Raw genomic sequence first — 56,712 nt, forward strand, 5'->3', positions numbered from 1 at the left:
GGGATGAAGGACGGTTCGCCCTTCATCGTCGTGTTGTTGGAGTCGGCCAGGTCGGCCGAGCCGCCCCACAGCTCGGGCAGCACCGGCGCGAGCGCGCTCAGCACGTCGCCCGACGCCTTGCGCGTGGCGACCTGGGTGCCGGGCTCGAAGCCCGGCAGGGCCGATGTCCAGCCTACGGGCAGGGCACGGGCGCTGATGCGGTCGAACTCGGCCGCGCGCCCGGGGTTGGCCTGGCGCCAGTTCTCGAAGGACTTGTCCCACTCGGCCCGTGCCGTACGGCTGCGCTCCACCACGTGGCGCGCGTGCTCCAGGACGGCCTCGGGCACGTTGAAGGAGATCTCCGGGTCCATGCCCATGACGCGCTTGGTGGCGGCCACCTCGTCGGGGCCGAGCGCCGAGCCGTGGATCTTGCCGGTGTTCTGCTTGTTGGGAGCGGGCCAGCCGATGATGGTGCGCAGCTTGACCAGGGTCGGCCGCTCGGTCTCGGCGCGGGAGGCCTCAAGGGCCTGGTGCAGCGCCTCGACGTCCTCGACGTACTCGCCGGTGCGCGTCCAGTCGACCTCGATCACGTGCCAGCCGTACGCCCTGTAGCGCGCGCTCACGTCCTCCGACAGCGCGATGCGCGTGTCGTCCTCGATGGAGATGCGGTTGTCGTCGTAGAGGAGCGTGAGGTTGCCGAGCTTCTGGTGGCCGGCGAGGGCCGACACCTCGTGGCTGATGCCCTCCTCGATGTCGCCGTCGGAGGCGAAGCACCAGATGTGGTGGTCGAAGGGGCTGCTGCCGGGCGCGGCGTCGGGGTCGAACAGGCCGCGCTCGCGGCGGGCCGCCATGGCCATGCCGACGGCGTTGCCGATGCCCTGCCCGAGCGGGCCCGTGGTCGTCTCCACGCCGGCCGTGTGGCCGTGCTCCGGGTGGCCGGGTGTGAGGCTGTCCCACTGGCGCAGCATCCTGAGGTCATCGAGCGACAGCCCGTAGCCCGACAGGTAAAGCTGGATGTACAGCGTCAGGCTGGTGTGGCCGCACGACAGGACGAAACGGTCCCTACCTGCCCAGGTCGGGTCGGTGGGGTCGTGGCGCATGGTGCGCTGGAAGAGTAGGTAGGCGGCGGGAGCCAGGCTCATCGCGGTGCCGGGGTGACCCGATCCCGCGTTCTCCACCGCATCCATCGCCAAGGCCCTGATGACGTCGATCGTCCGCCGATCGAGATCGTTCCACTCAAGGGCTGGCACGAGTTCGCTGCTCAACTGCTCGCTCTCCGGATCTAGATTGTGGTGGTCGTGATGAGGGCACCGCTGCGGGATTCCCGCCCACACCGGACCCTAACGGAACGGCCCAGGTAGCGGTGTCGTGACATGGCAGGCGCCGCAGGGCCCTCAGCGCTTATCCTGCCCCCTCGCCCGCCCCTCGCCCACTCCGCGCCCTACCCGCGGGTGCGGTCGCCGCGCCCGGGAGGCCATGGCGTTGAGCAGGGCATACCCTGGAACACGGCGTCGACCGCCGCGCCCCCCGTGCCGGGACCGGCCCTGGCCCCCACTAAAGTGATTTTCGCAAAGGCCGCTCGATACGGCGTTCACGGATCCGCTCTAATTCAGAGGTTACGCGTTGACCCCGCACGTGCTGGAAGTGCCTTGACGGTGCTCACGAACAAGCCATCGACCGCCCCGGGTGGGCCGTCGCACGCGACGCGTCCCCAGGTGGAGCGCCGATCGATCGGCGGGCTCGTCAAGGCATACGTCGCGCTGACCAAGCCGCGGATCATCGAGCTGCTGCTCACGACGACGCTGCCGGTGATGTTCCTCGCGGCCAAGGGCCTGCCGCCCCTGTGGCCCTCCATCGCCACGCTCGTGTTCGGCACCCTGTCCGCGGGCAGCGCCAACGCCCTCAACTGCTACGTGGACCGCGACATCGACGCGACGATGCGGCGCACCCGGCGCCGCCCCCTCGCCCGCGATCAGGTCTCCCCGCGCGGCGCGTTGATCTTTGGCATAGTTTTGGGTGTGCTGTCGACCCTTGGCCTCGGCCTTGCGGTCAACTGGGTGTCCGCTGCCCTGTCCCTCGGCGCGATCCTGTTCTACGTCCTGGTCTATTCGATGCTGCTCAAGCGGCGCACCGCCCAGAACATCGTCTGGGGGGGCATCGCCGGGTGCATGCCGGTGCTGATCGGCTGGTCCGGCGTCACCGGGCGGCTCGACTGGGCGCCCGTGGTGCTGTTCGGCGTCGTGTTCCTGTGGACCCCGCCCCACACCTGGACCCTGGCGATGCGCTACAAGGAGGACTACGCGGCGGCCAAGGTGCCGATGCTGCCCGTCGTCGCCACCGAGCGCCGGGTCATCCTGGAGAGCATCGCCTACACCTGGGCCACGGTGGCCTGCTCGCTGCTGCTGTGGCCTGTGGCCGGCACCACCCTGCTCTACCCGGTCGTCGCCGCGGTGCTCGGCGCGGTCTGCCTGTGGGAGGCGCACCGCCTGCTGCGGCGCCACAACGCCGGCAGGCGCGGCCTGGAACTGCGCCCGATGCGCTTCTTCCACTGGTCCAACGCCTACCTCGCGCTGCTGTTCCTGACCGTCGCCATCGACTCTCTGCTCGTCTGAGAGCCGGGAGCGGACGGGGCCCCGACGTGCGGTCGTCACATGGCGTGACCGCTTGCTTCCGGCGAGGGACACGCCGTGGTAGATCGGTTACAGTCACAGCATGACGACCCGAGATCCGCGCTGGGTGTTCAAGGACCGCCCGTCCCTGAGCTTGATCGTCGGGCTCGTCCTCGCCGGCATCTGCGCGCTGGTGTCGCTGTCGTTCGACATCCTGAACGGTGAACCGGTCCAGTTCTTCATCGCCCTGGCCCTGGCCATCGCCCCGGTGCCCGTGCTGCTGGCCGCCGTCCTCGCCCTCGACCGCATGGAGCCCGAGCCGCGCAGCAACCTCATCTTCGCCTTCGCCTGGGGCGCCGGCATCGCCGTCCTCGTGGCGGGGCTGATCAACTCGCTCAACCTGCACTACCTGGGCGAGGCAGCCCAGATGTCGGCGCTCAGCGCCCGCAACATCGCGGCGACCTTCGGCGCCCCGGTGGTCGAGGAGACGATGAAGGGCCTGGTGCTCTTAGGGCTCCTCAGGTTCCGCAGCCAGGAGCTCGACGGGCCGACCGACGGCATCATCTACGCCGGCATGGTGGGCCTCGGCTTCGCCATGAGCGAGAACGTCAGCTACTACATCACGGCGCTGCAGGGGAGCGGGCCGCAGGGGCTCGCGGTCACGGTGGTGCTGCGCGGCGTGCTGTCGCCGTTCGCCCATCCCCTGTTCACCTCGATGATCGGCATCGCCGTCGCCTACGCCGCACACCAGCGGGGCGGCCGGCGGGTCGTCGTCATCGTGCTGGGCTGGCTGGGGGCGATGCTGCTGCACGGCATCTGGAATGGGTTCGCCTCCTACGGGGGGTTCGACGGGCTGGTGATCGCCTACCTCGTGCTGATGGGCGTGCTCTTCATCCTGATCGGCGTGGTGCTGCGGGACAGGAAGAGGATCGTGGCGCTGATCGTGCGCTACCTCCCCGCCTACGCCCCCACCCGGCTCGTCAACCCCTCCGACGTCTACATGCTGTCGGCGCTCTCGCGCCGCCGCCTCGCCCGCCAGTGGGCCAGGAACAACGGCGGCACCGAGGGTCTGCGGGCCATGAGCGACTACCAGCTCGCCGCCACCGAGCTCGGCCTGCTCCACGAACGGGCCGCCAAGGGCATCATCGGCGAGGCCGTCTTCCGCGCCGAGCAGCAGGCCCTGCTCCAGTGCATGCAGACCGCCCGCGCCCGCTTCCCCGTCAAGGCCGACCGCGCCACGAACCCCTGGGGCGCTTCTCCGAGCAGTCCGCCTATGTGATCAGGCGTCTGCGAAGCGCATCGGGATCGTTGTGGGGCCGGCGGGCACGGAGCGCGCCCGCCAGATGCGCAGGCACATGCGGGACGCCCCCGAACCGCCGGTCTGAGCGGCCGTCAGCCCGCGAGGACGCGTTCCAGCGAGGTCTCGCGGGGGCCGGGGAAGTAGGGCTCCGACCGAAGCACCACGGCGTCCAGGAAGCCCTTGGCCGCGGCGGCGAACTCCCGCACGGCGTATACGTAGGTCGACGCCCACCGCCGGGCCGAGTCGTCGCCCACGCCGAAGGCGGCCAGGCCCGCCGTACGGCACAGCGCGACGGCCCTCGGCAGGTGGAACTGCTGGGTGACGACGGTGATCTGCCTGGCGCCGAAGACCTGCCGGGCGCGCACGCAGGAGTCCCAGGTGTCGAACCCCGCGTAGTCGAGCACCTGAACGGCGGCGGGGATGCCGCGTCCGACCAGGTAGTCGCGCATGACGCCGGGCTCGTCGTATTCCACGCGGCTGTTGTCGCCGGACAGCAGGATCGCCTTTACCTTGCCCGCCCGGTAGAGGTCGGCCGCGATGTCGAGCCTGGCCGCGAGCATGGGGGTGGGGCGGCCGTCGCGGATGCCGGCGCCGAGGACGAGCGCGGTCTGGGAGGCCGGTACGGCGTCCAGCCACCTCGCCCCGCTGTCGGCGGTCACGCGGTACGGGTCGCTGCTGAGCCATGCCCAGCTGAGGGGTGCGACGGCGATCAGGCTGAGCAGGACGCAGATCTGGTAGGCCCGTCGCAGTGCCGTACGGGAGCGGGGGAGGGGCAGGCGGAACTCTCGGGCATTTGCCAACAAAACACACCTCGCCGCGGGTGGGGGAGTGGCGGACGAATCACTCGCAATCATGGCGGATCAGTGCGAGGTGTGGCGGCCGGTCGGCGGGGGAGGGGAGGGGAGGGGATCGGTCCCCCGGCCGGGCGAGGGTCAGCCCGGCTGGGCGGCGGGCGACGCGGCGATCGGGCCGACGGGCTGGACACCCGGCAGCGGGTCCCTGGTCCGCAGTGAGGAGGCCGCGCGCAGGGCCGAGATCCACACCAGGGTCGCCCCGAACACGTGCACGGCCACCAGGAACGCCGGGATGGCGAGGAAGTACGACAGGTAGCCGATCGCCCCCTGCGCCAGCTCGACGCCGAGGAGGACCACCGTGGCGCGTACGGCGGGAGCCGGTCCGCCGGTCGCCCGCAGGGCGAGCCACAGGCCGACGGTGATGGCGACCGCGATGTACACGAAGGCCGAGTGGGTCCGGGCCACGCTCTCCAGGTCGAGGGCGAACCGCGTGGCGGCGACGTCGCCGGAGTGCGGGCCGGTGCCGGTGGTGACGACCCCGGCGACGATCACGGCCGCGATGGCGGCGACCATCGCGTGGCCGATCAGCCGCACCCGCGCCGGGACGAGCGGGCGCACCGGCCCGTCGTCCTCCTGGCAGCGCTTGTAGAGCGCCCACGCGGCGGCGATCATGCCGATCGAGATCAGGAAGTGCATGCTCACCGTGAACGGATTGAGCGCGCTGCGCACCACCAGGCCGCCCCAGAGGCCCTGGACGAGGACGCCGAGCGGCTGGAGGAGGGCCAGCGTCACCAGGGACGTGCGGCGGGGCTCGCCGCGCACCGCGCCGATCAGGCAGGCGAGGGCCACGGCCAGCACGACGAAGGTCAGCATCCGGTTGCCGAACTCGATCGCCATGTTGATCGGCGAGTGCGCGGGGTGCCCCTGGGGGATGAAGCTCTCCGGAGTGCACCTCGGCCAGGTTGGGCAGCCGAGGCCGGACTTGGTGACCCGCACCGACGCCCCTGTGACCGTGATCCCCGCGTTGGCGACGACGGCGGCGAGGGCCCATTTCCGCATCGAATCCGCGGTGGGAGCCCAGAAGGAGAGGTAAAAGGCGCGTAGCAGGCCAGTCAGGCGGTTCACGGAATTCATCGTAGGCGGCGGGGGCGGCGGTCCCCGCGTCGCACCGTCTTTTGCGTCCTTGTATGGGTATGCGACATGTGACATATTACTGTCGGAGGTGGGGATGCCTGACGTCGTGGTGATCGGAGCGGGGATCGTCGGTGCCGCCTGCGCCCACTACGCGGCGGAGAAGGGCCTCACCGTGACCGTCGTCGACCGGGGCCCGGTGGCCTCGGGCACCACCGGCGCGGGAGAGGGCAACATCCTGGTCTCGGACAAGGAACCCGGTCCCGAGCTGGACCTCGCCCTGCTGTCGTCCGGGCTGTGGAGAGAACTGGCCGCGCCCGCCGGGCCGTACGCGCTGGCGATGGAATACGAGCAGAAGGGCGGGCTCGTCGTCGCCGGCCGCCAGGAGACCATGGCGGCCCTCGCCGGGCTGGCCGCCCGGCAGGCGGCGAGCGGCGTGGAGCGGGAGCTCGCGGCCGACCCCCGCGAGCTCGAACCCGACCTCGCCCCCGGGCTCGCCGGAGGCGTGCTCTACCCCCAGGACGCCCAGGTGCAGCCCATGCGCGCCGCCGCCGCCCTCCTCGCCTGCGGCGGGAGCCGCCGTGCCGTGCACCTGCTCACCGGCACCGAGGTCACCGGCCTGCTGCGCGACGGCGACCGGGTCGCCGGCGTGCGCACCGGCAGGGGCGACATCCACGCGGACGCGGTCGTGAACGCCGCCGGGACGTGGGGCGGCGAGATCGCCGCGATGGCCGGGACCGCCCTGCCGGTCCACCCCCGGCGCGGCTTCATCCTCGTGACCGAACCGCTCACCTCGCCCAGGATCCGGCACAAGGTCTACACCGCCGCCTACATCACCGACGTGGCCGGCGACTCGGCCGGGCTCGCCAGCTCCGCCGTGGTGGAGAGCACGATGGCGGGTACCGTGCTCATCGGGGCCAGCCGGGAACGCGTCGGATTCGACCGCACCCCGTCGACGCCGGTGCTGCGCACCCTCGCGGCGCAGGCCGTCGCCCTTTTCCCGGGCCTCGCCGACCGCCACGTGATCCGCACCTACTGCGGGTTCCGCCCCTACCTCCCCGACCACCTGCCGGCCATCGGGCAGGACCCCTCCGCGCCCGGCCTCCTGCACGCCTGCGGCCACGAGGGCGCGGGCGTCGGCCTCGCCCCCGCCACCGGACACCTGATCGCGCGGCTGCTCGCCGGAGAGCGGCCCGACCTCGACCTCGGCCCCTTCGACCCGGGACGGTTCGCATGACGATCGAGCGGGGACACGACCGTTTCGAGATCGACTTCGAGGGGCGGCCCGTCCCGGTGGTCGCGGGGCAGACCATCGGTGCGGCGCTCCACGCGGCCGGGATCGCCGGCTGGCGCACCACCCGCGTGGGAGGCAGGCCGCGCGGCCTGTTCTGCGGGATCGGCGTCTGCTTCGACTGCCTGGTCACCGTGGACGGCCGGACCTCGGTGCGCGCGTGCCTGACGCCGGCCCGCCCCGGAGACGAGGTGAGCGGGGCGTGACCTCCTGCGACCACTACGACCTGGCCGTGGTCGGCGGCGGCCCCGCGGGGCTCGCGGGCGCCGCCGAGGCCGCCTCGGCGGGGCTGGCCGTGGCCCTGCTCGACGCCGGGCCGCGGCTCGGCGGGCAGTTCTACCGGCACTGGCCAGGCCGTGAGCACCCCCGGCTGCTGCGGTTGCGCGACGCGCTTCCGCGCGGCGTCGACGTGCTGACCGAGCACCGGGTGTGGAGCGCGGAGAGGCGGCCGGGGGGCTTCGCCGTACACTGCCTGGCCGGAGGTAGGGACGAGCGGCCCGCCGAGATCGGCGCGCGGGCGCTGCTGATCGCCACGGGGGCGCATGACCTGGTGCTGCCGTTCCCCGGGTGGGACCTGCCGGGCGTCATGACCGCGGGGGGCGCCCAGGCGCTGCTGAAGGGCGGGCTGGTGCTCGCGGGTAGCCGGGTCGCCGTGGCGGGCACCGGGCCGTTCCTGCTGCCCGTCGCGATCTCGCTGGCCGAGGCGGGCGCCCGGGTCGTCGGCGTCTTCGAGGCGGGCCGCCCGCTCGCCGCCGCGGGCGCTCTGCTGCGCGGCCCCGGCCGGCTGGCCGAGGCCGCGGCGTACGGCATGGGCCTGGCACGTCACCGCATCCCTTACCGGACCGGTCACGCGGTGGTGGCCGCGCACGGGGACGCCCGCGTGGACCGGGTGACCGTCGCCCGGGTGGACGCCGCCTGGCGGCCGGTGCCCGGCGGGCCTGCGGCCGTGGAGTGCGACGCGCTGGCCGTGGGCTACGGTTTCCTGCCCCAGCTCGACCTGGCGCTCCAGCTCGGCTGCCGCATCGTCCCCGGGCCCGCCGCGTACGTGGACGCGGGGCGTCGCACGAGCGTCCCCGGCGTCTACGCGGCCGGGGAGACGACCGGCGTCGGCGGAGCCGTACTCGCCGAGGCGGAGGGCCGGATCGCGGGCCGGGCGGCGGCGGCCGACCTCGGGCGGCGCGTCCCGCCCGCGCCCGGCCTGTCGCGCCGCGCCGACCGCCTCGCGGCCTTCGCCCGGGCGCTGCGCGACGCCTACCCCGTACGCGACGGATGGCGCTCGTGGCTCACCGACGACACCCTGATCTGCCGGTGCGAGGAGGTGAGCCACGCGCGGGTGCGCGAGGCTCTCGCCCTCGGCGCGACCGACGCCCGCTCGGTGAAGCTGCTGGCCAGGCCCGGCATGGGGTGGTGCCAGGGCCGTATGTGCGGTTACGCGGTGGCGTGCCTGGCGGGGGAGGACCCGGCCTCGGCCGTACCCCGCAGGCCCGTGGCCCAGCCGATCCGCCTCCGCGACCTCGCGGAGGGGCCCGGCGCCGCACCCCGGGGACCTTCCGACCAGATCAGTGATCCTCCGAGGAAAGGAACCGACCCCCTATGACGACGACCCCCTGGCGCGGCGTGATGGTCGCGACCGCCCTGCCGCTGCGCGACGACCTGTCCGTCGACCTCCCCGCCTATGCCGACCACTGCCGGTGGCTGATCGAGCACGGGTGCGACGGCGTCGTGCCCAACGGGTCGCTGGGGGAGTACCAGACGCTCACCGAGCGCGAGCGGACCCAGGTGGTGGAGACCGCCGCGGCGGCGGTGGGCGGCGGCCGGGTCATGCCCGGCGTGGCGGCGTACGGCGCGGCCGAGGCCAGGAGGTGGGCCGAACAGGCGGCCGAGGCCGGCTGCGGTGCGGTCATGCTGTTGCCGCCGAACGCCTACCGGGCCGACGAGCGGGCCGTGGTCGCGCACTACCGGGAGGTCGCGCGGGCCGGGCTGCCGATCGTGGCCTACAACAATCCGCACGACACCCGGGTCGACCTCACGCCCGGCCTGCTCGCCGCGCTCTACCACGAGGGGCTGATCGTCGCGGTCAAGGAGTTCAGCGGGGACGTACGGCGGGCCTACCGGATCGCCGAGGCCGCGCCGGGGCTGGACCTCCTCGTCGGCGCGGACGACGTCCTGCTCGAACTGGCGCTGGCGGGGGCCGTCGGGTGGATCGCCGGCTTCCCGAACGCGCTGCCGGGGCCGTGCGTGGAGCTCTACCGGGCCGCGGTGGAGGGGGACCCGCGTGCGGCGCTCCCGCTGTACCGGGCGCTGCACCCGCTGCTGCGCTGGGACTCCGAGACGGAGTTCGTGCAGGCCATCAAGCTGGCCATGGACGCCGCCGGGCGCTGGGGCGGGCCCTGCCGCCCGCCCCGGGAGGCGCTCGCCCCTGAGAGCGAGGCGGCGGTGCGGGTCGCCGTGGAGAAGGCGCTCGCGGGGTTTCCCGGGGGACCGCGCTGAGCCGGGCCACCGCGGGTACGCGGGTACGCGGGTACGCGGGTACGCGGGTACGCGGGTACGCGGACAGGCGGACAGGCGGACAGGCGGGCATCGGCAGGGATGGAAACGGTAGAGATGAAAAGTGAGGTGAAATCCTGTTGAATCAGCGAGCCTCCACAGGAACCTCTACGAAGGGGGCTGGATGAGGACCAAAAGGGTCTTCAGTGCCGTCGATTCCCATACCGAAGGCATGCCCACCCGCGTGATCACGGGCGGTGTGGGAGTGATCCCCGGCGCGACCATGGCCGAGCGCCGCGCGCACTTCATGGCCGACCTCGACCACATCCGCACCCTGCTGATGTACGAGCCGCGCGGCCACGCGGCGATGAGTGGCGCCATCCTGCAGCCGCCCACCCGGCCCGACGCCGACTGGGGCGTCGTCTACATCGAGGTGTCGGGCTGCCTGCCCATGTGCGGCCACGGCACCATCGGCGTCGCCACCGTACTCGTGGAGACCGGCATGGTGGACGTGGTGGAGCCCGTGACCACCATCAGGCTCGACACCCCCGCCGGGCTCGTCGTGGCCGAGGTGCGCGTCGAGGACGGCGCCGCGCAGTCGGTCACCATCCGGAACGTGCCGTCGTTCAGCGTCGCGCTGGACCGTTCCGTCACGGTGCCCGGCCTAGGCGAGGTCGTCTACGACCTCGCCTACGGCGGCAACTTCTACGCGATCGTGCCCATCGAAGCGGTCGGACTGCCGTTCGACCGGGCACACGGGCAGCGGATCCTCGCCGCGGGCCTGCACATCATGGACGCGATCGCCGAGGACGGCGAGCCGGTCCACCCCCTCGACCCCGGAATCAGAGGCGTACGCCACGTGCAGTTCACCGCCCCCGGCTCCAACGCCGAACTGTCGCGCCACGCGATGGCCATCCACCCCGGCTGGTTCGACCGGTCGCCCTGCGGCACCGGGACCAGCGCCCGCATGGCGCAGCTCCACGCGCGCGGCGAACTGGCCGCCGGCGCGGACTTCGTCAACGAGTCGTTCATCGGCACCCGCTTCATCGGCCGCATCGTCGAGGAGACCGAGGTGGCGGGGCTGCCCGCCGTCGTGCCGACGATCACCGGGCGGGCGTGGCTGACCGGCACCGCGCAGTACTTCCTCGACCCGCGCGACCCCTTCCCCCAGGGATTCCTGCTGTGACGGGGCTGCCCTACCTCGACGCCGAGGTGCTGAGGAAGACCGTGCCGATGGGCCGGGCCGTACAGGTCCTCAAAGAGGCCCTGGTGGACGGGCTCGACCCCGAGCAGGGCACCCTCCGGTCCGCCCTCGACGTGCCGGCCGGGCAGGTGCTCACCATGCCCGCCCACGCCGGGCGCTACGCGGGCGTGAAGATCGTGACGGTCGCCCCGGGGAACGCCGACCGGGGCCTGCCCCGCATCCAGGGCGCCTACCTGCTCATGGACGGGGAGACGCTCGCGCCCCTCGCCACCATGGACGGGGTCGCGCTCACATCCCTGCGCACCCCGGCCGTCTCGGCGGTGGCCGTGGACGCCCTGGCGGTGCCGTACGCGAGCTCCATGGTCGTGTTCGGGACCGGCCCGCAGGCGATCGGCCACGTCGAGGCGTTCCGCGCCGTGCGGCCGGTCGAGCGGGTCACCGTCGTCGGCAGGCACCCGGGCCGTACGGCGGACGCCGCGGCCGAGTGCGAGGCGCTCGGCGTGGCCGCCGCGGCGGCCGGGCCCGGGGCCGCGGCGGAGAAGGCAGTGGCGGAGGCCGATCTGGTCGCCTGCTGCACAACCGCGCGCACGCCGCTGTTCCCCGGTAGGCTCGCCCGCGATGACGCTACCGTTGTCGCCGTCGGCTCCCACGAGCCCGAGGCGCGCGAGGTCGACGACGCCCTCGTGACCCGGGCCACCGTGGTGGTCGAGTCGCGGTCCGCGGCCCTCGCCGAGGCGGGCGACATCATCATCCCCATGCGCGGCGGCGCGATCACGGTCGGCCACATCGCGGGGAACCTCGCCGAGCTGCTCACGGGCCGCATCGTGCGCGGAGCCGGGCCCGCCTTCTTCAAGAGCGTGGGCATGGCGTGGGAGGACCTGGTGGTCGCGGTCGCCGCCTACGAGGCGTGGGCCGCCCGATGAGGACCTGACGGGTCCGACGAGGAGAGAACGACGCGATGGTGCCTTCGGCCCAGGACCGGCTCGCCCTTCCGGCGGTGGGCGAGCGGCAGAGCCTGCGCGAACAGGTCGCCGACGCGCTCAGAGCGGCCCTCGTCACCGGGGAGATGAGGCCGGGGGTGGTCTACTCCGCCCCCGTCCTGGCGGCGCAGTTCGGGGTCTCGGCCACGCCTGTGCGCGAGGCGATGCTCGACCTCGCCAAGGAGGGCCTGGTCGAGGCCGTGCGCAACAAGGGGTTCCGGGTCACCGCCCTGTCCGATCGGGACCTCGACGAGCTGACGGAGCTGCGCCGCCTGATCGAGGTGCCGACGGTGGCCCGGCTCGCCGGCACGGCGGACCCGGCGGAGCTGGAGCTGCTGCGCCCGGTCGCCGAGGAGATCGTCCGCGCCGCCGAGACCGGTGACCTGCTGTCCTATGTGGACGCCGACCTGCGCTTCCACGTGGGGCTGCTGTCGCTGGCGGGCAACATGCGCCTGGTCGAGATCGTGCGGGACCTTCGCAACCGGGCCAGGCTCTACGGGCTGGAGGCGCTCTACCGCACCGGGGGGCTCGTGCACTCGGCCAGGGAGCACGTCGAGCTGCTGGACGCCCTGGTCGCCGGGGACGGAGACAGGACCGAGGCCCTCATCTCCCAGCACATCCAGCACGTCCGGGGCATCTGGGCGAGCCGGCCGGAACAGCCCCTCCGCTAGCCCCTCCGGCAGGGCCGCGGGGATGGGCGCCGGCAGGGCCGCGGGCAGGGCCGCCGCCTACTCCCAGCGGAACGTGCGGGCGGCGAGCCCGAGCGACACCACGGCCCAGGCGGCCAGCACTCCGACGGCGGCCAGGGACAGGCCGCCGCCCGACAGCACCTGGCGCAGCCCCTCGCTGAGCGCGGAGATCGGCAGCGCCGAGAGCACCGCCTCCACCCCGTCGGGGAACCTCGACAGTGGGAACACCACGCCCCCGCATCCCAGCATGACCAGGTAGACCAGGTTGGCCCCGGCCAGCGTCGCCTCCGCCCGGAGCGTGCCCGCCATGAGCAGGCCGAGCCCGCTGAAGGCCGCCGTGCCGAGCACGAGCAGCAGCGCCGCGGCGAACGGCGACCCCGAGGGGCGCCAGCCGAGCGCCAGGGCGACGCCGCAGACCACCAGGACCTGGAGCACCTCGACGGCGATCACGGCGAGTGTCTTGGCCGACATCAGCCCGGCCCGGGTCAGCGGCGTCGCGCCGAGCCGTTTGAGCACACCGTATCTCCGCTCGAAGCCGGTGGCGATCGCCTGCCCGGTGAAGGCGGTCGACATGACCGCCAGCGCCAGCACGCCGGGGGTGAGGAAGTCGACGCGCGAGCCGCCGCCCACGTCGACCAGGGGCGCGGTCGAGAAGCCGACCAGCAGCAGCACCGGGATGATCAGCGTGATCAGGAGCTGCTCGCCGTTGCGCAGGATCGCCCGCACCTCCGCCCCGGTCTGCGCCAGAACCCTTGCCGTGAACGGCGCGGCGCCCGGGGCCGGTGTGAAGTCGAGCGGCGCCACCGGACTCTCTCCCGGGGCGCGTTCCCGCGGGTCCGCGGACCCGCCGGCGCCGGAGTCCGCGGCGTATGACTGGGCGCCTGACTGTGTGGTGCTCAACGCAGCTCCCGGCCGGTGAGTTCGAGGAAGACATCCTCCAGGGTGCGGCGCTCCACACTGAGGTCGTCGGCGGTGACGCCCTCGGCGGCGCACCAGGCGGTCACCGTGGCCAGCAGCTCCGGCCCGACGTGGCCCTCGATGATGTAGTGCCCGGAGGGGGACTCTTTGGCCGTGCTCCCGACGGGCAGGGCGGCCAGCAGTTCGTCCAGGTCGAGCCCCGGCCGCGCCCGGAACCGGAGCTGGCGCTCCGCGCCGGTCAGCGCGCAGGGGCTGCCCTCGGCCACGACCCGGCCCCTGTCGATGATGACGACGTGGTCGGCCAGGCGCTCGGCCTCGTCCATGTGGTGGGTGGTCAGCACGACCGACGCGCCGCAGGAGCGCAGCTCCTCCACGACCTCCCAGCAGGCGTGCCTGGCCTGCGGGTCGAGCCCGGCGGTCGGCTCGTCCAGGAACACCAGCTCGGGGCGGCCCACCACCGCACCCGCCAGGGAGAGGCGCTGCTGCTGCCCCCCCGACAGGCGGCGGTAGGGCGTGCGCGCGTGAGCGGTGAGCCCCAGCCGCTCCAGCAGCGTGCCGGGGTCGAGGGGCCTGGCGTAGAACCTCGCCGTCGTGCGCAGCCACTCGCCGACCCGCGCCGCGGGCGGCACCCCGCCGGACTGGAGCATGATCCCGACCCTGGCGGGCAGGTCGCGGTGCCCCGGCTCCAGGCCGAGCACGCGGACGACCCCGCCGTCGGCCTTGCGGAAACCCTCGCAGATCTCGACCGTGGACGTCTTGCCCGCGCCGTTCGGGCCCAGGATCGCTGTGATCGCGCCGAGGCCCGCCGACAGGGTGAGGCCGTCGACGGCGGTCGTTCTGCCGTATCTCTTGATGAGATCGACGACCTCGACGGCTGGGGAGTTCATGCCACGAGTTTAGAGACCTGCGGGTGTGGTCCCGCGCAGGGGCGGGCCGCGGGCCGGGCCGGGATGGGCGGCGGTGCCGTACGGCGCGTGCCCGGTGAGCGAACCGGGGGTAAAGCCTTCCATCGAATCGGGCAAGTCACCCGAAATTACCGGCACGGCTGGGTATGGCGTTGAAAATGGCGTTCGGAACGGTTCCGGACGGCGTTCCCATGGCTTTCCGGGATGCCATGGGAGTAACGGCATCCGGCCATGGCCTGCGGGCTCGCCCCGCGGCGAATCACGGGGGAGGATGCGCGATGTCCGAACGCAGTTCCTATCCGCCGGGTATACCGTGCTGGGTCGACCTCTCCAGCACGGACATCACCGGGTCCACACGCTTCTACGGCGACATCTTCGGCTGGGAGGCCGAGTTCGACCCCCGCCCTGAGGCCGGGGGCTACGGCCAGTTCTTCTACCGGGGCAGGGCCGTGGCGGGCATCGGTCCGACCTTCGCCGAGGGCATGCCCTCGGTGTGGAACGTCTACGTGGCCACCGACGATGCCCGGGCCGTGGCCGAGCGGGTGAAGGCGACGGGCGGCCAGGTGGTGCTGGAGCCGATGCAGATCTTCACCGAGGGGACGATGGGGGTCTTCCAGGACCCCACCGGGGCGTATTTCATGGTGTGGCAGGCCGGGCGCCACACGGGGGCAGAGCTCGTCAATGAGCCCAACGCTTTCTGCTGGAGCGAGCTCGCCACGCGCGACCCTGAGGGGGCCCTGCGGTTCTACCCGCAGGTCTTCGGCTGGGAGGGCGTCTCGCAGGACGCGGGCGGCATGCACTACACAGAGTGGAATGCCGGCGGGCGACCGGTCGCCGGGATGATGCCGATGGGGCCGCAGTTCCCGGAGGAGGTCCCTCCCCACTGGCTGGCGTACTTCGCCGTGGCCGACTGCGACGTCACCCTCGACCGCGCCAAGGCCCTCGGGGCCACGGTGTTCGTCGAGCCGGTCGACATCCCCATCGGGCGCTTCGCGGTGATGGCCGACCCGCAGTTCGCGGCCTTCGCGATCATCGCGCTCAACGAGACCGCGTAGTCATCGCGTCACCCTTGCGGCGGCGCCGTGTTCGGCCTGCCATTGGGCATGTATGCCCTCATGGGAATTATCAACTTTTGAGGGTAGTTTGACTCCTCTGTTGGGTCATGCTCGGATGGCCCGGGGACAGCGAGGGGTTGCACCACATGACCACGGCCGCCGCCGAATTGAATCCGACCCTCAATCCGGTACGGCGCCGCCGCGTGGTTCTCCTGACCGTCCTCGGAGCGCTCACGGCCATCGGCCCCCTCTCCATCGACATGTACCTTCCGGCGCTGCCCGCCATCGCGCGCGACCTCGGCACCGGCACCACCCAGGTGCAGCTCACCCTCACCGCCTGCCTCATCGGCATCGCCCTCGGCCAGATCGTGGCCGGCCCCCTCAGCGACGTGCGGGGGCGGCGCGGCCCGCTGATGATCGCCGTCGCCGGCTACGCCGTCGCCTCCGCCCTGTGCGTGCTGGCGCCCTCCGTCTACGCCCTGATCGCCCTCCGTCTCGTCCAGGGCTTCACCGGGGGCGCAGCCATCGTGATCGTCAGGGCCATCGTCCGCGATCTCTACGACGGGACGGCCATCGCCCGCATCCTTGCCACACTGATGCTGGTCAGCGGCCTCGCGCCCATCCTCGCCCCCCTGGGGGGCGCCGAACTCCTCAGAATCACCTCCTGGCACGGCGTCTTCCTGACCTTGTCCGCGGCCGGGTTCCTCCTGCTCGTCTTGGTCGTGGCCACGGTGAAGGAGACCCGTCCCCGGGGAGAGCGGCGCGGCGGCGGTATGCGCGCCACGGCCTCCACGTTCGGACGGCTGCTGCGCGACCGGTACTTCATGGGAAGCGCGCTGGCGGGCGGGCTCGGGTTCGCGAGCATGTTCACCTACATCTCCGGCTCGCCCTTCGTCCTCCAGGGCATCTACGGGGTCTCGCCGCAGAGCTACTCGCTGATCTTCGCCCTCAGCGCCCTCTCGCTCGCCGTCGCCGCTCAGATCAGCGGGCGCATCGCCGGCCGTGTACGGCCCCGCGTCCTCGTCGTGACCGGGCTCACCGGTATGGTCGCCGGCACCGCCGTACTGCTGGTCGCCGTGCTGGCCGGGGCCGCTCTGCCCGTGGTGGTCGGGGGGCTCATGGTGACCATGGCGGGCCTGGGGCTGACGCTGCCGGGGACGACGGCGCTGGCGCTGGGCGGCCAGCCGCCCCAGATCGCGGGGAGCGCGTCGGCGCTGCTCGGGGTGATGCAGTTCGTGCTCGGCGCGGCGGCTGCGCCCCTGGCGAGTGTGGCGGGGGAGGGGTCCGCGGTCCCGATGGCGGCGGTGATGGCCGTGATCAGCGTGCTGGCGCTGACCGTCTATCTCACTCTGAGCCGTGTTCCTCGCGCCGCGGAAAGCGATGCCCAAAGTTAGGTAAGCCTACCCTGCGTGAGAAATTCCATTCTCCTCATATCGGACATCCATTTGTCTGACGGGAAGGAATTACGCCACACTGATGTTGTGAAAAACGTGGCCGGGATGAAGCATGCCGAAGGCGGCGCGGAGCGAAGCACTCGCGCGCGCGTCGCTCGGCTCATCCTGGAGCACGGCCCGATCACCGCCGCCGCGCTCGGTGAGCGGCTCGGGCTGACGCCGGCGGGCGTCCGCCGCCACCTCGACGCCCTGCTGGCCGAGGGGCTGACCGAGCACCGCGCCGCGCGCCCCGCGCGGCAGCGGGGCCGGGGCCGCCCGGCCAAGCAGTTCGTCATCACCGACGCGGGACGCAGTGCTTTCGAGCACGCCTATGATGACCTGGCGGGAAGCGCCCTGAGGTTCCTCGCCGAGCGTCTCGGGGAGCGCGCCGTGGCCGACTTCGCCCGTGCCCAGGTGGCCGGGCTGGTCTCGCGGCTCGAACCGGCGCTGTGCGAGGTGCCCGCCGATCAGCGGGTGCGCGTGCTGGCCGAGGCGTTGTCGGCTGAGGGCTACGCGGCCTCGGCGAGCAAGGCCCCCGTCGGCGGCGAGCAGTTGTGCCAGCACCACTGCCCGGTCGCGCATGTGGCCGCCGAGTTCCCCCATCTGTGCGAGGCCGAGACGGAGGCGTTCGCCCGGATCCTCGGCACACCGGTGCAGAGGCTCGCCACGATCGCCCACGGCGACGGGGTGTGCACGACCCACGTGAGTTCGCCGGCCCTCGGGGGGCGAAAACAGCCGAGCGCCGGGCTCGGCGCGACCGGAGAAGCAGAGAACACGATTCACTCATCGAGCAAGGAGACCGGAAGGTGACTGTCACCGACCGCCCGGAGCTGGAAGGCCTCGGGAACTACAAGTTCGGCTGGGCCGACTCCGACGTCGCGGGCGCGACGGCCCGCCGCGGCCTGTCCGAGGAGGTCGTCCGCAACATCTCCGCGCTCAAGAGCGAGCCGGAGTGGATGCTGGACCTCCGTCTGAAGGGCCTGCGCCTGTTCGACCGCAAGCCGCTGCCGACCTGGGGCTCCGACCTCACGGGCATCGACTTCGACAACATCAAATACTTCGTGCGTTCGACCGAGAAGCAGGCCGCGAGCTGGGACGAGCTTCCCGCCGACATCAAGAACACCTACGACCGCCTGGGCATCCCCGAGGCGGAGAAGCAGCGCCTCATCGCGGGCGTCGCCGCGCAATACGAGTCCGAGGTCGTCTACCACAAGATCCGTGAGGACCTTGAGGAGAAGGGTGTCATCTTCCTCGACACCGACACCGGCCTCAAGGAGCACCCCGAGCTGTTCAAGGAATACTTCGGCTCGGTGATCCCGGTCGGCGACAACAAGTTCGCCTCGCTCAACACGGCCGTGTGGTCGGGCGGGTCGTTCATCTATGTGCCGCCGAACGTCACGGTGGAGATCCCGCTCCAGGCCTACTTCCGGATCAACACCGAGAACATGGGCCAGTTCGAGCGCACGCTGATCATCGTCGACGAGAACTCCTACGTGCACTACGTCGAGGGCTGCACCGCGCCGATCTACTCGTCGGACTCGCTGCACAGCGCCGTCGTCGAGATCATCGTGAAGAAGAACGCCCGCTGCCGCTACACGACCATCCAGAACTGGTCGAACAACGTCTACAACCTGGTCACCAAGCGCGCCGTCGCCTACGAGGGCGCGACCATGGAGTGGATCGACGGCAACATCGGCTCCAAGGTCACGATGAAGTACCCCGCCGTCTACCTCATGGGCCGCCACGCCAAGGGCGAGACCCTGTCGGTCGCGTTCGCGGGAGAGGGCCAGCACCAGGACGCCGGGGCCAAGATGGTCCACCTGGCGCCGCAGACCAGCTCGACGATCGTGTCCAAGTCGGTGGCGCGCGGCGGCGGCCGCACCTCCTACCGCGGCCTCGTGCAGATCGAGGAGGGCGCGGCGGGCAGCGCCTCCACCGTCAAGTGCGACGCGCTGCTGGTCGACCAGATCAGCCGGTCGGACACCTACCCCTATGTCGATGTCCGCGAGGACGACGTCTCCATGGGCCACGAGGCGACCGTCTCCAAGATCTCCGAGGACCAGCTCTTCTACCTGATGAGCCGGGGTCTCAACGAGGACGAGGCGATGGCGATGATCGTGCGCGGCTTCGTCGAGCCGATCGCCCGTGAGCTCCCGATGGAATACGCCATCGAACTGAACCGCCTGATCGAGCTGCAGATGGAAGGAGCGGTGGGCTGACATGGGCCTCTCGACCAAGCCTCTCTCCACGCTGCACGAAAAGTCGTCCTTCGACCTCGCCGACTTCGAGGTGCCGACCGGGCGCGAGGAGGAGTGGCGCTTCACGCCGCTCTCCCGGCTCAAGGGCCTGCACAACGGCACCGCCGTCGGCTCGGGCACCGTGTCCGCCGAGGTCTCCGCCCCCGAGGGCGTCCTCGTCGAATCGGTCGGCCGTGACGACTCCCGCATCGGCTCGGCCTACACGCCGGCCGACCGGGTCAGCGCGCAGGCGTTCTCCTCGTTCGAGAAGGCCACGGTCATCACCGTCCCGCGCGAGCTGGTCGCCGAGACGCCCATCTCCGTCACCCTCCAGGGAGACGGCCAGGGCGCCGCGTACGGCCACACCGTGGTCGTCGTCGAGCCGATGGCCCAGGCGACCGTCGTGCTCGAGCACATCGGCAGCGCCGTCTACGCCGACAACGTCGAGTTCGTCGTGGGCGACGGGGCGACCCTCAAGGTCGTCAGCCTGCAGGACTGGGACGACGACGCGGTCCACGTCGCCCACCACCACGCGAGCCTCGGCCGCGACGCGACGTTCCACGGGTTCATCGTGACCCTCGGCGGAGACCTCGTGCGCCTGTCGCCCACGGTGGCCTACACCGCGCCGGGCGGCGACGCCGACCTGACGGGGCTCTACTTCGTCGACGCCGGCCAGCACCTGGAGCACCGGGTGCTCGTCGACCACACCGTGCCCAACTGCCGCAGCAACGTGACCTACAAGGGCGCGCTGCAGGGCGACGACGCGCACGCGGTCTGGATCGGCGACGTGATCATCCGCGCCGAGGCCACCGGCACCGACACCTACGAGCTCAACCGCAACCTTGTGCTCACCGACGGGGCCCGCGCCGACTCCGTGCCCAACCTGGAGATCCTCACTGGTGAGGTCGCCGGGGCCGGCCACGCCAGCGCCTCGGGCCGCCTGGAGGACGAGCACATCTTCTACCTGCAGGCCAGGGGCATCCCGTTCGACGAGGCCAGGCGCCTGGTCATCCGGGGCTTCTTCGCCCAGCTCCTCGAAAAGATCGAAATCGAGGAGATCCGTGAGCGCGTGCTCGGCGCGGTGGAGGCGGAGCTCTCGCGATGAGTGACTTCGAGAGGGTATGCGCCGTCTCCGATATCCCGGACGGCGGCGTCCTCGGCCTAGAGGTGGGCGAGACCCCGGTGGCGCTCGTCCGCCAAGGCGAGGAGGTCTACGCCCTCCACGATGTATGCTCGCACGCCGAGGTGCGGCTGAGCGAGGGTGACGTCTACGACGGCACCCTGGAGTGCTGGCTGCACGGTTCCTGCTTCGACATCCGCAGTGGCAAGCCCACCGGGCCGCCCGCCACCAGACCCGTCCCCGTCTATTCCGTCAAGATCGACGGCGATGACGTTCTCGTCTCGCTCTCGAAGGAGTCATAGTGTCCACCCTTCAGATTCGTGACCTGCACGTCGCCGTTGAGGACAAGGAGATCCTCAAGGGCGTCGACCTCACCGTGAGCGCGGGGGAGACCCACGCGATCATGGGGCCCAACGGCTCCGGCAAATCGACGCTCGCCTACGCGATCTCCGGTCACCCGAAGTACACGATCACCGGCGGCGAGGTCCTGCTCGACGGCGAGAACCTGCTGGACATGTCCGTCGACGAGCGGGCCCGCGCCGGCCTCTTCCTCGCGATGCAGTACCCCGTCGAGGTGCCCGGCGTGTCGGTGTCCAACTTCCTGCGCACGGCGGTCACCGCGGTGCGCGGCCAGGCCCCCAAGCTGCGTGAGTTCACCAAGGAGCTCAAGACCGGCATGGACTCGCTGGCCATCGACGCCTCGTTCGCGCAGCGCAACCTCAACGAGGGCTTCTCCGGCGGTGAGAAGAAGCGCCACGAGATCCTCCAGCTCGAACTGCTCAAGCCCAAGATCGCCGTGCTCGACGAGACCGACTCCGGCCTCGACGTCGACGCCCTGCGCGTGGTCTCCGAGGGCATCAACCGCTTCCGCGCCGCGGGCGACACCGGTGTGCTGCTCATCACGCACTACACCCGCATCCTGCGCTACGTGAAGCCGGACTTCGTCCACGTCTTCTCCGGGGGCCGCATCGTCGAGAGCGGCGGCCCCGAGCTGTCCGAGCGGCTGGAGAACGAGGGCTACGAGCGGTTCGGTAAGGTGGCGACTGCATGAGCCTGCCGAGCTTCGACGTGGAGAGGATCAGGAAGGACTTCCCGATCCTCTCCCGCGAGCTGCCGGGCGGCCGCCCGCTGATCTACCTCGACTCCGGCAACTCCTCGCAGAAGCCCACCCAGGTGATCGAGGCCATGCGCGAGCACCTGGCGCTGCACTACAGCAACGTCGGCCGGGCGCTGCACGCGCTCGGCACCGAGTCGACGGACGCCTACGAGGGGGCCCGCGACAAGGTGGCCGCCTTCGTGGGGGCGCCGAGCCGCGACGAGATCGTCTTCACCAAGAACGCCTCCGAGGCGCTCAACCTGGTGGCCTACGCCTTCGGCAACCCGGTCAACACCGACCCCCGGTTCCAGATGGGCCCCGGCGACGAGATCGTCATCTCCGAGATGGAGCACCACTCCAACATCGTGCCCTGGCAGCTTCTCGCCCAGCGCACCGGAGCCACGCTGCGCTGGTTCGGCGTGACCGACGAGGGCCGCCTCGACCTGTCCACCCTGGACGAGCTGGTCAACGAGCGCACCAAGATCGTGTCGATCGCCCACCAGTCCAACGTGCTCGGCACCGTCAACCCGGTCGCCGACGTGCTGGCCCGGGTGCGGGAGACGGGGGCGCTGCTGATGCTCGACGCCTCGCAGTCCGTCCCCCACCACCCGGTGGACGTGGCGGCCCTCGGCGCCGACTTCGTGGCCTTCACCGGGCACAAGATGGTCGGCCCCTCCGGCATCGGAGGGCTGTGGGGGCGCGCCGAGCTGCTGGCGGCGATGCCTCCGTTCCTCGGCGGCGGCGAGATGATCGAAGCCGTCTGGATGGACCGTTCGACCTACGCGCCGATCCCGCACAAGTTCGAGGCGGGCACGCCGCCGATCGTCGAGGCCGTCGGTCTCGGTGCCGCCGTCGACTACCTGTCGTCGATCGGCATGGACGCGATCGAGGCGCACGAGCGGCAGATCACGGCCTACGCGCTGGAGGCGGTGCGGGAGGTGCCCGGCCTGCGGCTCATCGGTCCCGGCGATCTGGCGAACCGCGGCGGCACGCTGTCCTTCACGCTCGAAGGCGTCCACCCCCACGACGTGGGGCAGATCCTTGACGATGTGTTCGGCATCGCGGTGCGCGTGGGGCATCATTGTGCCCGTCCGCTCCATTTGCGGTTCGGAATACCCGCCACAACGCGGGCGTCCTTCTACCTGTACACCACCACGGACGAGGTCGACGCTCTGATCAAGGGCCTGCACCACGTCCAGAAGGTCTTCGGATAGCCATGATCGCCGAGTCGATGTACCAGGAGTTGATCCTGGAGCACTACAAGCACCCGCAGGGCCGCGGCCTGCGCGAGCCCTACGACGCAGAGGTCCACCACGTGAACCCGACCTGCGGTGACGAGATCACGATGCGGGTGAAGCTCGGCGACGGCGGCAAGGTCGAGGATGTGTCCTACGATGGCCAGGGCTGTTCCATCAGCCAGGCCGCCGCTTCGGTACTCTACGATCTGGCCACGGGCTCCACGGCGGACGAGACGCTGTCGGTCGTGGACGAGTTCACCCGCCTCATGCAGGGCAGGGGGCAGGTCGAGCCGGATGAGGACGTGCTCGGCGACGCGGTGGCCTTCGCCGGTGTGGCGAAGTTCCCCGCCCGGGTCAAGTGCGCGTTGCTGGCCTGGATGGCCTACAAGGACGCGGTGGTGAGGAGTCAAGCATGAGCAAGCCGGTGGAGACCCCGACGATGGGCTTCGACGGGGACACGACACAAGACGACGTCATGGAGGCGCTCAAGGACGTCGTCGACCCCGAGCTCGGCATCAATGTCGTCGACCTCGGTCTGATCTACGGCGTCTCGCTGGACCCGGGCGACAGCGGGACCGTGGCGACGATCGACATGACGCTCACCAGTGCGGCCTGCCCGTTGACCGACGTCATCGAGGAGCAGGCGAATGCCGCCTTGGCCGACCTGGTGTCGGACGTCAGGATAAACTGGGTCTGGCTTCCACCGTGGGGGCCTGACAAAATCACCGATGATGGCCGTGAGCAGCTTCGCATGCTCGGCTTCAACGTCTAGAGTTCTTCCTTTCCGTACGGCTTGCGCTCACCCCACAGTGGGGCAGAAAGGGCGCAAGTCGTACATGCATGATCGCGGTCTACCTCACAGCGGGTAGAGTGTCTGCGACCCCGTGATAGGCAGCCGCAACGACGGCTGCCCGCCGCCCAGAGTGGCGCATGTGACCGTGCGGCTCCCGCCGTACCGCTCTCGGCTCGTCCTTTCGCAGAAGTGACGCGCCGCGTCCTTCGACGAAAGGCACGATTTACGTGACCATGCTTGATGTCAGCCTGCCCAGCGCCGACGACGAAGCGGCGAGCGCCGCCGCGGCCGCCGGCGAGGCTGCCTCCGAGGAGACCGCCTCCGAGGAGACGGCCCCCGAGCAGCCCGGCTTCGCCGAGCTCGGCCTGCCGCGCCCCCTCGTCACGGCGCTCGCCCGTCAGGGCATCCACAGTCCCTTCCCCATCCAGAGCGCGGCCGTCCCCGACGTCCTCGCCGGCAGCGACGTGCTCGGCCGCGGCCAGACCGGCTCGGGCAAGACCCTCGCCTTCGGCCTGCCCCTCATGGCCAACGTCGCCGGGGATCGCGCCCAGCCGGGCCGCCCCCGCGCGATCATCCTGGTCCCCACCCGTGAGCTGGCGCTCCAGGTGCACGACGCGCTGGAGCCCCTCGGCCGCGGTCTGTCGCTGCGCATGAAGACCGTCGTCGGCGGCATGTCCATGGGCCGCCAGATCGAGGCGCTGCGCCGCGGCGTCGAGGTCGTGGTGGCCACTCCGGGCCGCCTCACCGACCTCATCCAGCAGGGCGAGTGCTCGCTCGCCGACGTGCAGGTCAGCGTGCTCGACGAGGCCGACCACATGTGCGATCTCGGCTTCTTCCCCGTGGTCAGCGCCCTGCTCGAACAGACTCCGGTCGACGGCCAGCGCCTGCTGTTCTCCGCCACGCTCGACGGAGACGTCGACAAACTGGTGCGGCGCTTCCTCAAGAACCCCGTCACCCACTCCATCGCCCCCGCGACCTCGCCTGTCGAGACGATGGAGCACCACGTTGTCCAGGTCTCCCGGGACGACAAGTTCCCCATCACGGCGTCCATCGCCAACCGCGAAGGCCGCACGATCATCTTCGTGCGCACCCAGCACGGCGTCGACAAGCTCGTCAAGTCGCTGGCCCGTGTGGGCGTGCAGGCCGGCGGCCTCCACGGCGGCAAGCGGCAGAACCAGCGCACCCGCATCCTCTCGGAGTTCCGCGAGGGCGCTATCAGCGTTCTGGTCTGCACCGACGTCGCCGCCCGCGGCATCCACGTCGACGACGTCAGCCTCGTGCTCCACGTCGACCCGCCGCAGGACCACAAGAGCTACCTGCACCGCGGCGGCCGTACGGCGCGGGCCGGCGAGCGCGGCACCGTCATCACGCTGGTGCTCCCCAATGAGCGCCGCTCCACCGACGCCCTGACCCGCCGCGCCGGCATCCACCCGTTCCGCCTCAAGGCAGCCCCCGGGCACCCCCGCCTCGCCGAGGTCGCCGGGGCCCAGGAGCCGAGCGGCGAGCCGGTGCCGGTGTGGGAGCCGCCGCTGCGCACCCCCGCCCGCGGTCGCCGCCGCGACGGCCGCGACGGCGGTTTCGGCGGCGAGCGCCGTCCGAGGCGCTTCCACGGCGACTCTTCAGGTGAGCGCGACTCGCGTCCCCGTTACGACGACGACCGGCCCCGCCGCTCCCACCGGGGCGACGGCGGTTTCCGCCGCGACGGCGAAGGCCGTCCGGCGCGCTCCGGCCCCCGCGAGGGCCGCCCGTTCGGCGAGGGCCGTCCGTTCCACGACCGCGACAACTCCGAGGGCGGTCGTGACCAGGGCTTCGACCGCGGATTCGACGGCGGGCGCGACCGCGAGGGCGGCCGTGACCGTGGCGGATTCAGTGGATTCCGAGGCGAGCGCGGTCCCCGTTTCGGTTCCCGTGACAACGGCGGCCGTGAGCGCAGTGGCTCGGAGTCCGGGGGGTTCCGCCGCGAGCGGGGCGATTTCGACGGGCGCGACCGCGCCGAGCGCCCCGACTCGGGCTCGGGTGAGTTCCGCCGCGACCGGGGTTTCGAAGGCCGTGGCTACGAGAACCGCGGCCACCAGGGCGGCCGCGGATACGAGGGGCGGGGCGACCGCCAGGGCGGCGGCTCGGACCGAGGGCAACGCTACGGCCGCGACGGCGGTGGCCGTGAGCACACGGGCGACTTCCACCGCGACCGCGGCGAGAATCACCAGGACCGCGGAAGGGCCGACTGGTCCAACAGGGGTGGGGCCTTCCGCGCCTCCCCGAACGGCCGCTCCGGCTCACGCGGCAACGGCGGCGGCAACCGCCGCTTCGGCCGCTGACATCGGCCCGCTGTGACGGTGGGCTGAGGCATCGACGGACCCGGCCCGCACGGATCGACCGTGCGGGCCGGGTCTTGTCGTCTGCGGTGTGTCCGGAGCTCGGGACCGTCGCGTGTCGCGCCACGAGCGTCCGGTGGCCTGCAGCCTGGCCATGGTGGACAATTCCCGGTCGATGTTCTCTGGTCAAGAGCCTAGGGTGGCCGTGTGGCCCACGCGAAGACCTCCTTTGTCTGCCTGCCCTGCCGTGCCTCCTACAAGCAGCCCTTCCCCGGCCCCGGTGACGGCGGGCGGTCCTGTGCTCGTTGTGCCAAGCCGCTGATTCACGTCGGTTCGGGCTTCGCGGCGCCGCGTCGGCGCGACACCGCGGGCTGGAGAACGCTCGCGGTGCTGCTGCGGGCGGGTGTTCGCTTCCAGATCGAGAGCTGCTCCGGCGGCCCCGGCTACCGCCCGCGCACACTCGGCGAAGTACGGGAGCGGGTGGCGTACGCCCAGGCCACCGGGGAGCCGCTCGCCCAGGCCCTGGTGCGCCGCGAGCTTCCTTGAGCGGGCTTTCTCATCACGAGCTTTCTCACGCGGCCCTTCGTGCAACGCGTCACGCATCGTATGGTGCACCTCATCCCCGTGACTGCGCTCGTGATATGAAAATGGCCTCAATATCCTTCCTCTGTCCCCGTTTCCGTATTTGAGGTGGTCCTGGAGGTCGTGGTGGACCCGAGCACCCCCATTGCGTCATGTTCGCCGTTGGTGTCGCGGTATTAGAGGGCTAGTCCTCCTTCTTTGTTACAGATTCGCTAATGCACTATGAGTCCCAAATCGCATAGGGCATCATTTGTTGTGCGCATTACTCATATCTGTGCAGCTCAACTCGGCCAGATGTCTTTCTGCTGATCAGTCAACGTTTGGACTCTTCATGAGGCGATGCAAGGCCATAGTGTCGGCGCTGTCGGTGGCAGTCATGTTCGCGATGGCGGGCTGCGGGGGCGGTGAAGCCCCTAAAGCCGGTCCGAGCGAGGGAGCGGCGAAAACGAGCGGCCCGGAGAAGACAAAGCTGACGGTGGGCATCATGCCGATCGTCGACCTCGCTCCGTTCTACATCGCCAAAGAACGCGGGCTGTTCGCCCGCGAAGGGCTCGACGTGCAGACCTATGAGTTGAAGGGGTCCGCCGAGGCCGTTCCCCGCATGAAGAACGGCACCATGGACGTCTCCTTCCTCGATTACATCAGCGCCATGGCGGCCCAGGACAAGGGAGCGATCGACCTCCGCCTGATCGCCGATTCCTATCACGCCGTTCCCGGCACCTTCCTGCTGATGTCCGGGGCCAAAGCGGACATCAAGGCGCCCGCCGACCTGAAGGGCAAGACCATCGCCGTCGCCACCCTCGGCAGCATCGCGACGCTCGGCGTGGAGGTCCTCCTCAAAGCCAACGGGATGTCGAAGAAGGACGTGAAGTTCACCGAGGTGCCGCTGCCGCAGATCCCCGCAGCCCTCGCGGCCGGCACCGTGGACGCGGGATGGATGGTCGAGCCGTTCATCACCGTCGCCAAGGGCACAGGGGCGAAGACGGTCGCCGACCTGATGTCAGGAGAGACCGACCGGCTTCCCATCGCCACGTGGGGCGTCACAGCGGAATACGCCCAGAAGAATCCGCGGACGGTGGAGGCGTTCCGCCGGGTCATCACGGAGGCCCAGCGGATCGCCGCCTCCGACGAGAAACTCGTGCGCAAGTTCGTGCCGACGTTCACTCACATCGAGGCGGCGACCGCGGAGAGCATGAAGCTCGGCACCATCCCCACGGCCCTTTCGGCCGCGCCGGTGCAACGCGTCGCCGACCTCATGCACACCTACAAATACATATCGCGGCCGATCGACGTCACCATGCTGCTCCCGAAGAACCTGACGCCCGAGCCCGCCCCGGCCTCCCCCTGATCGCCGTACGGCACAAGCCCCCGGGGCCCGCTTTCCGGGCTGCGCCTTCGGGCCGGGCTCTGGGACGGGGCTCGGCCCGGCGGCGCGGTTTCCGGGCCCCCACTACGACCCCGGTAGCGCGAAAGCCCCCGGGGGCGCATGAGCGCTCCCGGGGGCCCGGTGAGGGGGACGGGGACGGGTCAGCCGCCGCTCTTGCGGCGGAAGGAGCGCCTTCCCCCCGCCGGGCCATGGGTGCCATGGATCTTGGAGGAGCCTCTCCCGGTCCCCTGCCCACCCGCTTCGGCCTGGCGGCGCTTGCGCTCCAGCGCCTCCCGGAACTTGCGCTTCAACTCGTCCTCGGGGCCTTCGGCCGTCGTCTCCGCGGCCTCGGCGTCCTCCCGGCTCTCCGGCTCGGACACGGCGTCGGTCATGCTGGCCTCCTGATCGAGGGCGGGTACCCGTACGGGGATCCCGCCCGGCGTCGTTCTCCGCCCATCCTGCCGCACGATGGCCCCCGGGCGGATCGAAGCCGACATCATCTCATGCTCTATTCGCCCGAGGTCGCCCGAGGTCGCCCGAGGTCGTTCGGGGGCGTCGGTGGCCGGGGATCTGGTCCGGCGGCGGGTGGGGGACGTGCGAGGGTGGGGGGCGAATCGGGGTAAACGATCGCGAATGTTGTCGGTGCTCTGCCGTACGCTTCCGAGCGACTGATCAACTACCGCTCATCCGGAGTGCCCCCATGTTTCAGCAGTCCACCTATCTCGAGCTGTCCGAAGAGGGCGAAGGCGCCCACAAGTTCTACGAGGTCGTGCAGTCGGGCGTGGAGGTGACGATCTCATACGGGCGCATCGGCGAGCGGGGCCAGGTCAAGACGACCTCCTTCCCCACGGAGGCGAAGGCGACCGCCGCGGCCTCCAAGAAGATCGCCGAGAAGGTGCGCAAGGGATACGCACCCGCGGTGCGGGGCATGCGGCAGCGCAGGGCCGTCACCCGGCGCCAGGTCGTGAGCCACACCTCGACGGCGACGCAGGCGCCCGTCCTGTGGCGTTTCATGAGCGGCGACTCGGCCTTCGGCGTCTTTGTCGACGATCGTCGCTGCTGGGTGGGCAACCAGGGCGGCGACGTCTACACGCTCACCCACGACGGGGAGGTGACCAGGAGGTTCCGCCTTCCCGACGGCGTGAAGTGCCTGGTGGGCGACGACTTCTGGATCTACGCGGGCTGCGACGACGGCAAGGTCTACGATCTGAGCGGCAAGGTCCCCCGGGTGGCCTATGAGATCGCCCCCGACGTCGACATCTACTGGCTGGACATCTGCGACGGTGTGCTCGGGGTCTCCGACGAGGCCGGCAGGGTGACGGCCATCGACCACGAGGACGAGTTCCAGTGGGCGCGCAAGGGCGGGGGCGCCTGCGGCTGGATGGTGCGCTGCGACATGACCGCGGTCTACCACGGCGACTCTCGCGGCGTGTCGCGTTACGAGGCCAGCGACGGCGCCCCGACGTGGCAGACCCGGCTGCGGGGGAGCGTCTTGTTCGGCTGGCAGGAGGACAACGACGTTTACGCGGGATGCTCCGACAACGCCGTCTACCGCCTCGCCAAGGCCGACGGCGCCGTCAGCGCCGTCTACCGCACCGACAGCACCGTCTTCTCCTGCGCCGCCGCCCCGGACGGCCGCTACGTCTTCGCCGGCGACGACCACTCCTCGGTGTACTGCTTCGACGCCGACGGCACCCGTCTGTGGAAGCTCGCCACCGGCTGCGGCTCTGCCCTGTCGATGCAGTTCCTCGACGACCGGCTCTACATCGTCACCACGGCCGGTGCGCTCGCCTGCATCGACGCGAGCGAGGCCGCCGTCGAGCAGGCGACGCAGGGCACGGTGCCCGTGCCCGTCGACGTCAAGGTCGCCGCGACGCTCGCCACCGTGGAGCCCACGGCCGTGCTGGAGACCACCGACCATGTCGGCGACGGCATCGTCGTGGAGTGCGTCCGCGACGGTTCGGGCCTGCGCGTCCGCGTGGTCGGCTCGGGCTATCAGCCGTCGTGGAACGTCCAATTCCCCAAGGAGATCCGCGAGGCGGGGGCCCGCTATCTCGTCGAGGGGGTCCGCGCCGCCGGCAGGGGCGGTTTCTACCGTGCCTACGGCGAGATCAAGCGCCTTCTCTGAACCCGCCGGGCGGGGATCGCGAAGGTTTCTCTACCGTCTTTTGAGATCCCGCTCCGACCTTCCGTTGTCCGCGGTGGCATCGGCCGTTCCGCTGAATTCCGGATTATCGCGGTCCCTCTGCCAACCCGCCGACCTCGCCAACCGTCTTCCATGGTGTTCCAGCGTCCCGTTGTTGGAGGACCTTTGCGTCGCTCAGCCGTTCTTGTCGGCCTGCCGATGGCCGCTCTCCTCACCTATGCCCCGGCTGCTCAGGCCGCCGCCCCGAGCGTTCAGATCACGCGTGTCTATTACGACAGCCCCGGCTCGGACCGAGGGGGTAACAAGTCGGTGAACGGCGAGTACATCGTGTTCAAGAACACCACGCGGCGCGCGGTGGAACTCGCGGGGTGGACCGTGCGCGACAAGAACGGCTTCCGCTATACCTTCGGCGACGTCACGCTGAGGCCCGGTAAGTCCGTGAGGCTGCGCTCGGGAATGGGGAACGACGGCACGTCGACCGTCTACTGGCAGCGCAAATGGTATGTGTGGAACAACGACAAGGACACCGCTTATCTGAGGAGCGCGACCGGGAAACTGATCGACTCGTGCTCCTACAATTCCTCCCGGGTCGACTACGTCAACTGCTGATCCCCGCCCCGGGCCGACGCGGGGAGCGCGGCCTCAGGAGTGCGCCGGGTGGAGCTCGCGGCGGATGTCCTCGTCGTCGGGGGCCAGTTCGAGGGCTCGGCGCAGGTCGCGCTCGGCCTCGTCGGGATGCCCGGCGGCGCGCAGGGCCATGGCCCGGTTGAACAGCAGGGCGGGGTCCTCGCCGAGGTCCAGGGCGCGCGTGAGGTCGCGGGCAGCGGCCTCGTGGTCGCCGTTCTCGTGCTGGAGGATGCCCCGGTTGGCCCAGGCCGAGGCCAGGGCGGGGTCGAGTTCGAGGGCGTGGTCGAAGGCGGCGCGGGCCTCGGGCGTACGGCCTTCGGCCATCTCGGCCTGGCCGAGCGCGCACAGGAGATAGGGGTCGCCGGGGGTGAGGGCGAGCCCGCGTTCCGCGTCGCGTTTGGCGGCCTGATGGTCGCCGAGCGCGGCGAGGAGGCCCGCGCGGTTGGCGTAGGCGTCGGCGAAGTCGGGGTCGAGTTCGAGTGCGCGGTCCAGGTCGGCGAGGGCCCCGTCGTGGTCGCCGAGGGCGAAGCGGGCCTCGGCCCGGTTGTAGTACGGCTCGGGGAAGGGCGGCCCGACCCGCATGGCGGTCTCGTAGTCGGCGACGGCCTCGGCGTATCCGCCCAGCCTGTAGTGGACGTTGCCCCGGTCGAGGTAGTAGTCGGGATATCCGGGGTCGGCGTCGATGGCGGCGCCGAGGTCGGCGAGGGCGTCCGCCGTACGGCCGCGCCGGGCGGCGAGCTGGGCGCGGTTGGCGCGCAGCACGAGCCGGTGGATGGGGTGCGTGCCCGGGGGAAGGCCGGTCTCGGCCAAGGCGATGGCCTGCTCGACGAGGTCGGCCGCCTCATCGATGCGGCCTCGCCGCATCTGGATCAGTGCCTTGCCGTTGTAGTCGAAACCCAGTTTGAACGCGCGCTCCGCGGGGTCGGGTAGCAGCGTGGAGATCGCGATGGCCTGGTTGACGAGGGCGAGGGCACCGTCGACGTCGCGTTTCGCGGGGTCGTGGTGGCGTGTCCTGAGCATGGCCGAGGAGTACGCCGCGGACGCGTGGGCCTGCGGCGAGGTGCTCTCGCGGCGGGCCAGGTCGAAGAGGGCCTCGGCCTCTTCCTCCCGGGCGAGCGACGCGAGGGCGGTCGCCGTACTGTGGAGGATGCGCCACCAGGCGGCGTGGTCGGACCGGGGGTCGGCGAGGGGCAGGGCCAGAGCGCCGAACTCCGCCACCGCGTGGTGGAATCCCGCCTCTAGGCACCATTCGATCGCGAAGGCGAGGGCCCGGAGGGCCGCCGCGGGGTCGGACCCGTGGAGCCGGTGGTAGGGGATCGCTCCGAGCCGTGCACCGACTCCGCCGTGTGCGGCGAGTTCGTCGGCGCGCCGGTCGTGGAGCGCCATCCTCTCCTGTGGGTCGAGCCGCGCGTAGCGGGCATGGACCTCGGGGTCGTCGCACACGCCGTCCAGGTCCACGAGGCCGCCCGGGGCCCGCGGCGGTACGGCGGGAGCCTCGCCGTGCCCGACCTGCCCGCCGTGCCCGACCTGGTCGGCGTGGTCGGCGAGCGCGGCGGAGAGGGCCGCGTCGGCGGGCCGCCACTCGGGTGGCGCGCAGACGACCAGTGTGAGCAGGTCGGCCGGGATGCGGCGGAGCAGTACGGCCAGGAGCTCGGTGTCGGTGTGGTCGGCTTCGTGAACGCCGGTGATCACCAGGCTCCGCGGCCGGGCGTCCGCGGCGGACAGCTGGTCGTGAACGAACTCGCAGAGCCCGTTGGCCAGCCGCAGGGTGCGGCGGGGCGCGTGGACGAGAATCCGTTCGGGCTTGGGCAGGCGGACCGCGATCGACTCGCGGCGGGCGGGGACGAGGTGCCGCAGGTCGGGTGCGACGGCCCGCAGTTCGATGTCGTGGGCGGCGACGCTGCCGGGGCGCCGGAGCAGGGCGTCGGGCAGGAGTCCCGCGACGAGCGCGCCCCCCATGGTGTAGGGGCCGCGGAGGCGCCTGTGTGCGTCCAGGGGGGACATGAGCGGGGGAGGGAGGTCCGCCGAGGCGGTCGGCCTGATTCCCTGGACCCACAGGTGACGCACGTCAGGTGCCCTTCTCTTCTGTGTTGTGTGGCCGACGGCGGCCGGCGCCTCCCCGCGCCGAGCTCCGGGCTTCGGAAGCGATGGACCGGTCCAATCCCGCTGGTCTCGGCCGGTGCCGATGTGCGATAAGGGTGGGCTCGGAGGCGGTGGGCGCCGGCCGTGGCCAGGTCAGCCCTCGTGCTTGGCGCTGGCAGCTCCTCTGAGGCTGACCGGGCCGGGTCTATGGACGATGACCTTCTTCATTTCTCTCCCTTTCCTCCTGCTGGCGATCCGCGCAGCCAACGACTGGCCAGTTTGGGCTCATTAGTTCTGAATAACAAGATCTTTCAACGGACTGGCCTCATTCGGACAAACGCTTGACATTCCCCCGAAACCTGCCATGTCGGCTCTTGGGTGCACCCGGTCGTCGGCAAGAGATCGCTCGGTAGTAGCGTCTGTGGTCATGCGACTCGGTGTGCTGGACATCGGCTCCAACACGGTGCACTTCCTCGTGGTGGACGCGCACCGCGGCGCCCGCCCACTCCCCGCGTACTCCCACAAGACCGAGCTCCGGCTCGCGGAGCACATGGAGGGCGACCGCCTGTCCGAGCCAGGGATCACCCAGTTGACAGCATTCGTCGAGGAGGCGCTCCAACTTGCCGAGGACAAGGGCGTCGAGGACTTCATGGCCTTCGCGACCTCGGCGGTCCGGGAGGCCGTCAACGGCGACGAGGTGCTCAGACGGCTGAAGACCGACACGGGGGCCGACATCACTGTCCTCGCGGGCGGGGATGAGGCCAGGTTGACCTTCCTGGCGGTCCGCCGCTGGTTCGGCTGGTCGTCGGGCAATCTGCTCGCGCTGGACATCGGCGGCGGCTCCCTGGAGATGGCCTGCGGCGTCGACGAGGAACCCGATGCCGCGATCTCCGTGCCGCTCGGCGCGGGGCGCCTCACCCGGGAATGGCTCACCGCCGACCCGCCCCCCGCCGACGAGGTCCGGGCGCTGCGCAGGCATGTGCGCGCGCAGATCGCCCGGCACGTCGGCGACCTGGTGAGGTACGGCAGGCCCGACCACGCGGTCGCCACCTCCAAGACCTTCCGGCAACTCGCGCGCATCGCGGGCGCGGCCCCCTCCAGCGAGGGCCTCTACGTCCAGCGCGTCCTGTCCCGAGAGGACCTCGCGGAACTCGTCGTGAAGCTCACCGGCCTCACCGCCGCCGAGCGGGCCCGGCTGCCCGGTGTCTCGGAGGGGCGCGCGGCCCAGCTCGTCGCCGGGGCCGTCGTGGCCGACGCCACCCTCGACCTGTTCGACCTGGGCGAGGTCGAACTGTGCCCGTGGGCGCTGCGGGAGGGCGTCATATTGCGTCGCCTGGACAACATGCCTGGTCGGGCACAGGAGATCTAGCCTCGGCGCATGAGGGGCTGATCAGGTCGAACGCCACCTCCAGGCACACCTCGCGGCGCTCCTCGGGCGTGAGGGCCGTGAGCAGGAACGCTCCCGCGTGCATCGCGAAGAGCGCCATGCTGCGCTTGAGCCGTAGGGCGGGTGGATCATCCGGTTCGCTCAGCATGTAGGCGACCTCCACGACGTGCTCGCGCATCAGCACGGACGTGGGATGGTTGCGCAGCGCGGTGGGGTTGCGCTCGAAGAAGCGCATGAGGTCTTGGTGCTGTTCGGCGTACATGCTCTGGGCGTAGCGGCTCATGAGCTCCCGGCGGGTCGCCAAGGTGAGGGGAGTCGACTTGGCCCAGGCGAGCAGTGCGCTGAGTTGCTGCAATCGCTGATCGGTCAGGCTGAGGACGATGTCTTCTTTGGTGCGGAAGTGGTAGTAGAGCGCAGCCTTGGTCACCCCTAGAGCCTCGGCGATCTCACGCAGGGAGGTCGCCTCGTATCCCTGCTCTGTGAAGAGGCGCAATGCGGTCTGCTGAATCCGCGTTCGGGTGTCAGCGATGTCCGTCATGGGACGGGTGTCCTCCTTGGGAGAAATCAGCTTGACGAACGGTGGCTGGCACCTTAGCTTACCCCTTGCTTGCCGGTCGGCAAGTAAGCAAGATCATTCATCTGAACGAGGGGGCGGAGTATGAAAGAGACGGAGGTTCCTCCAGGCGAGGAACAGCCCGCTGGGACGGGCAGGCAGCGCGCTGTCATGGTGGCGATGCCCGGACTGATGCTGGCGATGCTCCTCGCCATGCTCGACAACATGATCCTCGGCACCGCGATGCCGCGCATCGTGGGTGAACTCGGCGGACTCAACCACTTATCGTGGGTGGTCACCGCCTACGTGCTTGGCACTACGATCTCCACCCCGATCTGGGGCAAACTCGGCGACCTCTACGGACGTAAGCCGACATTCCTGGCCTCGATCGCGATCTTCACCATCACTTCGGCCCTCTGCGGCATGGCCGGCATCGACCTGCTCGGCGGTCCTGAGAACGGCATGGTCCAGCTCATCGGCTTCCGCGCGCTTCAGGGCCTGGGCGCCGGTGGTCTCATGGTCAACGCCATGGCCCTTATCGGCGACCTGGTGCCGCCTCGGGAGCGCGGCCACTACCAGGGCATCATGGCCGCGATGATGTCCGTGGCCATGATCGCCGGACCGCTGCTCGGCGGATTCATCACCGACAGCCTCGACTGGCGCTGGGCCTTCTTCATCAACCTGCCGCTCGGCGTCATCGCCTTCGTGATCATGACGATCACCCTCAAGCTGCCCCGGGTGCGGACCAAGCAGCGCATCGACTGGTTCGGGGCGGCGCTGCTCTCCGTGGGGATCACGGCCCTGGTGCTCGTCACCACCTGGGGCGGCACTGAATACGACTGGGGCTCGCCGACGATCCTCGGGCTGCTCGGCCTGTCCGTCGTCACGCTCGCGCTGTTCGTCGTGGTGGAACGGCGTACGGCTGAGCCGATCATGCCGCTCGGGCTGTTCCGCAACCGGAACTTCACTCTGATCACGGTGATCGGGTTCCTGCTCGGCTTCTCGATGTTCGGGGCGATCAACTTCCTCCCGCTCTACCAGCAGACCGTCCAGGGGGCCTCGGCGACCGAGTCTGGACTGCTCATGCTGCCCATGATGGCGACCGCCATGGCGGTCTCCCTGTTCGTGGGGCGGGCGGTCACCAAGACCGGCCGGTACAAGATCTACCCCGTGATCGGCGGCGTCGTGATGACCGTCGGCACGTTCCTGCTCAGCCTCCAGACTGTCAACACGTCGGTCTGGACGACCGGCCTCTATGTCGCGGTGCTCGGCCTCGGCATGGGCTTCCTGATGCAGATGACCATGCTCATCGCCCAGAACAGCGTGGACCACAGGTACCTCGGAGTGGCCAGCAGCACCTCGACCTTCTTCCGGTCGATCGGCGGCTCGGTCGGGGTCTCCCTGTTCGGCGCGATCTTCAACAGCAGGCTCGCCGACGGCATCGCCGAACGCCTCGGCTCGTCGGGCGCCCACCTCGCCGAGGGCGGGGCACGGCTCGACCCCGCCGCAGTGCAGGCGCTGCCGCCGCAGGTGCGGACCGGGTTCCTGGAGTCGCTGGTCGGCGCGCTGTCGGGCGTGTTCGGCTGGGCCATCCTGTTCGCCGCCGTTGTGCCGGTGCTCGCGGCGTTCGTCGTGGAGGTGCCGCTCAGGACCGAGCTCGGCGACGCGAAGCCCGACGGCCAGGCCGACGGGAAGACCGACGGCACGGGCACCGATCCCGAACCCGCCGTGGCCGCCAAGGACTGACGCGCTGGAAGGCGCCGCGGCGCGCCGGGGAACCCGAGGGACCGGGGGACCTACGGGAGGAAACCGGCGCGCCGCGCGGCCACGACCGTCTCCATCCGGGTGTGCGTACCGAGCTTGCGCATGGCGCCGCGCAGGTAGCTCTTGACCGTCTCGGGCAGCAGCCCGAGGCGGCGGGCGGTCTCGGCGTTGCCGCAGCCCAGCGCCACCTGCGCCAGCACGTCCACCTCGCGCGCCGAGAGCGGGGAGACCGCGCGCGGCAGCGGCCGGGGGCCCGCCAGCCGATCGCAGACGTCCTGGAGCCGCTCGCGGAGCACCGGGTCGGCCACCGCCTGGGCGATGGAGCGCAGTTCGGCGTGGGCGCTGCGCACGTCCTCCCAGGCGCTCGCCGCCGGGCGCTCCCCGGCCGCGTTCTCCACCGCCGCCGCCTCCGCGGCGGCGACCCGCCGTTCGACCTCCCGGCGCACGGCGAGTTCCGTGCCGAGGTCGCGCGCCACCACCCACGCCCGGTCCAGTGAGCGCGTCGCGAGGCCCAGGGGTTCGCGGATGGCGCCGTAGAGCACCGCGGCGACCTCTCCGGCGACCGGGACGGGGACGGCCGCGATGGCCCGCAGCCCTTCGGCGGTGACGGGGGCGTCGTATTCGTGGCTGATCCGGGAGTCCGCGGCGTAGTCGGTGACGGCGGCGGGCCGTCCGGTGGCCATGACGTGGCCCCCGAGGCCGTTGCCCGTGCCGATCATGAGCCCGCGCAGCGCGCCGGTCAGGGTGCCGGTGAACTCGGTGAGCCGCAGCGTGCCCCCGCGCGCCACGAAGCCACCGAAGATCACTGGGACCCCGGTCATCCTCTTCAGCCTGCTCATCGCCGCGCGGAGCACGGCCTGGTCATGGGGGGCGTAGATCGCCATGTCCTCCTCCTGAATCCAGCATTTCACGTGCCGCCGCCGGGTGTCCGCCACCCCCGAACGGGGGTGGTGCGGCTCCCACCCGCCCGCCGATGCTTCCCTCATGAGTGCTACGCCTCGCGCCGGCGCCTCCGCGGGCCGCGCCGCGCCCTCCGACCGGTCCTACACCTGCGGTGTCTCCGACCTGCCGCTTCTCGGCGACACCATCGGCGAGAACCTCGAACGGACGGCCGCCCGCTTCGCCGACCGCGAGGCGCTGGTCGAGGTCTCCTCCGGGCGCCGCTGGACCTACGCCGAGTTCGACGCCGCCGTCGACCGGCTGGCGCTCGGGTTCATCGACCGCGGGCTGGTCAAAGGCGACCGGGTGGGCATATGGTCGCCGAACTGCGCCGAATGGGTGCTCGTGCAGTACGCCACGGCGAAGGCGGGCCTCATCCTGGTCAACATCAACCCCGCCTACCGTACCCACGAACTCGCCTACGTGGCCGAGCAGTCCGGGCTGCGGCTCCTGATCAGCGCCGTCGCCCACAAGACCAGCGACTACCGCGCCATGGCCCGCGAGGCAGGTCTCACCGACGTCGTCTACATCGGGGAACCGGAGTTCGACGAGCTCCTGGAGCGCGGGGCGCGGCTCGACCCGGCTCTGCTGCGCGACCGCATGGCCATGCTGAGCTGCGACGACCCGATCAACATCCAATACACCTCCGGAACCACCGGCTTCCCCAAGGGCGCGACGCTCAGCCACCACAACATTCTGAACAACGGCTACTTCGTCGCGAGGCTGCTGGGCTACAGCGAGCGCGACCGCGTCTGCCTTCCGGTCCCGCTCTACCATTGCTTCGGGATGGTCATGGGCAACCTCGGCATCACCTCTCACGGCGCCTGCATCGTGCTGCCTTCGCCCTCCTTCGACCCGGAAGCCGCGCTGCGCGCCGTCCAGGATGAGAAGTGCACCTCGCTGTACGGCGTGCCGACGATGTTCATCGCCGAGCTCGGCCACCCGGACTTCGCCGCCTTCGACCTGTCCAGCCTGCGCACCGGCATCATGGCGGGCTCGACCTGCCCGATCGAGGTCATGAAGCGGGTGATCGCGGAGATGAACATGCGGGAGGTGGCGATCTGCTACGGCATGACCGAGACCTCGCCCGTCTCCACCATGACCCGGTTCGACGATGACCTGATCCGCCGCACCGAGACGGTGGGGCGGGTCATGCCGCACCTGGACGTGAAGATCGTGGACCCGGCCACGGACCTCACCGTGCCGCGAGGGCAGGTCGGGGAGCTGTGCACGCGGGGCTACTCGGTCATGCTGGGCTACTGGGACCAGCCCGGCGAGACGGCCGAGGCGATCGACGCGGCCCGCTGGATGCACACCGGCGACCTCGCCGTCATGGACGACAGCGGCTATGTCAGCATCGTGGGCCGTATCAAGGACATGGTGATCCGGGGAGGCGAGAACATCTACCCCCGGGAGATCGAGGAGTTCCTGCACACCCACCCCGACATCAAGGACGTGCAGGTCATCGGGGTGCCGGATGAGCGGTACGGCGAGGAGACGATGGCCTGGATCATCATGCGGCCCGGTGCCGAGCCGCTGACCGCCGAGGCGGTGCGCGCGTTCTGCGCGGGCAGGCTCGCGCACTACAAGATCCCCCGCTATGCGCATGTGGTGGACTCCTTCCCCATGACCGTCACCGGCAAGATCCGCAAGGTCGAGATGCGGGAGCGGGCGGTGGACCTCCTCGGCCTGGCGGCCACGGACCCCGGCCGGTAGCGCCGCCGAGCGGACCGGCCGGCGGCGCCCGCCGTACGGCACCGCCGCCCGGTCCTCGCGTCAGCCGCCCGCCGGGGACGCGGGGACCGTCTGGGTGGTCTCGCTCACCAACTCGTAGACCATCACTCCGGCCCCGGTCAGCAGGATCGCCGCGAAGAAGGCCGCGGCCACCGGATAGGCGCGGGAGGGGGAGGCGGGCCTCCTGGCCGAGGCCACCGGGGCGGTGGGCCACCGCTGTGCCGCCGCTCCGGGGCCGTGCGGCGCGGCCGTGCGGGAGTGCGCCTTCGCGTCGGCGCCGCCGTACGGCGGGAGCCCGCCGGGGCCGGTCCCCGCGGAGACGCGCGGCGACGGCGGCGCGCCTCGGAGCGCCTCGGGGCCCTGCGGGGGAGTGGCCGCGCGCGGCGCGTGGGCCGGGGCGGACGCGGAGAGCGGGAGCGCCGCCAGGGCGTCCCGGAGGGCGGCGGCCCCGGCGGGGCGCCGGGCGGGGTCGACGTCCATAGCCTGGCGCAGCAGCGCGGTGACGTCCGCCGGCACGCCGGACAGATCGGGGACGGGTAGCCGGTGGAGAGCCATGATCATGGCGATGTTGGGCACGCCGTCGGCCGGGAAGCGGGGCGGGCGGCCGAGCATCAGGGCGTACAGGGTCGCGGCGAGCGAGTACACGTCCCCGACCTCGGTCGGCTCGGTGAGGTCGAACGCCTCGGGCGGGGCGTAGGCGGGGGTGAGCGCCTCCCGCGTGACCGACGCCTCGCCGCCCGGGTTCGGCATGGTCGCCAGCCCGAAGTCGGAGAGCACGACGTTGCCGTAGCGGTTGACCAGGATGTTGGCCGGTTTGAGGTCGCGGTGCAGCACACCGGCCTGGTGCGCGGCGGCCAGCGCGTCGGCGATCTTCATGCCGATGTCCCGCGTCTCGGCGACCCCGATCGTCCCGTCGCGGCGCAGCCGGTCGGTCAGCGATCCGCCGGGGCACAGCTCCATGACCATGTAGGGGCGGCCGTCGTTCAGCACGCCCGCGTCGTAGACGTGGGCGACGTGCGGATGGCCGGACAGGGCTCCGGCCGCCGTGACCTCGCGCATGAAGCGGCGCTTGTCGCGGTCCGACGCCAGCACCCGGTTGTCGATCTTGAGGGCGACCTCACGGCCTACGGCGAGCTGCCTCGCCCGGTACACGGTGCCGAATCCGCCCTGTCCGAGCAGGTCGAGCACGTCGTAGCCCGGGACTTCGGGCCCTGACGACTGGGTCATCGGCGCCGCGCCGCGGGCTCCGCCGTACGGCGAGGCGGCAGCGGCGCTTCCTCCCCTCGGGCGAGCACATGTTCGGAAATATCAGTGTGCGCCGCACATTACCGCAGTGTTCTGCCTTCCAGCGTCTCCCGGCGTCTCCCGGCGTCCCCCTGCGCCTCCGGCCATGCGGGTGAAAATGTCGAAGAGAACATGACAATAGATGTCCTATTTGCCCGCCAGGGTCGACTCATGACAACAAACGCACAGGTCGCAGCAGGTCCGCTGCAGGGCAGGGTGGCGCTGGTCGCCGGGGCGACCCGCGGCACGGGACGCGCCATCGCGGTGGAACTCGGACGGGCGGGCGCGACCGTCTACTGCACCGGGCGCAGCGGCGAAGGGCACCGCTCGGAGATGGACCGCCCCGAGACCATCGAGGAGACCGCCCAGCTCGTGGCCCGCGCCGGCGGGCAGGGCATCGCCGTACGCGTCGACCACCTCGTGCCCGAGCAGGTGGAGGCCCTGGTCGCCAAGATCGATGCGGAACAGGGCAGGCTCGACATCCTGATCAACGACATCTGGGGCGGCGACCACCTCGGGGAGTGGGACATCCCCATGTGGAAGCACTCCCTGGAACGCGGCACACGGCTGCTCAGACTGGCGATCGACACCCACATCATCACCGCCCACCACGCGTTTCCGCTGCTCACCCGCACCCCCGGCGGCCTGGTGGTGGAGCTCACCGACGGCACGACCGACCACAACGCCACCCGCTACCGCGCCGACAACGTCTACTACGACCTCGCCAAGGCGTCGGTGAACCGGCTGGCGTTCGCCTGGTCCAAGGAGCTCCTGCCGTACGGCGGGACCTCCGTGGCGGTGACCCCCGGCTGGATCCGCTCGGAGGCCATGCTGGAGCACTTCGGCGTGACCGAGGAGAACTGGCGCGACGGCACCGAGCGGGACCCGCACTTCGCGATCTCCGAGTCGCCCGCCTACATCGGCCGAGCGGTCGCCTCGCTGGCGTCCGACCCCGAGCGGGCCCGCTGGACGGGACGGTCGCTCACCAGCGCCGAACTGGCCGAGGAGTACGGCTTCACCGACGCGGACGGCAGCAGGCCGGACTGCTGGCGCTACCTCGTGGAGGTCCAGGAGAAGGGCCTGCCGGCCGACACCACCGGCTATCGCTGATCGGCGCCCGCGCCGTAGATCGCGCACAGGCGGCTCGCCGCCGCGGCGAGCCGCTCGCGCAGCACCGCGGGGGCCAGCACCTCGGCCTCGGCCCCGAACCGCAGCACCTGGTGGTAGGCCACTTCGACCGCCTCGACGGGCAGGGACAGCGTCACCCAGCCCCGCTCGTCGGGCGGCCCCGCGGAGGCCAGCGCCGCCGGCAGCGCCGCCGGGTCGGCGACGCCGGGCAGAGCGCGCAGCCCCGCCGGGCTGAGCCGCAGGCTGACCTGCGTGGTGAGCAGCGACTTGGAGAACTGCGCGGCGCGCTCGGCCCAGAACGCGGCGAGGTCGAGGTCGGGGGCCCGGGAGAAGTGGCGCTCGGCGTGCACCTCCACCTCCTCGAACCGGTCGACCCGGTAGACGAGGAACCGCTGCGCCGACCTCGCCGCGAGATACCACACCCCGGCCTTCAGCACGAGGCCGTAGGGTTCGAGCTCGCGCGCCGCCCGGCCGTAGCGCGCGGTCACCGGGTGGTCGCCCCACACGGCCCGGGCGAGCGGCGCCAAGGCGTGCGGCGTCTCCCCGGTGACGAACCAGCCGGGGGCGTCCAGATGGAACCGCTGAGCCGCCGTGCGCGGCGCGTCGCGGGAGCCGGGCGGCAGCGCCGCGGCGGCCTTGAGCCGGGCGGCGGTCGCCACCTCCGCCAGGCCCATCTCGCGCAGCGCGTCGGGCACCCCCGACAGGAAGAGCGCCTCGGCCTCGGCCCGGTCGAGCCCGGTGAGCCGGGTGCGGTAACCGTCGAGCAGCCGGTAGCCGCCGCCGCGACCCCGGTCGGAGTAGACCGGCACACCGGCCTCGGAGAGAGCGAGCACGTCCCGGTGGACGGTGCGCTCGCACACTGACAGCTCCTCCGCGAGCTGACCCGCGGTCATCCCGCCCCGGGTCTGGAGCAGCAGCACCAACGACAGCAGTCTTGCCGCGCGCATCCCCAGAGGGTACGGCATGCGCGGCCCCGGCGATACGCGATCTTCCGGGGGCGGGCCGCTCGGACGTCGGCCCGCCCCCGGCGCGCCCGTCAGGGCCGCGGGGCCGGGGGCGCGGGGCCGTTCGACCGGTCGCGTTGCATGATCACGCGGATGCGGCTAGCCTTGGCCGCATGCGAACCCGTAACAGCTCGATGTGGTGGCGCCGCTTCTAGGCGGCGCGGGTTCTCGCATGTGAATCGGATGGCCGCCCTGGGAGGCGGCCTTCTTCGTGTCCGCCCCCGGGGCATCCTTATTTGTGAAGAGGGGCGAGACGCAAGGTGGAGAAAAGCGGATATACCACGGCCGGTGGCATCGCGGTCGAGGTGTCGGCGGCCGACGTGCCCGAGTCCGTGCTCGAAGAGATCGTGAGCTCTCTCGGCCGCCGCCGGGGAGGGGTCCTGTCCTCGGGCATGGAATACCCCGGCCGTTACAGCCGGTGGCACCTGGCCTACGCCGACCCCTGCCTGGAGATCACGGCCAGGGGGCGGCGCATCTCGGCCAGGGCGCTCAACGCCCGGGGCCGCGTCGTGCTCCCCGTGATCGCCTCATGCCTTCTCGCCGCCGGCAAGCCGACCGGGGAGCCCACCGGCGACCGGGTCGAGGTCCACGTCCCCGAGTCCGAGGACCTGCTCCCCGAGGAGATGCGCAGCCGCCGCCCCACGGTGTTCAGCGCGATCCGCGAGGTGATCGCCGCCTTCCGCGGCACCGACGAGCACCTCGGCCTCTACGGCGCGTTCGGCTACGACCTGGCCTTCCAGTTCGAGCCGATCAGGCAGGTGCTCGCCAGGCCCGCCGACCAGCGGGACCTGGTGCTCCACCTGCCCGACCGGGTCCTCGTGGTCGACCGCAAGCGCGAGACCAGCAGGGAATACCTCTACGAGTTCACCGTCGACGGCGTCACGACGGCCGGCCTTCCCCGCGACGGCGAGGACCTGCCGCTCGCGTCCGTCCCCGACCACATCCCGGCCGACCCCGAGCGCGGGCGATACGCCGAGGTCGTGGCCGCGGCCAAGGAGAAGTTCGTCCGCGGAGACCTGTTCGAGGTCGTGCCAGGCCAGGTGTTCCACGCCCCCTGCGCGGACCCGCCCGCCTTCTACCGCCACCTGCGCGCGACCAACCCCGCTCCCTATGAGTTCCTCTTCAACCTCGGCGACGGCGAGCACCTGGTCGGGGCGTCCCCGGAGATGTACGTCAGGGTCAGCGGCGACCGCGTGGAGACCTGCCCGATCTCCGGCACGATCGCCCGCGGCGGCAACCCCGTCGAGGACGCCGACAACATCCGCACCCTGCTCTCCAGTGTGAAGGAGGAGTCGGAGCTCACCATGTGCACCGACGTCGACCGCAACGACAAGTCGCGCGTCTGCGTCCCCGGCAGCGTCAAGGTCATCGGCCGCCGGCAGATCGAGATGTACTCCCGCCTCATCCACACCGTCGACCACATCGAGGGCCGCCTGCGGCCCGAGTTCGACGCGCTCGACGCCTTCCTCACCCACATGTGGGCCGTCACCGTGACCGGCGCGCCCAAGACCTGGGCCATGCAGTTCATCGAGGATCACGAGGCCACCACCCGCCGCTGGTACGGCGGAGCCGTCGGCTACATCGGCTTCGACGGGGCGATGAACACCGGCCTCACCCTGCGCACCGCCCAGATCAGGGGCGGCGTCGCCGCCGTGCGGGCCGGGGCGACCCTGCTGTTCGACTCCGACCCCGATGCCGAGGAGCGCGAGACCGAGCTCAAGGCCAGCGCGCTGCTCGGCGCCCTCGCGACCGTCGGCAACGGCACCCCCTCCGCCGAGGCCGAGGACCCGGCCCCCGCCGAGCGGGTGGGCGAGGGCCTCTCCGTGCTGCTCGTCGACCACGAGGACTCCTTCGTCAACACCCTCGCCGACTACTTCCGGCGGCAGGGGGCCACCGTCACCACCCTCAGGCACGGCTTCCCGGCCCGGATGATCGACGAGATCGCCCCCGACCTCGTCGTGATGTCGCCCGGCCCCGGCCGGCCCACCGACTTCGGCACCGCGGCCCTCCTCGACGCCGTCTACGAGCGCCGGCTGCCGGTGTTCGGCGTGTGCCTCGGCCTCCAGGCGATGGTCGAGCACGCCGGAGGCACCCTGGCGCTGCTGCCCCACCCCGAGCACGGCAAGCGGGGCAGGGTCGGCCGCGAGGGCGACAGCGCGCTGCTCGACGGGCTGCCCGCGGAGTTCACCGCCGCCCGCTACCACTCGCTCCACGCCAAGCGTGACGGCGTCGCGGGATTCTCGGCGACCGCCTTCACACCCGACGGCGCGGTGATGGCGATCGAGGATCCGGACAACCGCCGCTTCGCCGTACAGTTCCACCCCGAGTCGATCCTGACCATCGAAGGCGGGGCAGGCGAAAGGATCATTACCAACGTGCTCAAGCTCGCCCGGGTGGCCCGCTGACCTGCGGTCGGTCGCGCCGCCTCGATCCCTTGAGTAAAGAGAGCCGAGAACGCCGGACTCGGTGTGCCGCAGGCTCTAAAGTCTCCACCGCATGGAGCCGCACAGGCCGGTGAGGCGTGTCCTCACCGGCCTCCGCGTTTCCTGCGCGCCGGCGCGGCCATGGCGGCCATGGGGGAGAGACAGCAATGCGATCACAGGACCGATCAGAGGACGCGGTGCCGGGCAGGCCCGCCACCGGGCCGGCCAAGGCCGGCGCGCCGACCGGCGGGGCCGGGGGGAGACCCACGAGGCCGCCCGCGGTCCCAGGCACGCCGGCCCGGCGTGAGACACCGCCCGCCGCGCCCGAGGAGCCGGCCGGATCCGGTATGTCCGGCGCGAGGGCCGGGGGGCCTGCGGCCGGGCCCGGGGGCGGCATCCGCGGTGCCGGGGCCGGCGCGGTGGACGGGGAGCCCGCCGCACCCGCGGCGGTGCCGCTCGCGCCTGCGGCGGTGCACGCCCGACTCGACGCGGCCTCGGCGCGGCTGGAGGCGGCGCGTGCCCGGCTGCACGCGGTGCCGGTCAGGCTGGACGCGGTGCCGGTCAGGCTGGACGCGGTGCCGGTCAGGCTGGAGGCCCTCCCTTCCCGGGGGGACGACGCCCTCCCCCCGACGGGCGGCCTCCGGCGGCGGGCGGTGCGCGGGGGAGAGGTCGCCGAGCTCAGGCCGCGCGGCGGCGGTGCCGTACCGGAGGTGTCGCCCTTAAGGGCGGTGGCGCCCATGGGCGACGTCACGCCCATCAAGATCGCCGTCTCGGCGCGGCTGGACACCGTTCCCACCGGGCCGGGCGCGGTCCGGCGCCGGTCGGGCGCCCCGGCGGGCGACGGGCCCGGAGTGTCGCCCGCAGTGTCGCCTGCCGCATCGCCCCGCGACCTGCCCGGCGACCTGCCCGTCGCGCTGCCCGACCCGGTCCGGGAGGCGGTCCTCGCCCCCCTGGTCGACCACCACTGCCGGGGCGTCGAGCGCGACGACATCCCCCGGGCGCGGTTCGAGACCCTGATCTCCGACTCCGGCACGCCCGCTCCGCCGGGGACCACGCACTTCGACACGCCCCTCGGCACCGCCATCCGCCGATGGTGCGCGCCGCTCCTCGACCTCGACCCGCACGCCTCACCCGCGGTCTACGTGTCGCGGCGCGCCGAGCTCGGCGCCGACGAGGCCAACCGGAGGCTGCTCCGCGCCGCCGGCGCGGCCGCCTTCCTCGTCGACACCGGCGAGGCCCGTCCGGAGCTGCTGACGGCCGCGGAGATGGGCCGCCTCGGCGGCGCGGCGGCCGACGAGATCACATCGGTGGAACAGGTCGAACAGCGGATCGCCGAGTCGGCCCGCACCGCCGTCGACTACATGGCGGCACTGGCGGCGGCACTGCACGAGCGCGCGGCGCGGGCGGTCGGGCTCGCGTCGTCCATCGCCCACCGCCACGGCCTGCACTTCGACCCGGCCCGCCCGAGCAGAGGCTCGGTCATCGCGGCGGCCAACCGCCGCCTGGCCGACCCCAGGGAGCCCCTCGCCGACCCGGTCCTGCTCCGCCACCTGCTGTGGGCCGCGGTCGACGTGTCCCGCGAGCGCGGCCTGCCCCTGCAGATGCCCACGGGGTACGGCCGCGCCGCCTTCGACCCCCACCGCTCGGACCCGACGCTGATGACCGGTTTCCTGAGGATCGTGCAGCAGCTCGGCGTGCCGATCATCCTGCTGCACTGCTATCCGTTCCACCGCCAGGCCGCCCACTTGGCCTGCGTCTTCCCCCACGTCTACCTCGACGTCGGCCTCGCACTCACCGGCACGGCCTCCTCGTCGGTCATCGGCGAACTGCTCGACCTGGTCCCCTTCCACAAGCAGATGTTCGGCTCGGGCGGCTCGGGCGTGGCCGAGATCGGTTTCCTCGGCGCGCTCCACCACCGCAGGGCCCTGGCCCGCGCGCTCGCGACCCGGCTCGAACGCGGGGAGTGGGCGGCGGCCGACGCGGCCCGGGTCGCGCACATGATCGGGGCCGGCAACGCCCGCCGCGTGTACCGCCTCTGAGCCGCCCCGGAAGCGGCGTCGGCGTCGGCGCACCGGAGGGCACGCGGACAGGCGAGGAGGTCTAGCATGTGGGGCGGCCCGCGAAGCGACGAGAGCAGGGGGAGTTCCATGAGTGATGAGCCGCGTTTCCTGAGCGAGGTGACGGTCGAGCTGGTGAGGCAGAGCGCCGCCGACAGCGACGTGCTCTGGGCGGCGCGGGTGTCGACCGCGGGCGAGCAGTCCTTGGAGGAGCTCACCAAGGACCCCGAGCGGTCCAAGGGGCTGATCAACTTCCTGATGCGCGACCGGCACGGCAGCCCGTTCGAGCACAACTCGATGACCTTCTTCGTGAGCGCTCCCATCCTGGTGTTCCGGGAGTTCCAGCGCCACAGGGTCGGCTGGTCGTACAACGAGGAGAGTGGGCGTTATCGCGAGCTTCGTCCGATTTTCTATGTTCCGGGGGCGGACCGCCCCCTGGTCCAGCAGGGCAAGCCGGGGCGCTACGAGTTCCACGCGGGCAGCGACGAGCAGCACAAACTGGTCAGCGAGGCGATGGAGTCATCGTATCGGCGGGCCTACGAGGCATACCAGGAGATGCTGGAGGCCGGCGTCGCCCGTGAGGTGGCCCGCGCGGTCCTCCCGGTCGGGACCTACTCGACGATGTATGCCACGTGCAACGCCCGGTCGCTGATGCACTTCCTGTCGTTGCGCACGAAGGACGAGCAGGCCCGCGTGCCCTCCTTCCCGCAATACGAGATCGAGCTGGTGGCCCGGCGCATGGAGGCGCTCTGGGCCGAGCTGATGCCGCTGACCCACGCGGCGTTCGTCGCCAACGGAAGGACCGCCCCCTGACGGGGTGAGTCCCCGTCGGGCGCGGGGCCGGCATGGCCCGCGGCGCGTGCGAGCCCCGCGGGCCGCGTGGCCGGGAGGGGCACGGCGCGCGCGGGTCCCGTGGGGCAGGCGCGGGAGCGCCCGCCCGGCTTACGCGAGGGCAGGCAGCACATAGACTTCCGCGCCCGGGGGGAGCACGCAGTCAAGGCCGCCGATGCGGCGGGCGTTCTCGCCGCAGACGAACATGTTGATATGTCGGCGGATGCGGCCGTAGTCGTCGCGCAGCCGCTGTTCGAGCGAAGGATGGGTCCTGCGCAGGGTGTCCAGAGCACCGCCCAGTGTGGGCTGGGTGTCGCGGTGATCGGCCACGGCGAAGACCCGCACCTCGCTGGTGTCCCCCACCCAGTGCCGCAGGGTGCTGGGTAAGACAAAGGTCACAAGCATGACCGGACGCGCCGACATCGCAACTCCTTGAACGGGAAAGGCCCGGCGGTGCGCCGGGGCGGGCGTACGGCGCGGAGCCGTACAACGGGTTGGGGCATGGTGTGGCGTCGCGAGGTCGGTCGGGGGCTGTCCGCGGACGCGCGGGCACAGCAGCCCTGGTAGGCCGGTGTGCGACCTCATGCGGAGCATTCCTTTCAGGTCGGTGGCGGGCAGCGAGGCAGGGATTCCCACGGGAAGAGCGCGGGAATCCCCGTCGATCACAGGGTGGGGGCTGTCAGCCGGTGCGCGTGGCGCCGACGGGCGCGGGGGCCGGTACGGCGGAGCGCGGGGTGGCCCGGCGGTCCTGGCGGCGGAGCGGGGCGGCGGGGGCGATGCCCGCCCGGACGGCCCCGGGCTCGCAAGGGGAGGGGGCGACCCGCCGGATCCGGGTCGGCGCGGTGCCCGCGCGGGGAGGAAGGGCGGCCGGCGGCCGATCCGCCTCCTCCCAGATCTCGCGAAGATCAGGGGAGCGCAGGGGCGACGGGAGTGTCGCATGGCGGTCTCCGTCGGCGGCGCGCGCGGGGAGGGGCCCGTTGCGCGTGCCGATCGCGAGGAGCACGTCGCCCATTGCAGCCTCCCTGATGCTCGTCCGCGCCGACGCGTGCGGATCGGCACCATCGTGTCACGCAGGGGGTGGGAAGAAGCCGGGTACATGCCTTTTCCGCTGCGAAGACGCCCCTTTTCTGGTTGCCTGACGGATAATCACCTGTCCTCGGGCGCCGCGCTGACGGCGTTCCGGAGCGGGCGGGGGAGGGGGTTTCCCCCGCCCTCGTCTCCGGGCGCCGCCGCACGGTCTCCCACGGCACCGCGGTCTGCGGCGCCGGGTCGTGCGACACGGCCTCTCACAGCACCGCGGACACCGAGTCCCGGTGGATCCGCGAGAGCGGCACTCCGTTGTCCTGGAGCAGGCGGACGGACTCGTTGACCATCGTGGTCGGGCCGCACAGGTAGATGTCGTGCTCGGTCCACGGACCGAAGCGGAGCGCGATCTCGGGCAGGTTCCCGCGCAGCCCGCCGTAGCCGGGTTCGTCGGAGACGACGGGCACCACCCGCAGCCACGGGAAGGCCGCCTCCATCCGCGCGAGCGCGGGCAGGTCGTACAGCTCCGCCGAGGTGCGCGCGCCGTACAGCAGGTGCACGTTCGGCCTGCGGCCCGAGGCCATGACGTGTTCGACGACGGCCTTGAGGGGCGCGAGGCCGGTGCCGCCCGCCATGCACAGCACGTCGCGCTCGGCGGACGGGGGCGCCATGGTGCCGAGCGGCGGGCCGAGCGCCAGCATGTCGCCGACGCGCGTGTGCCGTACGAGCGCCGACGACACCCACCCGCCGGTGACCGCCCGCACGTGCAGGGTGATCGTGTTGTCCTGGCGGGGGGCGTTGGCGATCGAGAAGGCACGCCAGACCCGGGGCCACCGCGGGGTCTGCACGGTGATGTACTGCCCTGAGACGTACGGCATGTGCTGTGTGGGCCGCACGGTCATGACGGCGATGTCCGGTCGGCGCAGTTCGTGGTCGACGACCTCCGCCAGCCACCACGCGGGTGAGGTGTCGGCCTCGGCCGCCTTGACCATCATGTCCGCCGCGGCGGTGTAGGCGGCGACCCAGGCCGCCTCGATCTCCGTCGTCCACATGTCGGCCGCGAAGCGTCTGACCGTGGCGAGGAGCGCGTTCCCCACGGCCGTGTAGTGCGCGCTGATCACGCCGTACTTGCGGTGGTCACGTCCTAGTTGACCGAGATATGAGGCCAGCCCGTCGGGGCTGTCCAGGCTCCAGACGATACGGGTCAGCGCCCCGAACAGCCGGTCGCGCTGTGTATCCATGGCCGGGGGGAACATCCCCCGGAGTTGAGGGTTCTCCGCGAACAACCGTCCGTAGAAATAGGCAGCCGCCTTGTCTGCGACGGGTTCGATGACGGAGAAGCTCTCCTTGACGAGACGGGGATTCAACGACATTTAAACCCAGAACCCATCTTCAGTGACCGGATTGAAATATCCGGTCTTCAGATCCACCTCCCTGACACTCCGGGTCGTGAGCGTCCGGCGGCCCCGGCTCGACCGATCGCTCGTTTTTAGTGTTACATCACTGCACGCGAGCCACAACCGTTTCATCGTAATGTGGTGGGAATCCGCACCATCCGTAACGAGGTGACTATTCTCCGTGATCGGAAATCTGCTATTACTTCCGGGTTAGATGAATATTAATCACGTTCTCGCTCGCCGTCGGATTTAGTGGCGCGGAGGCGGGTTGTCGTCGCGTTATTGGGACTTGCGGCGCGCGGAACTCCGCGCCGATCGGCCCGCGGCCGTCCCGTGGGGGGTCTGTCCGGATGCCCGCCCGGGGTATACGGGGGATGTATGCCTTTTATCCGGTTTTCTTGCCCCGTCGCGTCGGCCCGCTGTGTCGGACATCTCCGGACGGTAGGCACCTGGGGCGTTGGGCGTGGTACGCGGGACTTGGGGGAGAGGCTGGCTGCGTGACGCTTCTGATATGCGGAAGCACGACATAAGCGAAATGGTGTAGGCCATGATGGGCATGCCGCTGGAGAGACGGGGTGCTTGGCCGCCCGGACGGGGCGGTCCGGACCTCACGGATGCCCCCTGGAGATCACATGACCCGACCCTTGATCGGTATCACCGCATATCTGGAAGCCGCCCGGTGGGGATCCTGGGTCAGAGAGGCGACGCTGTCGCCCCCCGCCTACGCCAAGGCCGTGGAGAAGGCGGGCGGCATCCCCGTCCTCCTGCCCCCGCTCGGCCTCTCCGGGATCAACGGCTACGTGTCCGCCCTCGCGGGCCTCATCCTCGCCGACGGCGCCCCGCTGGACCCCGCGGTGTACGGCGAGGCCGCCGAGGACAGGGCCCCCGCCCCCCAGCCTCACCGCGACCGCTTCGAACTGGCCCTGGCGCGCGCCGCCGTACAGGCCGACCTGCCGCTGCTCGGCGTCGCACGCGGCATGCACGTCCTGAACGCCGCCCAGGGAGGCACGCTGATCCCCTGGCTTCCCGACGCCGTCGGCCACGACCGGCACGCCGCGCCCGGAACACCGCACGTCATCCAGATCAGCGTGTCCAGCGGCGTGGGCAAGGCGGTGGGCGACCGGATCGAGGTGACCGCCCCGCACGAGCAGTCCGTCAAACGCCTGGGGACCGGTCTGCTCGCCGTCGCCTGGGCGGACGACCAGATCGTCGAAGGCGTCGAACTCTCCGGCCACAGGTTCGGACTGGGCGTGCAGTGGCACCCCGAACGCGGCGACGACAACCGCCTGATCGAGGCCCTGGTCGGGGCGGCCCGCCGCTGACGCGGCGGGCGCGGGGCGCGCCCGCCCCGCGCCGCCGTACGGCACAGGCGGCACAGGCGGCGGGCGGGCCGCGCGCCGGGGCGGCCCGGGGGCGGCCCTCGGCGGCTACGCCTCCGCGCGGCCCTCGGCGCCGCGGACCCGGGCCCGCCGGGCGTTGTAGACGAACGCCGGGGGCAGATTGCCCCACACCGTGCGGCTCGCCACGACCTCCTCGAAGGTGGTCGTCAGCAGCCGCCGGAACCGCTTGGCGGTCGTCATCGGCAGCGCGTGCACATAGGCGAACGTGGTGAAGGCGCCGCCGGCGGCCAGCACACCCGTCACCGCCGACATGAGCCGGAGCTGCAGGGCCCGGGGGAACGCCGCCCACGGCAGCCCGCTCACGATCACGTCGGCCTGGCCGAGGCCGCGGTCGGCCAGCATCTTGGGCAGCTCGCAGGCGTCGCCCACGACCACGTCGACCCGCGGGTAGCGCTCCGCCAGCACCCGCGCCATGGGCGCGTTGATCTCGACGGCCAGGTGGTGGCCGCGCCCGCCGAGCCGGCGCTGGATCTCGGCGGTGAAGGGGCCGGTGCCCGGCCCGAGTTCGACGATCACCGGGTCGCCGCTCTCGGGCAGGGGGGTGGTGACGGCCTGGGCGAGCTTGCGGGAGCTCGGCGCGACCGCTCCGACGATCGCGGGGGAACGGAGGAACTGTCCCAGGAAGAGCGCCTTGTCGTTGGGCATGCCCCAAACTCTAGGGCGTTCAGGAGGTGCGCGAGCGCGCGTTCTCAGCGGAGGGGCCGGGCGTTCACAACTCCGTCACAGGAAGGTAGACCCTGCCGCCCGAACCGGTGAACTCCTCGGACTTCTCCTTCATACCGGCTTCGATCGCCTCGACGGTGGTGAGGCCCCGCTCCTCGGCGAAGCGCCTGACATCGTGGGAGATCTTCATCGAGCAGAACTTCGGGCCGCACATCGAGCAGAAATGCGCGGTCTTGGCGGGCGCGGCGGGCAGGGTCTCGTCGTGGAAGGACCGGGCGGTGTCCGGGTCGAGGGCCAGCTCGAACTGGTCCTCCCAGCGGAACTCGAACCTCGCCGCCGACAGCGCGTCGTCGTGCGCCTGGGCCATGGGGTGCCCTTTGGCCAGGTCGGCGGCGTGGGCGGCGATCTTATAGGTGATGACGCCGGTCTTCACGTCGTCGCGGTTCGGCAGGCCGAGGTGCTCCTTGGGGGTGACGTAGCACAGCATGGCGGTGCCGTACCAGCCGATCATGGCGGCGCCGATCGCGGACGTGATGTGGTCGTAGCCGGGGGCGATGTCGGTCACCAGCGGTCCGAGCGTGTAGAAGGGCGCGTCGGAGCAGAGTTCCCGCTGGAGGTCGACGTTCTCCTTCACCTTGTGCATCGGCACGTGCCCGGGGCCCTCGATCATCACCTGCACGCCGTGCTCCCAGGCGATCCCGGTCAGTTCGCCCAGCGTCCGCAGCTCGGCGAACTGCGCCTCGTCGTTCGCGTCGGCGATCGACCCGGGCCGCAGGCCGTCGCCGAGGGAGAAGGCCGCGTCGTAGGCCGCGAGGATCTCGCAGATGTCGGCGAAGTGCTCGTAGAGGAAGCTCTCCCGGTGGTGCGCCAGGCACCAGGCGGCCATGATCGAACCGCCTCGCGACACGATGCCCGTGGTGCGCCGCGCGGTCAGCGGCACATAGGCCAGCCGGACCCCCGCGTGCACGGTGAAGTAGTCGACGCCCTGCTCGCACTGCTCGATCAGGGTGTCGCGGTATACCTCCCAGGACAGCTCCTCGGCCCGGCCGTCCACCTTCTCCAGCGCTTGGTAGATCGGCACCGTGCCGATGGGCACGGGGGAGTTCCTGATGATCCATTCGCGGGTCGTGTGGATGTCGCGGCCCGTGGACAGGTCCATCACCGTATCCGCGCCCCAGCGAATCGCCCACGTCATCTTCTCCACCTCCTCGTCGATCGACGAGGTCACGGCGGAGTTGCCGATGTTGGCGTTGATCTTGACGAGGAAGTTCCTGCCGATGATCATCGGCTCGGACTCGGGGTGGTTCACATTCGCCGGAATGATCGCACGTCCGGCCGCCACCTCGTCCCGCACGAACTCCGGCTCCACGCCCTCCCGCAGCGCGATGAACTCCATCTCCCTGGTGATCTCGCCCCGCCGCGCGTAGGCGAGCTGCGTCACCGCCCTCCCCGTCGCCCGGTACGGCTGCCGCCGCCCGCCCTGGAACACCTGTCCGGGCCGGTCGCCGGTGCGGCGGCCGTCGTCGGCGGGGGTTGCCCGGCGGCCCTCGTAGCGCTCCACGTCGCCGCGGGCCGCGATCCAGGGGTCGCGCAGCGCTGGGAGCCCCCGGCGTACGTCCGTCGTCGCCGACGGGTCGGTGTACGGGCCCGAGGTGTCATAGAGCCTCACCCGGTCGCCGTTCGTCAGCGCCACCTCGCGCATCGGCACCTTCAGCCCCGAGGGCCCGTTCACGTAGGTCTTGGACACGCGCGCACCACTCATCGCGCAAGCTCCCTTCGCCGGCATGATCCGGAGCAGGTTCTGGCGGTCGGCGGCCCGTGATCTCAGCCGCCCTCTCAGCCCGGTCGTACCGGGCTCCCGCGTTGGTCGATCACGCACGCTACCCGCTCGCCCGATCCGGCGCCAGACCGCTCCCGCCGCGAACCGGCGGGGCCCCGCCGGGCCCGGCCCGGAAACAGGCCCGGAAACCCCGCCCGGTGGCACGTTCGGTGGCGTGTTCGGCGGCACGCCCGCGCGCGCCCGCGCCGGGCGCCGGAACGTGCCGGGCAAACATGTATAGGGTCGGGATCAGGCATGTGAGGGGAGAAGAGTGGAATCCGCCGAGGACAGGATCTGGACGGTTCCCAACGCGCTGAGCTTTCTGCGGCTGCTCGGCGTGCCGGTGTTCCTGTGGCTCGTGCTGGGGCCCGAGGCCGACGGCTGGGCCATCGCCCTTCTCATGCTCGCGGGCTTCTCCGACTGGCTCGACGGGAAGCTGGCCCGCGCGTGGAACCAGACGAGCAGGCTCGGCAGGCTGATCGATCCGCTCGCCGACCGCCTCTACATTCTGGCGACGCTCGTCGGGCTGGTCCTGCGCGAGGCGATCCCGTGGTGGCTCGCGGTGCTGGTGGTCGCCAGGGACGTGGTGATGGTGCCGCTGCTGCTGGTGCTGAAGGAGTACGGCTACGGCCCACTGCCGGTGCACTTCCTGGGGAAGGCGGCCACCGCGAACCTGATGTACGCCTTCCCGCTGCTCTTCCTCGCCTCGCACGTGGGCTGGTATTCCGAACCGGCCGCGATCTTCGGCTGGGCGTTCGCGATATGGGGAACAGGTCTGTACTGGTGGGCGGGTGTGCTGTACGCCGTGCAGGCGCGTGTGCTGATCCGGGACGCGCGGGCCGAGCGCGAGCGGCCGAGGGAGCAGGACTCCGAGCGGAGGTGACATGGTGAGGGCGGTCGTGATGGCCGGCGGCGAGGGCACCAGGTTGCGGCCGATGACGGCCAACCAGCCCAAACCCCTCCTGCCCGTGGTGAACAGGCCGATCATGGAGCACGTACTGCGGCTGCTGAAGGCGCACGGCCTGACCGAGACCGTGGTCACCGTGCAGTTCCTCGCCGCGCTGGTGCGCACGTATTTCGGCGACGGCGAGGAACTCGGGATGAGCCTGCACTACGCCACCGAGGAGGTGCCGCTCGGCACCGCCGGCAGCGTGCGGAACGCCGCGGCGATGCTGCGCGACGACAGGTTCCTCGTGATCTCCGGCGACGCCCTCACCGACATCGATCTCACCGACATGATCAGGTTCCACCGCGAGCACGGCGCCCTGGTCACCATCGGGCTGAAGCGGGTGCCGAACCCGCTGGAGTTCGGCATCGTCATCGTGGACGAGCGCGGTCGGGTGCAGCGCTTCCTGGAGAAGCCCACCTGGGGCCAGGTCTTCTCCGACACCGTCAACACCGGCATCTACGTCATGGAGCCCGAGGTGCTCGACGAGATCGCCCCCGGGGAGGCGGTCGACTGGTCCGCCGACGTGTTCCCGCGCCTCCTGACCAAGGGCGCCCCGCTGTACGGCTACATCGCCGAGGGCTACTGGGAGGACGTCGGCACACACGAGAGCTACCTCAAGGCGCACGCCGACGCGCTGTCGGGGCGGGTACGGCTGGACCTCGCCGGCTTCGAGCTGTCCCCGGGCGTGTGGGTCGCCGAGGGCGCCTCGGTGGACGCCGACGCGGTGCTGAAGGGGCCGCTCTACATCGGCGACTACGCCAAGGTGGAGGCGGGCGCCGAACTGCGCGAGTACACCGTGCTCGGCAGCAACGCGGTGGTGCGGGAGGGGGCCGTCCTGCACCGCGCCGTCGTGCACGACAACGTCTACATCGGGCCGGGCGCCCACCTGCGCGGCTGCGTCGTGGGCAAGAACACCGACGTCATGGCGTCGGCCCGGGTCGAGGAGGGCGCGGTCGTCGGCGACGAGTGCGTGATCGAGTCCGAGGCGTACATCACCTCCGGGGTGAAGGTCTACCCGTTCAAGACCATCGAGGCGGGGGCCGTCGTCAACACCAGCGTGATCTGGGAGTCGCGCGGCCAGCGCGGGCTCTTCGGGCCGCGCGGCGTGTCCGGGCTGGTCAACGTGGAGATCACCCCCGAGCTGTGCGTACGGCTCGCGAGCGCGTACGCCACCACCATGAAGAAGGGCAGCTCCGTCGTCACCTCCCGCGACTCCTCCCGGGCCGCCCGCGCGCTCAAACGCGCGGTGATCAGCGCGCTCAACGCCAGCGCGATCAACGTCCTGGACCTGGAGGCCAGCCCGCTGCCCGTCGCCCGCTTCCACACGGCCCGCGAGACCGCCGCGGGCGGCATCGCGCTGCGCACGACCCCGGGCGACCCCCAGAGCGTCGACATCGTCTTCATGGACGAGCGCGGGGCGGACCTGTCGCAGGGCGCCCAGCGCAAGCTGGAGCGGGTCTTCTCCCGGCAGGAGTTCCGGCGGGCGTTCCCCGGCGAGATCGCCGAACTGGGCTTCCCCGCCAGAGCGGTGGAGGACTACGCCAGGGAACTGCTGCGCTGCGTTGACATGTCGGGCGTGCCCGACGCCGACCTCAAGGTCGTGGTCGACTGCGCGGGCGGCACGTCCTCGCTGGTCCTGCCCGCTCTGCTCGGGCGTATCGGGGTGGACGTCCTCACCGTCAACGCCCGCCTGTCCGACGCCCGTCCGACCGAGACCTTGGCCGAGCGGCGCAGGGACCTGCAGCGTCTGGCCGAACTGGTGGGATCCTCCCGGGCGGCCTTCGGCGTACGGTTCGACCCGGTGGGCGAGCGGGTCGCCCTCGTGGACGAGACCGGACGGCTGATCAGCGACGAGCGCGCCCTGCTGGTCGTCCTGGACCTGGTCGCGGCCGAACGCGGATCGGGCCGGGTGGCGCTGCCCGTGACCACCACCCGCGTGGCCGAGCAGGTCTGCGGGTTCCACGGGGTGCGCGTCGAGTG

Annotated in this window: 50 protein-coding genes and 1 riboswitch (2 of these 51 running past the window's edge); of the genes, 34 read left to right on the forward strand and 16 right to left on the reverse strand. The window is 71.3% G+C overall.

Annotation, left to right across the window (positions count from 1 at the left end; all coding sequences use genetic code 11):
• Window positions 1-1,166, reverse strand: partial view of a transketolase gene (gene tkt, locus BLQ73_RS09265; protein ID WP_245690956.1) — the 5' portion only. Its footprint begins 868 nt before the window's first position; the window shows 1,166 of its 2,034 coding nt (coding positions 1-1,166); the start codon lies at window positions 1,164-1,166; its stop codon lies off the left edge, out of view.
• 462 nt (window positions 1,167-1,628) lie between these two features.
• Between tkt and BLQ73_RS09270 the strand changes: the two genes are divergently transcribed.
• Window positions 1,629-2,591: a heme o synthase gene (locus tag BLQ73_RS09270; RefSeq protein ID WP_093169978.1), complete on the forward strand. Its 963-nt coding sequence runs from the start codon at window positions 1,629-1,631 to the stop codon at window positions 2,589-2,591.
• A gap of 100 nt (window positions 2,592-2,691) precedes the next feature.
• On the forward strand, window positions 2,692-3,867 hold the full coding sequence (locus BLQ73_RS09275) for a PrsW family intramembrane metalloprotease (protein ID WP_093169979.1): 1,176 nt from the start codon (window positions 2,692-2,694) through the stop codon (window positions 3,865-3,867).
• Between the two features lie 113 nt (window positions 3,868-3,980).
• Here the strand turns inward: BLQ73_RS09275 and BLQ73_RS09280 are convergent, their stop codons facing one another.
• On the reverse strand, window positions 3,981-4,688 hold the full coding sequence (locus BLQ73_RS09280; protein WP_245690938.1) for a SanA/YdcF family protein: 708 nt from the start codon (window positions 4,686-4,688) through the stop codon (window positions 3,981-3,983).
• A gap of 132 nt (window positions 4,689-4,820) precedes the next feature.
• Window positions 4,821-5,816, reverse strand: a complete 996-nt coding sequence (locus BLQ73_RS09285; RefSeq protein ID WP_093169981.1) for a COX15/CtaA family protein — start codon at window positions 5,814-5,816, stop codon at window positions 4,821-4,823.
• 94 nt (window positions 5,817-5,910) lie between these two features.
• Between BLQ73_RS09285 and BLQ73_RS09290 the strand changes: the two genes are divergently transcribed.
• The 7 genes from BLQ73_RS09290 to BLQ73_RS09320 all read left to right on the forward strand — a co-directional run bounded on the left by BLQ73_RS09290 (window position 5,911) and on the right by BLQ73_RS09320 (window position 12,446).
• Window positions 5,911-7,050 carry an NAD(P)/FAD-dependent oxidoreductase gene (locus tag BLQ73_RS09290; RefSeq protein ID WP_093169982.1) on the forward strand — a complete coding sequence of 380 codons (1,140 nt, stop codon included), beginning with the start codon at window positions 5,911-5,913 and terminating at the stop codon, window positions 7,048-7,050.
• Window positions 7,047-7,310: a (2Fe-2S)-binding protein gene (locus tag BLQ73_RS09295; RefSeq protein ID WP_093169983.1), complete on the forward strand. Its 264-nt coding sequence runs from the start codon at window positions 7,047-7,049 to the stop codon at window positions 7,308-7,310. The genes BLQ73_RS09290 and BLQ73_RS09295 overlap by 4 nt, the downstream gene beginning before the upstream one ends.
• Window positions 7,307-8,701, forward strand: coding sequence for an FAD/NAD(P)-dependent oxidoreductase (locus BLQ73_RS09300; RefSeq protein ID WP_093169984.1), 1,395 nt, complete (start codon window positions 7,307-7,309; stop codon window positions 8,699-8,701). The genes BLQ73_RS09295 and BLQ73_RS09300 overlap by 4 nt, the downstream gene beginning before the upstream one ends.
• Window positions 8,698-9,594 carry a dihydrodipicolinate synthase family protein gene (locus BLQ73_RS09305; RefSeq protein WP_093169985.1) on the forward strand — a complete coding sequence of 299 codons (897 nt, stop codon included), beginning with the start codon at window positions 8,698-8,700 and terminating at the stop codon, window positions 9,592-9,594. The genes BLQ73_RS09300 and BLQ73_RS09305 overlap by 4 nt, the downstream gene beginning before the upstream one ends.
• A gap of 181 nt (window positions 9,595-9,775) precedes the next feature.
• Window positions 9,776-10,777 carry a proline racemase family protein gene (locus BLQ73_RS09310; protein ID WP_093169986.1) on the forward strand — a complete coding sequence of 334 codons (1,002 nt, stop codon included), beginning with the start codon at window positions 9,776-9,778 and terminating at the stop codon, window positions 10,775-10,777.
• Window positions 10,774-11,718 carry an ornithine cyclodeaminase family protein gene (locus BLQ73_RS09315; protein ID WP_093169987.1) on the forward strand — a complete coding sequence of 315 codons (945 nt, stop codon included), beginning with the start codon at window positions 10,774-10,776 and terminating at the stop codon, window positions 11,716-11,718. The genes BLQ73_RS09310 and BLQ73_RS09315 overlap by 4 nt, the downstream gene beginning before the upstream one ends.
• Before the next feature lie 35 nt (window positions 11,719-11,753).
• A complete protein-coding gene (locus BLQ73_RS09320; RefSeq protein ID WP_093169988.1) occupies window positions 11,754-12,446 on the forward strand; it encodes a GntR family transcriptional regulator in 693 nt (230 codons plus the stop codon).
• Between the two features lie 57 nt (window positions 12,447-12,503).
• Here BLQ73_RS09320 and BLQ73_RS09325 read toward each other — a convergent pair whose 3' ends face one another.
• On the reverse strand, window positions 12,504-13,268 hold the full coding sequence (locus BLQ73_RS09325) for an ABC transporter permease (protein WP_093170100.1): 765 nt from the start codon (window positions 13,266-13,268) through the stop codon (window positions 12,504-12,506).
• Between the two features lie 92 nt (window positions 13,269-13,360).
• Window positions 13,361-14,269 (reverse strand): ABC transporter ATP-binding protein, encoded by a 909-nt coding sequence (locus BLQ73_RS09330; RefSeq protein ID WP_093169989.1) that lies wholly within the window; start codon window positions 14,267-14,269, stop codon window positions 13,361-13,363.
• 296 nt (window positions 14,270-14,565) lie between these two features.
• Here BLQ73_RS09330 and BLQ73_RS09335 point away from each other — a divergent pair, with 296 nt between their 5' ends.
• The 13 genes from BLQ73_RS09335 (at window position 14,566) to BLQ73_RS09395 (ending at window position 27,504) form a co-directional block, all read left to right on the forward strand.
• Window positions 14,566-15,342 carry a VOC family protein gene (locus tag BLQ73_RS09335; protein WP_093169990.1) on the forward strand — a complete coding sequence of 259 codons (777 nt, stop codon included), beginning with the start codon at window positions 14,566-14,568 and terminating at the stop codon, window positions 15,340-15,342.
• A 146-nt stretch (window positions 15,343-15,488) separates the two neighbouring features.
• Window positions 15,489-16,736, forward strand: a complete 1,248-nt coding sequence (locus tag BLQ73_RS09340; protein WP_093170101.1) for a multidrug effflux MFS transporter — start codon at window positions 15,489-15,491, stop codon at window positions 16,734-16,736.
• Window positions 16,737-16,841: 105 nt separating this feature from the next.
• On the forward strand, window positions 16,842-17,585 hold the full coding sequence (locus tag BLQ73_RS09345) for a helix-turn-helix transcriptional regulator (RefSeq protein ID WP_093170102.1): 744 nt from the start codon (window positions 16,842-16,844) through the stop codon (window positions 17,583-17,585).
• Window positions 17,582-18,994, forward strand: coding sequence for a Fe-S cluster assembly protein SufB (sufB, locus tag BLQ73_RS09350; protein ID WP_093169991.1), 1,413 nt, complete (start codon window positions 17,582-17,584; stop codon window positions 18,992-18,994). Before BLQ73_RS09345 ends, sufB begins: the two co-directional genes overlap by 4 nt.
• A gap of 1 nt (window position 18,995) precedes the next feature.
• The gene (gene sufD / locus BLQ73_RS09355; RefSeq protein WP_093169992.1) at window positions 18,996-20,117 is read left to right on the forward strand and encodes a Fe-S cluster assembly protein SufD; all 1,122 of its coding nucleotides are present in this window, start codon (window positions 18,996-18,998) and stop codon (window positions 20,115-20,117) included.
• Window positions 20,114-20,434, forward strand: a complete 321-nt coding sequence (locus BLQ73_RS09360; RefSeq protein WP_093169993.1) for a non-heme iron oxygenase ferredoxin subunit — start codon at window positions 20,114-20,116, stop codon at window positions 20,432-20,434. Before sufD ends, BLQ73_RS09360 begins: the two co-directional genes overlap by 4 nt.
• Window positions 20,434-21,183, forward strand: coding sequence for a Fe-S cluster assembly ATPase SufC (gene sufC / locus BLQ73_RS09365; RefSeq protein WP_093169994.1), 750 nt, complete (start codon window positions 20,434-20,436; stop codon window positions 21,181-21,183). Before BLQ73_RS09360 ends, sufC begins: the two co-directional genes overlap by 1 nt.
• Window positions 21,180-22,442 carry a cysteine desulfurase gene (locus tag BLQ73_RS09370; protein ID WP_093169995.1) on the forward strand — a complete coding sequence of 421 codons (1,263 nt, stop codon included), beginning with the start codon at window positions 21,180-21,182 and terminating at the stop codon, window positions 22,440-22,442. Before sufC ends, BLQ73_RS09370 begins: the two co-directional genes overlap by 4 nt.
• Before the next feature lie 2 nt (window positions 22,443-22,444).
• Window positions 22,445-22,882, forward strand: coding sequence for a Fe-S cluster assembly sulfur transfer protein SufU (gene sufU / locus BLQ73_RS09375; protein WP_093169996.1), 438 nt, complete (start codon window positions 22,445-22,447; stop codon window positions 22,880-22,882).
• A gap of 23 nt (window positions 22,883-22,905) precedes the next feature.
• Complete coding sequence (locus BLQ73_RS09380) at window positions 22,906-23,238, forward strand: metal-sulfur cluster assembly factor (RefSeq protein ID WP_420820003.1); 333 nt, start codon at window positions 22,906-22,908, stop codon at window positions 23,236-23,238.
• A 254-nt stretch (window positions 23,239-23,492) separates the two neighbouring features.
• Complete coding sequence (locus BLQ73_RS09385) at window positions 23,493-25,577, forward strand: DEAD/DEAH box helicase (RefSeq protein ID WP_093170103.1); 2,085 nt, start codon at window positions 23,493-23,495, stop codon at window positions 25,575-25,577.
• Window positions 25,578-25,781: 204 nt separating this feature from the next.
• On the forward strand, window positions 25,782-26,120 hold the full coding sequence (locus BLQ73_RS09390) for a deoxyxylulose-5-phosphate synthase (protein ID WP_093169998.1): 339 nt from the start codon (window positions 25,782-25,784) through the stop codon (window positions 26,118-26,120).
• Between the two features lie 421 nt (window positions 26,121-26,541).
• Complete coding sequence (locus BLQ73_RS09395; RefSeq protein ID WP_275936281.1) at window positions 26,542-27,504, forward strand: ABC transporter substrate-binding protein; 963 nt, start codon at window positions 26,542-26,544, stop codon at window positions 27,502-27,504.
• A 179-nt stretch (window positions 27,505-27,683) separates the two neighbouring features.
• On the opposite strand, the gene BLQ73_RS09400 is transcribed toward BLQ73_RS09395, so the two are convergent.
• Window positions 27,684-27,914 (reverse strand): DUF5302 domain-containing protein, encoded by a 231-nt coding sequence (locus BLQ73_RS09400; protein WP_143020189.1) that lies wholly within the window; start codon window positions 27,912-27,914, stop codon window positions 27,684-27,686.
• Window positions 27,915-28,222: 308 nt separating this feature from the next.
• On the opposite strand from BLQ73_RS09400, the gene BLQ73_RS09405 reads away from it, so the two are divergent.
• Together BLQ73_RS09405 and BLQ73_RS09410 are read left to right on the forward strand one after the other, a co-directional pair.
• Window positions 28,223-29,650 (forward strand): WGR domain-containing protein, encoded by a 1,428-nt coding sequence (locus tag BLQ73_RS09405; RefSeq protein ID WP_093170001.1) that lies wholly within the window; start codon window positions 28,223-28,225, stop codon window positions 29,648-29,650.
• 183 nt (window positions 29,651-29,833) lie between these two features.
• Window positions 29,834-30,277 carry a lamin tail domain-containing protein gene (locus tag BLQ73_RS09410; protein WP_245690939.1) on the forward strand — a complete coding sequence of 148 codons (444 nt, stop codon included), beginning with the start codon at window positions 29,834-29,836 and terminating at the stop codon, window positions 30,275-30,277.
• Between the two features lie 33 nt (window positions 30,278-30,310).
• Here the strand turns inward: BLQ73_RS09410 and BLQ73_RS09415 are convergent, their stop codons facing one another.
• Window positions 30,311-32,362: a tetratricopeptide repeat protein gene (locus BLQ73_RS09415; protein ID WP_245690940.1), complete on the reverse strand. Its 2,052-nt coding sequence runs from the start codon at window positions 32,360-32,362 to the stop codon at window positions 30,311-30,313.
• A 442-nt stretch (window positions 32,363-32,804) separates the two neighbouring features.
• On the opposite strand from BLQ73_RS09415, the gene BLQ73_RS09420 reads away from it, so the two are divergent.
• Window positions 32,805-33,746, forward strand: a complete 942-nt coding sequence (locus BLQ73_RS09420; protein ID WP_093170105.1) for a Ppx/GppA family phosphatase — start codon at window positions 32,805-32,807, stop codon at window positions 33,744-33,746.
• On the opposite strand, the gene BLQ73_RS34535 is transcribed toward BLQ73_RS09420, so the two are convergent.
• Entirely contained in the window at window positions 33,697-34,302 is a 606-nt protein-coding gene (locus BLQ73_RS34535; RefSeq protein WP_093170003.1) for a TetR/AcrR family transcriptional regulator, read from the reverse strand. The two genes, BLQ73_RS09420 and BLQ73_RS34535, sit on opposite strands and share 50 nt — an antisense overlap.
• A gap of 120 nt (window positions 34,303-34,422) precedes the next feature.
• Between BLQ73_RS34535 and BLQ73_RS09430 the strand changes: the two genes are divergently transcribed.
• The gene (locus BLQ73_RS09430; protein WP_093170004.1) at window positions 34,423-36,063 is read left to right on the forward strand and encodes an MDR family MFS transporter; all 1,641 of its coding nucleotides are present in this window, start codon (window positions 34,423-34,425) and stop codon (window positions 36,061-36,063) included.
• Between the two features lie 50 nt (window positions 36,064-36,113).
• Here the strand turns inward: BLQ73_RS09430 and BLQ73_RS09435 are convergent, their stop codons facing one another.
• Window positions 36,114-37,067, reverse strand: coding sequence for a LuxR C-terminal-related transcriptional regulator (locus BLQ73_RS09435; protein ID WP_245690941.1), 954 nt, complete (start codon window positions 37,065-37,067; stop codon window positions 36,114-36,116).
• Here BLQ73_RS09435 and BLQ73_RS09440 point away from each other — a divergent pair.
• A complete protein-coding gene (locus BLQ73_RS09440; RefSeq protein WP_093170006.1) occupies window positions 37,066-38,736 on the forward strand; it encodes an AMP-binding protein in 1,671 nt (556 codons plus the stop codon). The two genes, BLQ73_RS09435 and BLQ73_RS09440, sit on opposite strands and share 2 nt — an antisense overlap.
• Window positions 38,737-38,796: 60 nt before the next feature.
• On the opposite strand, the gene BLQ73_RS09445 is transcribed toward BLQ73_RS09440, so the two are convergent.
• Window positions 38,797-39,981 (reverse strand): serine/threonine-protein kinase, encoded by a 1,185-nt coding sequence (locus BLQ73_RS09445; RefSeq protein WP_093170007.1) that lies wholly within the window; start codon window positions 39,979-39,981, stop codon window positions 38,797-38,799.
• 228 nt (window positions 39,982-40,209) lie between these two features.
• On the opposite strand from BLQ73_RS09445, the gene BLQ73_RS09450 reads away from it, so the two are divergent.
• Window positions 40,210-41,148 carry an SDR family oxidoreductase gene (locus BLQ73_RS09450; protein WP_093170008.1) on the forward strand — a complete coding sequence of 313 codons (939 nt, stop codon included), beginning with the start codon at window positions 40,210-40,212 and terminating at the stop codon, window positions 41,146-41,148.
• Here BLQ73_RS09450 and BLQ73_RS09455 read toward each other — a convergent pair.
• Window positions 41,139-42,113 (reverse strand): helix-turn-helix transcriptional regulator, encoded by a 975-nt coding sequence (locus tag BLQ73_RS09455; RefSeq protein ID WP_093170106.1) that lies wholly within the window; start codon window positions 42,111-42,113, stop codon window positions 41,139-41,141. The two genes, BLQ73_RS09450 and BLQ73_RS09455, sit on opposite strands and share 10 nt — an antisense overlap.
• A gap of 317 nt (window positions 42,114-42,430) precedes the next feature.
• Between BLQ73_RS09455 and BLQ73_RS09460 the strand changes: the two genes are divergently transcribed.
• From BLQ73_RS09460 to thyX, 3 genes are all read left to right on the forward strand, one after another.
• Complete coding sequence (locus BLQ73_RS09460) at window positions 42,431-44,575, forward strand: anthranilate synthase component I (RefSeq protein WP_093170009.1); 2,145 nt, start codon at window positions 42,431-42,433, stop codon at window positions 44,573-44,575.
• Window positions 44,576-44,760: 185 nt separating this feature from the next.
• Window positions 44,761-46,632: a hypothetical protein gene (locus BLQ73_RS33915; protein ID WP_245690942.1), complete on the forward strand. Its 1,872-nt coding sequence runs from the start codon at window positions 44,761-44,763 to the stop codon at window positions 46,630-46,632.
• A gap of 108 nt (window positions 46,633-46,740) precedes the next feature.
• Window positions 46,741-47,463: an FAD-dependent thymidylate synthase gene (thyX, locus tag BLQ73_RS09470; protein WP_093170010.1), complete on the forward strand. Its 723-nt coding sequence runs from the start codon at window positions 46,741-46,743 to the stop codon at window positions 47,461-47,463.
• Window positions 47,464-47,592: 129 nt separating this feature from the next.
• On the opposite strand, the gene BLQ73_RS09475 is transcribed toward thyX, so the two are convergent.
• The 3 genes from BLQ73_RS09475 to BLQ73_RS09485 all read right to left on the reverse strand — a co-directional run bounded on the left by BLQ73_RS09475 (window position 47,593) and on the right by BLQ73_RS09485 (window position 49,877).
• On the reverse strand, window positions 47,593-47,904 hold the full coding sequence (locus tag BLQ73_RS09475) for a ubiquitin family protein (protein ID WP_093170011.1): 312 nt from the start codon (window positions 47,902-47,904) through the stop codon (window positions 47,593-47,595).
• Window positions 47,905-48,160: 256 nt separating this feature from the next.
• Window positions 48,161-48,493 (reverse strand): hypothetical protein, encoded by a 333-nt coding sequence (locus tag BLQ73_RS09480; protein ID WP_093170012.1) that lies wholly within the window; start codon window positions 48,491-48,493, stop codon window positions 48,161-48,163.
• Between the two features lie 274 nt (window positions 48,494-48,767).
• A complete protein-coding gene (locus tag BLQ73_RS09485) occupies window positions 48,768-49,877 on the reverse strand; it encodes a globin domain-containing protein (RefSeq protein WP_093170013.1) in 1,110 nt (369 codons plus the stop codon).
• Window positions 49,878-50,533: 656 nt separating this feature from the next.
• Between BLQ73_RS09485 and BLQ73_RS09490 the strand changes: the two genes are divergently transcribed.
• A complete protein-coding gene (locus BLQ73_RS09490) occupies window positions 50,534-51,223 on the forward strand; it encodes a gamma-glutamyl-gamma-aminobutyrate hydrolase family protein (RefSeq protein ID WP_093170014.1) in 690 nt (229 codons plus the stop codon).
• 105 nt (window positions 51,224-51,328) lie between these two features.
• Here BLQ73_RS09490 and BLQ73_RS09495 read toward each other — a convergent pair whose 3' ends face one another.
• The gene (locus tag BLQ73_RS09495) at window positions 51,329-51,946 is read right to left on the reverse strand and encodes a class I SAM-dependent methyltransferase (protein WP_093170015.1); all 618 of its coding nucleotides are present in this window, start codon (window positions 51,944-51,946) and stop codon (window positions 51,329-51,331) included.
• Window positions 51,947-52,010: 64 nt separating this feature from the next.
• Window positions 52,011-53,726, reverse strand: a complete 1,716-nt coding sequence (thiC, locus tag BLQ73_RS09500) for a phosphomethylpyrimidine synthase ThiC (protein ID WP_093170016.1) — start codon at window positions 53,724-53,726, stop codon at window positions 52,011-52,013.
• A riboswitch (TPP riboswitch) is annotated at window positions 53,719-53,836 on the reverse strand. (Overlaps the previous gene by 8 nt.)
• Before the next feature lie 218 nt (window positions 53,837-54,054).
• Here thiC and clsA point away from each other — a divergent pair.
• Window positions 54,055-54,666 (forward strand): cardiolipin synthase ClsA, encoded by a 612-nt coding sequence (clsA, locus tag BLQ73_RS09505; protein ID WP_093170017.1) that lies wholly within the window; start codon window positions 54,055-54,057, stop codon window positions 54,664-54,666.
• A gap of 4 nt (window positions 54,667-54,670) precedes the next feature.
• A protein-coding gene (locus tag BLQ73_RS09510; RefSeq protein WP_093170108.1) for a mannose-1-phosphate guanyltransferase crosses the window boundary here: on the forward strand, window positions 54,671-56,712 show its 5' portion. It continues 454 nt past the right edge of the window; 2,042 of the gene's 2,496 nt are visible here — the first part of the coding sequence; the start codon lies at window positions 54,671-54,673; the stop codon falls past the right edge of the window.

The sequence above is a fragment of the Sinosporangium album genome (genome assembly GCF_900100605.1).
Lineage (GTDB): Bacteria > Actinomycetota > Actinomycetes > Streptosporangiales > Streptosporangiaceae > Sinosporangium > Sinosporangium album.

Coding starts and splice junctions, on each gene's coding strand:
- BLQ73_RS09275 (WP_093169979.1), top strand. CDS start 2,692: ATGACGACCCGAGATCCGCGCTGGGTGTTCAAGGACCGCCCGTCCCTG.
- BLQ73_RS09285 (WP_093169981.1), bottom strand. CDS start 5,816: ATGAATTCCGTGAACCGCCTGACTGGCCTGCTACGCGCCTTTTACCTC.
- BLQ73_RS09290 (WP_093169982.1), top strand. CDS start 5,911: ATGCCTGACGTCGTGGTGATCGGAGCGGGGATCGTCGGTGCCGCCTGC.
- BLQ73_RS09295 (WP_093169983.1), top strand. CDS start 7,047: ATGACGATCGAGCGGGGACACGACCGTTTCGAGATCGACTTCGAGGGG.
- BLQ73_RS09305 (WP_093169985.1), top strand. CDS start 8,698: ATGACGACGACCCCCTGGCGCGGCGTGATGGTCGCGACCGCCCTGCCG.
- BLQ73_RS09310 (WP_093169986.1), top strand. CDS start 9,776: ATGAGGACCAAAAGGGTCTTCAGTGCCGTCGATTCCCATACCGAAGGC.
- BLQ73_RS09320 (WP_093169988.1), top strand. CDS start 11,754: ATGGTGCCTTCGGCCCAGGACCGGCTCGCCCTTCCGGCGGTGGGCGAG.
- BLQ73_RS09330 (WP_093169989.1), bottom strand. CDS start 14,269: ATGAACTCCCCAGCCGTCGAGGTCGTCGATCTCATCAAGAGATACGGC.
- BLQ73_RS09335 (WP_093169990.1), top strand. CDS start 14,566: ATGTCCGAACGCAGTTCCTATCCGCCGGGTATACCGTGCTGGGTCGAC.
- BLQ73_RS09340 (WP_093170101.1), top strand. CDS start 15,489: ATGACCACGGCCGCCGCCGAATTGAATCCGACCCTCAATCCGGTACGG.
- BLQ73_RS09345 (WP_093170102.1), top strand. CDS start 16,842: ATGAAGCATGCCGAAGGCGGCGCGGAGCGAAGCACTCGCGCGCGCGTC.
- sufD (WP_093169992.1), top strand. CDS start 18,996: ATGGGCCTCTCGACCAAGCCTCTCTCCACGCTGCACGAAAAGTCGTCC.
- BLQ73_RS09360 (WP_093169993.1), top strand. CDS start 20,114: ATGAGTGACTTCGAGAGGGTATGCGCCGTCTCCGATATCCCGGACGGC.
- BLQ73_RS09370 (WP_093169995.1), top strand. CDS start 21,180: ATGAGCCTGCCGAGCTTCGACGTGGAGAGGATCAGGAAGGACTTCCCG.
- sufU (WP_093169996.1), top strand. CDS start 22,445: ATGATCGCCGAGTCGATGTACCAGGAGTTGATCCTGGAGCACTACAAG.
- BLQ73_RS09380 (WP_420820003.1), top strand. CDS start 22,906: ATGGGCTTCGACGGGGACACGACACAAGACGACGTCATGGAGGCGCTC.
- BLQ73_RS09385 (WP_093170103.1), top strand. CDS start 23,493: ATGCTTGATGTCAGCCTGCCCAGCGCCGACGACGAAGCGGCGAGCGCC.
- BLQ73_RS09395 (WP_275936281.1), top strand. CDS start 26,542: ATGGCGGGCTGCGGGGGCGGTGAAGCCCCTAAAGCCGGTCCGAGCGAG.
- BLQ73_RS09400 (WP_143020189.1), bottom strand. CDS start 27,914: ATGACCGACGCCGTGTCCGAGCCGGAGAGCCGGGAGGACGCCGAGGCC.
- BLQ73_RS09405 (WP_093170001.1), top strand. CDS start 28,223: ATGTTTCAGCAGTCCACCTATCTCGAGCTGTCCGAAGAGGGCGAAGGC.
- BLQ73_RS09420 (WP_093170105.1), top strand. CDS start 32,805: ATGCGACTCGGTGTGCTGGACATCGGCTCCAACACGGTGCACTTCCTC.
- BLQ73_RS34535 (WP_093170003.1), bottom strand. CDS start 34,302: ATGACGGACATCGCTGACACCCGAACGCGGATTCAGCAGACCGCATTG.
- BLQ73_RS09430 (WP_093170004.1), top strand. CDS start 34,423: ATGAAAGAGACGGAGGTTCCTCCAGGCGAGGAACAGCCCGCTGGGACG.
- BLQ73_RS09440 (WP_093170006.1), top strand. CDS start 37,066: ATGAGTGCTACGCCTCGCGCCGGCGCCTCCGCGGGCCGCGCCGCGCCC.
- BLQ73_RS09435 (WP_245690941.1), bottom strand. CDS start 37,067: ATGAGGGAAGCATCGGCGGGCGGGTGGGAGCCGCACCACCCCCGTTCG.
- BLQ73_RS09445 (WP_093170007.1), bottom strand. CDS start 39,981: ATGACCCAGTCGTCAGGGCCCGAAGTCCCGGGCTACGACGTGCTCGAC.
- BLQ73_RS09450 (WP_093170008.1), top strand. CDS start 40,210: ATGACAACAAACGCACAGGTCGCAGCAGGTCCGCTGCAGGGCAGGGTG.
- BLQ73_RS09455 (WP_093170106.1), bottom strand. CDS start 42,113: ATGCGCGCGGCAAGACTGCTGTCGTTGGTGCTGCTGCTCCAGACCCGG.
- BLQ73_RS33915 (WP_245690942.1), top strand. CDS start 44,761: ATGCGATCACAGGACCGATCAGAGGACGCGGTGCCGGGCAGGCCCGCC.
- thyX (WP_093170010.1), top strand. CDS start 46,741: ATGAGTGATGAGCCGCGTTTCCTGAGCGAGGTGACGGTCGAGCTGGTG.
- BLQ73_RS09475 (WP_093170011.1), bottom strand. CDS start 47,904: ATGTCGGCGCGTCCGGTCATGCTTGTGACCTTTGTCTTACCCAGCACC.
- BLQ73_RS09480 (WP_093170012.1), bottom strand. CDS start 48,493: ATGGGCGACGTGCTCCTCGCGATCGGCACGCGCAACGGGCCCCTCCCC.
- BLQ73_RS09485 (WP_093170013.1), bottom strand. CDS start 49,877: ATGTCGTTGAATCCCCGTCTCGTCAAGGAGAGCTTCTCCGTCATCGAA.
- BLQ73_RS09490 (WP_093170014.1), top strand. CDS start 50,534: ATGACCCGACCCTTGATCGGTATCACCGCATATCTGGAAGCCGCCCGG.
- BLQ73_RS09495 (WP_093170015.1), bottom strand. CDS start 51,946: ATGCCCAACGACAAGGCGCTCTTCCTGGGACAGTTCCTCCGTTCCCCC.
- thiC (WP_093170016.1), bottom strand. CDS start 53,726: ATGAGTGGTGCGCGCGTGTCCAAGACCTACGTGAACGGGCCCTCGGGG.